We start from the raw sequence: 56831 nt of genomic DNA, 5'->3' as shown, positions 1-56831 counted from the left end.
GGGCATGGAGCTGTTCTTCGGCGAGCGGGCGGAGTGCTACCACTGCCACAGCGGCCGGCACCTCTCGAACTCGTTCCGCGCCAAGGACACCAAGCCCCAGGTGGCGCAGTTCTTCAACACGGGCCTGTACGACTTGGACGGCAAGGGCGCGTACCCGCCCGACAACCCGGGCCTGTTCGAGTTCACCCACGACGCGCTGGACCACGGCCGCTTCCGCGTGCCGCAGCTGCGCAACGTGGAGCTGACGGCGCCGTACATGCACGACGGCAGCATCCCCACGCTGGAGGCCGTCATCGAGCACTACACGTCCGGTGGCCGCAACGTGACGGAGGGGCCGCTGGCGGGTGACGGGCGCAACAACCCGAACAAGGACCCGCTGGTGCGGCCCTTCGAGCTGACCGACGAGGAGAAGCAGGACCTCATCGCCTTCCTGAAGAGCCTCACGGACACCGACTTCACCACCGACCCGCGCTTCTCCAATCCGTGGAAGTAGGGGCCATGTTCAGCGTGGCTCCGGAGGCAGGCCCCACAGGCCCACGGTGCCGTCGTCCTCGCCCCACGCGATGACGGTGCCGTCCGGGCTGAAGGCCGCGTTGGCGGCGTAGAAGTCGTTGTCCACCTCGTGGCGGAACACGCGCGTGCTCGTCCGCGCGTCGAGCACGCTGAAGCCGTACCGGGTGACGGTGAGCAGTCCGCCGTCGGGGCTGAAGGTCGCCTGGCTCGAGCCCGCCACCGGGCCCCGGAGCGTCCCGGCGAGGCCCCCGTCGCTCAGGCGGAAGCGCTGGATGCGCGGGCCGGTCGTCGTGGCGACCAGCTCCGTGCCCGCGGGGTGGAAGGCGACCGAGACGAACTGCTCGTCGGCCTCCACGTGCACGAGGATGGGATTGCCGCTCGCCACGTCCCAGACGACGACGTGGCCGCGCAGGCAGGCGGCGGCCAGCAGCTTCCCGTCCGGCGAGAACGCGAGCCTGGCGACCTCCTGCTGGGGCCCCTGGAGCTGACCGAGCGACGTCCAGGTCCGCGTGTCCCACAACAGCACGCTGCCGGTGAGGTCGTGCATCGCGAGCCGGGTGCCGTCGGGGCTCACCTCCAGCCCGCGCACCTCGTAGTCCGGTACGCGGCTCAGCCGCAGCGGCCGGCCGTCCTCCAGCGAGTACAGCCCGACCTGGAAGCGCGCGTCCGTCACCGCGAGGCCGCCGAGCGAGGGCAGCGCCTGCACCGCCACGCCTTGCGAGACGGTGACCTCACCCAGCTGCCGCTCCTCCCGCCAGCGCCACCAGCGCAGCCGCTCGCCGCCCTTCTGCTCCAGCGCCACCAGCAGCTCTCCGTCGGAGGAGAAGGCGACCTGCTGGAACTCGACGGGGCCGGGCGCGGGCGTGCCCAGCCGGGAGCGCTGAATCCAGCGCGGGCCATTGTCGGAACGGAGGACCTGCGTCATTCGGCGGACTCCCGATACAAGAGACACGAAGGCCCCGGGCCACCCGTGGTGTGTCACGGATGGCCCGGGGATTCATCATCGCACTACGGCAGCAGGTCGAAGTGCGTCTGCTTCATCCAGACCTTCTCCAGCTCGTTGATGGCGTCGGGGTACTTGCTCAGCACCTCGTCGGGGCGCACGTTCATCGTCGCGGCGAACCAGTTGCGGACCTGGAGCATGGCGCCCGCCGAGTCCGTCCACTCGGGCGGACTGAAGACGTCCTCGTCGATGGGATACCCGTCGTCGTCGAACTTCTTGGCGCCCGTCACCTTGGCCACGATGGCATCCCGGTTGATGTTGCCCGCGGGGTCGGCGATCTCCCGTCGGAAATAGGCGGGCCGGGAGGGGGTGGCCGCTTGGATGCGGACGACGGAGCCATCCACGTGGACCCAGTTGCCGGACCCCGCCGGAGCCAGCTCCGTGAAGTTCAATTGCTGCAGCCGCGTCTTGAGCTCCGCCACCGTCTTGCCGGGCATGGTGCCCAGCGCCTTGACCGCCTGGCCATGCGTCAGGGCGTACTGGCGCTTGAGCGCGGGGAGGCTGAGCATGCTCATCTCCTCCAGCTCCCGCAGGCCCTTCTTCTTGAGGAGCTGGGCGAGCTTGCTGACGTGCTCCTCGCCCACGTTGACCATGATGCGTTTGACTTCCTTGCCGGTCAGCCCGCCCACGTGGGGGATGGCCTGGGGCCCCAGCGCCTGCACCATGTGCATGCGGGTGAAGTTGTCGGGGAGGTCGTTCCAGGCCCGGATGAGCGTCTCGCACTCGTTGGCGATGGCCTTGCCCAGGGGCGCCACGGCGTCGGCCACGCCGCGCCAGAACTTGCCGCTGCCGACGATGAGGCCCAGGCCGGAGAACATGCGCTCCCCCACCTCGAGCCGCCTGCCGCCGGGGATGCAGTGCTCCCAGCCGGTGACCACCTCGCACAGGTCGATGAAGTCGCCGACCGGCGTCAGCGCCAGGCCGAAGAACGCCACCTCCTTGATGATGACCTGGGCCTCCTCGCCGATGCCGAACAGCCGCGTGATGATGTTCGGGTCCTCGGCCATCGCGCCGTTCTCCACCGCCTGCCAGCCGCCGCGCAGACCGTCGAGCGTCTCCAGGATGGCGTCCTGCTGCGCGGTGGGCGAAGCGCCCTGCCAGAGGTTGAGGTTGGCCTGCAGCCCGTCCGCCTGGTTGCGGGTGTCCGCGCGTCCGCGCAGGTACTCGATGAGCGCCTTCGTGGACGGGCGCACCGGCGTGTCGAGGAACCAGCCCTCCTCGTCCATGTGCTGCCGCACCGTGTTCAGCACCAGGGTGCGGGCGTTGATGAACGCGCCCACCTCCTCCTGGGACACCGCCGAGCCGCGGCCCTGGATGGCCTTCTCGAAGATGTCCTGGTTCTGGCGCCAGGAGCGGGTGATGCTCATGAAGCCCGAGCGGTTGACCACCGCGCCGTTCTGCCGCGTCGTCTCCAGCTGCTGGAGCACCTGCTGCGCGTAGGCGAGGTACGGGTCGTTGTCCGGGTCGAAGTCGTCGGGCACGTTGAGGTCCGGCAGCTCCACGTCCGGGATGTCCTCGGCGTCCTTGCCCGGCTGGTAGGTGCCGGAGTCGCCCAGGTCCGGGCCGCTCGGCGGCGGCGTGCCCGCGAGCCAGTCATCCAGCCCGCCCAGCTGCCCGCGGAACTCGTCCATGATGCGCGTCAGCTCCGTGCGCAGCGCCTCCAGGTCCTTCTTCAAGTCCCGGAGCAGCTGCTGGAGCGCGCCGCGCACGCGCGGGTCGATGTCGCCGTAGCGCGAGAGGATGTCGTTGAGGTCCGCCTCGGTGATGGAGTCGAGCGGGCGCTTGGACAGCTCGTCGATCTCCGCCTTCAGCTCGGCGAGCCGGTCCAGCTCCGCCTGCGCGGCGGCGAGGTCGCCGCCGAGGCTGAGCAGCTGCGCCTTGCGGTCGTGCAGCGTCTGCTCCAGCCGCTCCAGGTTCGCCGACAGCCCGGGGTTGATCTCCTTCAGGTCGAGCATCACCGAGGACTCGCCCTCGAAGTGGGTGCCCCGGCGCTTGACCATGAAGAGGGGGCGGGCCGACAGGCCGCCCGTCTCCAGCGTGACGAAGTCATCCGCGATGACACACGTCTGCGTGGAGCCGGTGACGGCGGCGCCGAAGTAGAAGTGGTTCGCGCCCCAGCGCAGCAGCGTGGCGTTGAAGCCCGCCGTGAAGATGTTGGAGTCGTCGCCGTTGCCGTAGAGCACGTAGCGGTTCGGCGCGGTGTACGTGGGCAGGGGGACGGCGTTGACGGAGAAGTTCGCCTGGCCCTCCTGCGCCAGCCCGGTCGTGACCTGGCAGCTCCCCTGGCTGCGGAAGGACGTGGACTTCCAGGCGATGGCGTAGTTGCGGTAGGTGGCGTCCGCGTCGTCGGGCGCCAGGGCCGTGCCCGCGAGCAGCAGGGCCAGGGCCCGTGACAGGAATGGTCTCATGGGTGGGGTCCTCACAGGTCCGAGGCGCGCAGCGCGACGTCGTGCGAGAGCACGGCCTGGCGCAGGTTGCCGTTGTTGAGGTGGGTCTCCACGTCCACCAGGAGCGCCTCGGTGACACCGGCGCGGCGCATCTGGGTGACGTTGAGCCGCACCATGTTGGGCAGCGTCGTGTTGAGGTAGTTGCGCGCGCTGGTGAACTGGCGCCGGAGCGCGATGCAGCCCGACTCCATCCAGCCCGTGGCGTTGGGGCCCACGTGCAGGCACAGGGGCTCCAGCTGGAGGATGCTCTCGAAGTCCACGTGCTTGGTGGCGAGGAAGAACAGGTTGAGCGTCTGGCTGCGGGGCGGCAGCTGCCACAGCGCGGTGGTGCGCGCGTTGGCGCTGGCGAGGAACTCCTGGGACGCCTTCAGCGTGGCCGCGTTGGCCATCGTCTGGCGCGTGGCCAGGTCCGCCTGGGCCGCCACGAGCGCCGTCTGACGCGCCGTCAGGCCCTGCAAGAGCTTCTTCACCACCTCCGCGACGCGGGCGTAGCGCGCGTCCGAGTAGCCGGCGATGTTGTTGAGGATGACGCCGGAGCGCTCCGTGAGGTTCACCTGGGGGATGGCGTGCCGGGTGATGAAGTCCGCGTAGTGCGCGAGCCTCGCCTGGTGCAGCGTCTGGAGCTGCGACAGCGCGTTGCCCAGCCGGCGCGACTCCATCCAGAGCTCCTGGGGCCGCTGGCTCTCGGTGCGGGCGAGCGTCACCAGCTCCAACTGCAGGGGGCCCATCTGGGCGATGGTCGAGGTGGAGGCGCGCTGGGCGATGTCCTCGAGCTGCGCGAAGACGGCGGCCTCCGTGCCGCGGTAGGTGACGAAGTCCTCGTAGACGTCGGTGATGGCGGGCGCCAGGGCCTGCACGGCGGAGTGATAGGCGTTGAAGGTGGCCTCGTAGGCGGAGAGCAGCTCGCGCTGCTCGGCCAGGTCCGCCTTGGCGGTGCCCTGCTCGGCGGCCGCGCGCGCCTTGAGCTTCTCACCCAGCTGTCCCCGGCGCTCGGTGATGCGCGTGCGCCGCCGCTTGAGCTCCTCCTCGGACGGGCCGGTCATCTCCGAGGCGAGGTCCGCCATCTTCGACAGGCTCTCCTCGTAGATGGTCATGGAGGCGCCCATCGACAGCCGGAAGTAGGACTGCACGCTCTCCACGTCGGCAATCCACTGGAGCGGCGCGGCGGGGTTGCCCTTCGGGACGAAGACGTAGGGCGATTTGCCGAGGCACTGCTGCCGCAGCTCGGCGTTCTGCTCCTGGTTGCACATGGCCTCCTGCAGGGGGCGGAAGTCGGAGAGGAGGGTGTCGATGCTGGTGCCCAGGGGCTTGCACAGCTTGCGGTCCCTGCCCCAGAAGAACATCTGGACGCAGACGTCGCTGGTCGACAGGGATTGCTCGGTGGGAGCGGCGGGTGTCTGGGGCTCGACGGCGGGCGGCGTGCTCGCGTCGGTGCCGCAGCCGGCGGCCCCCAGGCAAAGCAGCAGCGAACCGAGGACGCGGGTCCTCGCGGGTCTTCTCGACATGGTGTGACTCCGAGGTTCGGAAAATGGGGAGACGGACTAGAGGCAGGCGCCGCCGTTGGCGAAGTCCGGGTAGCACTGGGCGCCGAACATGCGGACCTTCCACAGCAGGTAGCGCATCTCGTGGTCCGCGCGGGCCTTGCCGCTCACCACGAAGCGCACCTCCTGGTTCGGGTACACGACGGCCTGGAGCTCATGCATCTGGCGCAGGTTGGTGATGGCGATGTGGCTGGTCGCCTTGTTCACCCAGACGCCGTTCTCCTGGACCTGGAGGGCGAGCGTGATCTCGCTGGTGGCGGCACCGGGCAGCGGCCACTGGTTGGGGACGAGCAGCTCCACCGAGCCTCGCACCAGGCCCGGGAGGTCCTGCGGGTGGCTGTAGTAGCCCATCGTCTGCGCCATGGGCACGAAGCCGTCCGTGGCGGGCAGCTGCGTCATCAGCCGGCTGTAATAGAAGACCTCCTCCTGGTACCAGCTGTCCCGGCTCGCGTGGAACACGCTGTTGCCGCCGAGCCAGTCCATGGTGGCCTTGCCCGCGCCGTTGCACGGCCAGATGTGTCCACCTCCCTCGACGTAGACGTAGCACCAGCCCGCGGGCAGCATCGACGGCCTGAACAGCGGCAGGTCGATTTCATAGCCATGCACGATGATGGGCGGGGGCGGGTCCTCCTCGCCGCCGCCTCCGCCGCCGCCCGGACACGTCTCGCAGCGCGCCTGCTGCTCGGTGGTGTCGAGCGACGCGCCCGTGTCGTCGGAGACGTCGGTGGGGGAGGGGACGCCGCACGCGGTGGCGCCGAGGAACAGCAGGGTGCACAGGCTCTGGATGAAGGTCTTCATGAGGGTGTTGTCCTGGGAAAAGAGGGGTCAGGGGTTGAGCCAGGGGGCCAGCTGCGCGGTGGCCAGGTCGACCTGGGCCTGGGCGGCGGCGGCCTCCTGTGCGGCGACCAGGTACTGCGCCTGGTACTGCTCCTTGGCGCCGGCCGCGGAGAGCTGGGAGAGCTTCTGGATGACGGGCAGCGCCGCGGGGCCGATGAGCTCCTCGAGCGTCTTGGGCGAGCCGTCCGGGTGGTGGTACTTCGTGGGGTCGCCCAGCGAGCCGAGCACGAAGTAGAAGTTGGTGAGGGTGATGCTCTCCTCGGGGGTGAGCACGCCGCCGCAGCCCATGGCCGCCTGGAAGATGACGGGGCCGGCCTCCAGCGCCTGGACGTGCAGCGCGTGCGCCGTCTCGTTGTTGAGGTCCACGAGGAAGCTGTTGGACAGCGTCTTCATGTAGTCGAAGGCGGCGCTGTACTCGACCAGGCTGGCCAGGTGCTCGCGCTGCGCCACCTTGGTGGCGAGCGTGCTTTGCAGGCCCTGGAGGATGGACTGCGCCTGGGCGGCGGAGTCCACGTCCACCTCGTTCCAGGTGATGTTGAGCGACACGCGGCACGTCTCGTTGAACGCGGCCGCGTTCGTCCACGGCGAGGAGTCCTTCAGCTCCAGCGAGGCGATGAGCTCGCGGTCCAGGTCCCTCAGGACGAGCTCCGGGGTGCCCAGGAAGGTGTAGCGGGTGCCGGCGTTGCCCGGCGGCGTGAGCGTCACCTCCAGCGGGTACTGGGTGGAGCAGTTGCCGGTGAGCACGCGCCGCACGGTGGTGCGCAGCGGCACGGCGCTGGTGAACGGCGTGGCGTTCAGCGTCTGCGTGGGAATGGCGCAGCGGGTGAGCCGGCCGCCGCTGAGCGTGCAGCGCGACGGTGAGATGAGGTCCACGACGGACGTCTCCGCGAGCGCGGGCGCGCTCCAGACGAACGTGGACAGGACTCCAACGGAGAGTGCGGTGGTGAGTTTCATGGCTGTCTTTGCGCGCGCTCCCGCTGACCGGGCGGGTCAGGGAAAAGCCGCGTGGAATGGCCCCCGCCGCTATACGCGCCGATGCGCCCGGGTTGGTCGTGGAGGGGGTCACCGGGAAAGTTCCGGGCGGTGGACAGTCGGGGTGGTGGGTGGCGCACACCGGGCCGTGTCCGCGGGGTGGTGTGAGCGTCCGTCAGCGTCGCTTGGGCGTGGGGCCGGATGGGCTTGCCGGGGCGGGCTTCCTATCTGGGGGAGCAACGCGAAGTCGGGAGTGGTGGCCATGCGCAGAAGTCTGTTGGCGGCGGTGATGGTGCTTCTCTCCGCGCTCGCCCTCACGTCGACCTTCGATGTGTCGGCGGGGAGCGGGGAGGAGGAGCGGGGGGCGTCCCGGGAACAGGTGGCCGCCGCCGTCGCCGAGCCGAGCGCGAAGAGCGAACTGGGGAGCGTGGTCGTCACGTGCCCGGTGGGGGTGAGCCAGGCGTCGTACCTGCCGGGGCTGTCGGAGGGGGCGAAGGACGTGACGGTGGCGGGGGCCACCACGTTGAGCAACTGCGTGACGATTCCGGCGTCCGGGGTGAAGTCCGCGAGCCTGCCGCTCGAGTCGAGCCTGCTGGCGGGCTACTCGTGCGCGGACCTGCTGACGCCCCGGACGGTGCGGCAGGTGGTGCGGTGGAACACGGGGGAGACGTCCACGTTGGTGTTCAGCCAATCGCGGGAGCTGGCGCAGGGGCCGCTGACGGTCTTCACGCTGACGGGCACGGTGGAGTCGGGGGCCTTCCTGGAGTCGATGGCCATCCTGACGGTGACGTACCTGAACGCGGACATCGAGAAGGGCTGTGACTCACCGGGCGGGCTCATCTGGTTGAGCGGACCGGCGACGCTCGAGCTCATCCGCACCGTGACTTGAATCAGGGGGGATGCACATGCGTGGGACGTCGGCGTGCGCGGTGTTGCTGCTCGGGGTGCTGGCCTGTGGAGGGGAGGGGCGTCAGGCGGCGGGGCCGCTGATGGAGGGCACCGGAGGGAGCGGGATGACGCTCGAGCGTCCGTTGGAGAAGGTGCTCATCACCTGTCCGCTCGGGCTGGGCGAGGCGAAGTACGGCACGGGGCTCAAGGGGGAGCCGGGGGACAGCGAGGTGTCGTTCCTGGCGAGCGTGAGCGGGTGCGTGACGGTGCTGGGCTCGGCGGTGACGTCGGCGACGCTGGGCTCGGAGACGCCCAGCCTGGTGCGAGGGCTGTCGTGCGCGGACCTGTCGCGCGCGGGGGCGGGCCGGCAGGTGGTGACGTGGAACACGGCGGAGACGTCCACGGTGTTGATGGGGCAGTCCCACGTGTCCGTGCAGGAGGCGACGACGCTGGTGACGCAGACGGGGAAGGTGCTGTCGGGCAAGTTCCAGGGCGCCACCGCGGTGCGGACCACCACGTACCTGACGGCCGACGTGGAGAAGGGGTGCCGCTCCTCCGAGGGCTTGAAGTACCTGAAGGGGCCGGTGACGTTCAGCGTGACGTATCCGTGAGCGCGGGCTGATGCGCTCCTGGCCACGTCGGGCTTGAGCTGCGCCTTCCTGGCGCGCGGCCAGGGACCGGGCCCGCGTCGCGTGTGAGGCGCGTCAGCGTGCGGGCGGGTACTTCTGCGGCTTGTGCTGGAGGGCCGAGCTCGCGTCGCGTGTGAGGCGCGTCAGCGTGCGGGCGGGTACTTCTGGAGCTTGCGCTGGAGCGAGCGGCGGTGGATGCCGAGCTTGCGCGAGGCCTCGGAGATGTTGCCCGCGCAGTCCGCGAGCACGCGGTGGATGTGCTCCCACTCCGCTCGCGCGAGTGACGGTGCCTCGAAGGTTTCGGGCGCGGCGAGCGAGGGCTCACCGCTCGCGCGTGCGAAGGCGGCGAGGATGTCGTCCACGTCCGCGGGCTTGGGCAGGTAGTTCACCGCGCCCAGGCGGATGGCGTCCACCGTGGTGGCGATGCTCCCGTAGCCCGTGAGCACGATGGCCTTCGTGGACGCGTCCACGGCGAGCAGGTCCTTCACCACCTCCAGCCCGCTGCGTCCCGGCATGCGCAGGTCCACGACCGCGTATTCGGGGGACTCGCGCTTCGCCGCGGCCAGCGCCTCGTCGTAGTCGCCCGCCGTCGTCACCTCCCAGCCGCGCTCACGAAACGCCCGCGCGAGCCGCTCGCGCAGCGTCGCGTCGTCGTCCACGAGCAGGAGGCTCGGGTGGTGGCCATCACCCACCGTGGTGCTCATGACGCCGCCTCCGTGACGACGGGCGCACCGAGCGGAAGCGCCAGGCTCGCCACCGTGCCTTGCCCCGGCGTGGAGCGCAGCTCCAGCGAACCTCCGAGCTGCTCCGCCAGCGTGCGCGCCAGGAACAACCCCAGGCCCATGCCCTCGCCCGGCGCCTTCGTGGTGAAGAACGGCTCCCCCGCGCGCGCCAACACATCCGCGGGCATCCCCGCGCCACCGTCGCGCACCTCCAGCCTCGCGCCGCCCTGGCCCTCCACCACCCGCAGCTCCACCGCCTTCGTCGGAGGCGACGCCTGGAGCGCGTTCTTCACCAACCCGCGCACCACCCGCGCCAGCGCGCGCGGCGGCCCCTGCACCCACCGCCCGCTCAGCTCCGTCGGCAGCTCCACCTTCACCCGCTCCACGCCCGACAGCTCCGCCAGCGAGTCCTCCACCAGCCTGCCCAGCGCCATCGAATGGAAGGCCTCGCCCGTCGTCTGTCCCGCGTCCGCGGACATCTGCACCAGCACGTCGCGGCAGCGGTCCACCTGCTGCCGGATGAGCCTCAGGTCCTCGCGCACCGCCTCGGATGTCCCCGCCGACGCCAGCGCCCGCTCCACTTCCTTCGACACCACCGCGATGGTCGACAACGGCGTCGACAGCTCGTGCGCCGCGCCCGCCGCCAGCGTCGCCAGCGAGGCCACCTTCTCCCGCCGCGCATGCTGCACGCGCGCCTGCGCCAGCTCCTCCTCGCGCTCCTCCAGCGCCCGCGTCACCCGCTGCACGAAGTACACGATGAAGCCCGCCGCCACCGCGAACGCCACCCACATGCCGCTCAGGTGCAGCCGCATCAGCGCCGCGTGGTCCGGACGCGACAGCCCCGGCACCAGCTCCACGTCCTGCAACACGAACAGCGAGCCGAACGCCGTCAACGTGAAGCCCAACAACCCCCACATCCACCGCGCCGGCAGCAGCACCGTGCCCAGCGCCACGTTCACCAGGTACAGCGTCGTGAAGGGGTTGTGCGTCCCACCACTGAGCGCCAGCAGGCCCGTGAGCACCAGCGTGTCCCACAGCATCAGCTTGCCGATGGTGGCCTCGCTCACCCGGGCCCGGCCGAGCCACGCGCGCACCGCCACGTTCGTCGCGGCCTCCAACCCCAACAGCCCCGCGAGCACCGGCACCGGCAGCGCCAGCTCCAGCCCGTACGCCGCCAGCGCGATGACCAGCGCCTGCCCGAGCAGCAGGCCCCAGCGCAGCCGCAAGAGCCACTCCAGGTTGATGCGGGCGCGAGAGGCGGGCTCGTTGGCGACAGGAGGCGTCATGGCACGACAGGAGGTTGCAGCGAGGCGGACCGGGCCACGTTGCCCAGCATGTCCACGTTGCGCGGCGACTCGCCGGGGCCCACGCCATCCAGCCACGAATCCCACGCCAGTGTGAAGACCCGCTCCGCCCTCGGCGAGGCCTCCGACAGCTCCACCCCATCCAACACCACGTCCACCGACGAGCGCCCGCGCGTCTCGAACTCGAAGTCGCGCGCCTCACCGTCCTCGAGCGTCCCGCGGACATGCAGGCTCAACCCCAGCATGTCCACCGGCCGCGCGCCCTGGAGCGCCGCGCCCAGGCCCTCCGCGTCCGAGTCCGCCGGCTCGAAGGTCAGCCGCGCCCGGCAGTAGCGCCCCGGCGGAGGATGCAGCACCCCGAGCGCCACCACCGCGCCGTCCGACTCACCCAGGGACACCACGTGCGGCGTGCCCAGCCGCAGCGCGTTCGTCGTCGAGTGCGCCCACGCCGTGCCCACCGGCGACAGCGCCCGCAGCCATTGACGCAGGCCCGTCTCCTCGCACCTGAACAGCTCCACGCTGCCCAGCGTGACGAGTGCCCTGGCGAGTGTGGCGCGAGCTCCCTCGTCCGTGACGAGCGTGCGAGCCCCCGCCGCCTCCGGGACGCTCCGCGCGCGGCCCGTGGTGAGCCCCAGGCTCAACTGCATCCCCTCGATGCGCTCCCCGCCACCACAGCCGGTGAGACACACGAGCAGCACGAACGGCTTCACGACAGAGGCCATGGCGTCAGAGGTCGTACGCGACGGACAGCATCGCGATGGGAGTGGGCGCCACGCGACCGCGGAGCCGGTTGAAGAAGGGGACCCGCACACCCGCGGCCACCACCAGGTCCATCCGAGGACTGAAGAGGATGTCGGGAGACGCATAACCGATGACGCCCCCGCCGTTCTCCTCCTTCTCTCCATCGATGTCCGCCGCCGCCTCGATGCGCCCGTCGAGCCCCAGCCGCAGGGCCCACCGCTCCGCCGGCTGGTACTGCGCCGCCATCGTCGTGCGCACCGACGCGCCCGCCCGGTAGCCCAGGATGCCGCGCGTGGGGAGGAAGCCCGTGGCGCTCACCAGGAACGACCAGCTCCCCCGGAAGTGCTGGTACGCGAGCCCCGCCAGCGGGTCCACCGAGCCGCTGCCCAGCTGTGTGTCCAGGTCCATCAGCGTCCCGTCCTCCAGCCGCAGCTTCGGCGCGGTGGGCAGCTTCACGCCGACGAGCACGCTGAAGAGGTGGTCCGCCGAGAACGCGCGGTCCTGGTACAGGAACGCCTTCGCCGTCAGCTCCACGTCGCCCACGCCCCAGCCCCGCTCGCGCGCCAGGCTCACCGAGCGCACCTCGCGCGCCTGCAGGGGCAGCGTCGCCGACAGGAACAGCCACGGCAGGGGGGCGTACGCCACCGCCACGTCCATGCGCGCCTCGCGCAGCCGCAGCGCGTCCACGTTGTCCTGTCCCACCGTGTGCCCCCAGCCCCGCAGGGTGGAGGAGAAGCGCAGCCGGCCCGAGAACGGCTGCTCGGTGCCCATGGACATGAGCGTGGGGTCGCCACACGCACAGGTGGCACACGCCCAGGCGGACGACACGGGCGCGAGGGCCAGCACCGCGCCCAGCAGGGAGGACAGGAGGGAGAGTGGGGCTTTCACGACGAGGAGCACCCTACGCCCCCGGCCCGCCCCCCGCGTGTGGCGTGTTGTCGCAGCTGTCCGGGACACAAGGCGGCGGCCCCCAGGGCCCGAAGGAGGGCAGGCAGGAGGCCGGGCGCCGGCTGCCCCGCGGGAAGTCATGGGCAGGTTGAGAATGACTTCCACGCCCCGGCGTTGGTGGGACACAGGAGGCCATCCATGGGAGTGCTCGTGCCGCTTGCTCGATTGCTGTTCTCAGCCATCTTCATCACCAGCGGCTTGAACCACTTCATCCAGCTCGACGCGCTGACGACCGTGGCCCAGAACGCGGGCGTGCCCGAGCCCCGCTGGGCGGTGCTGGTGTCCGGCGCGGCGCTGGTGCTCGGGGGGCTGTCGGTGCTGCTCGGTGTGCTCGCGCGCCTGGGGGCCGCGGCCATCGCCATCTTCCTGGTGACGGCCGCCTTCATGGTCCACCGCTTCTGGCTCGTCGCGGACCCGGTGCAGGCGCAGGATCAGCTCATCCACTTCATGAAGAACCTCTCCATGGCGGGAGGCGCGCTCTTCATCGTCTACTTCGGCTCGGGCCCCTTCAGCCTCCGGCGCGGAGGACGACAGGAGAGCGGCCTGGGCGGTGGACGGCTGGGCTCCCCGTTGAGGCACTGAGCGCGCGAAGGCTCTCGGGCCCGCGCGCGCTCAAGAGACCCGCTCAGCTGGCCACGGCCACGTGCGCCTGGGCGCGCAGGGTGAAGAACGCGACCTCCGGCTCGCTGCCCCGGCGCAGGTACGGCCCGCCGAAGCCGAAGCCCAGGCCCCGGTTCACGTACAGCTGGTTGCCATTCACGTGGTAGTGGCCGCGGATGTAGGGCTGCCCCGCGCGGCGGAAGATGGCCTCCGTCAGCCCCTGCACGATGAACTGGCCGCCGTGCGTGTGCCCGGAGAACTGCACCAGGCCCGCGTGCGCCGGCAGCTTGTCCACCGTGGGCGGCGTGTGGGCCAGCACCAGCCGCGTGCCGGACTCCGGCGCGCCCCGGAACGTGGCCTCCACGTCGTCGCGGCCCGTGCGCCCGTCGTCCACGCCCAGCACCGTCACCGGGGCGCCCTTCACGTGCACCACGCGGTGCTCGTTCTGCAGGACGGTGTAGCCCAGCCGCTCGAAGCTCTCGCGCAGGTAGGGCGCGTTCACCTGGTGGTCATGGTTGCCCAGCACCACGAAGACCTGGCCCTTGAGGCCGCTGAGCACGTCGCGCACGCGGGGCAGGGGCTTGGGGCTGTGGGTGACGTAGTCGCCGGTGAGGAAGACCAGGTCCGGGGCCTCCGCGTTGACGGCCTCCACCGCGCGGCGGATGCGCACGTCGCTGGTGGCCTGACCCACGTGCACGTCGGACAGCTGCGCCACGCGCAGGCCGTCATGGTGGCCCGTCAGGTGCGGCAGGTGGAGCAGGTTCTCCGTGAGGGAGAAGTGGTCCCTCCAGCGCAGGCGTCGCTCGGGACGCAGTGGGTCCGCGCCGCTCCAGGCCACCACCTCGTTGCGTCCTCCGGCGACGGGCTCCAGGGGGGACTCACTGGACGGGGAGGCGGGGCGACGGCGGGCCAGACGTCTCAAGCGCATGCGGTGCGGTTCCTTTCCGGGCCGGGGAGGGACGGCGATTCTACGAAGCCAGGGGAGGTGGGTTGAAGCAGGTGTCCCGCGCACGCCTGCCCTCCTGTCGGCCGGCTCACGGGGTGAGGGAAAAACCCCAAGGATTCGAGGAAGATTCCGGACGAGCGTGGGAGCTTTCTTCCACCATTGGACACACGGCCAGGGGGCGAGCGGTGACGGCGTCCAGCGACGTTGGTACACAGCCGAGGACGATGAGCCCCCGGCTTGGAGTGGCCCCTGATCTCGGCCCGGATGTGACGATGCCAGCCGGTGAGAGACCGCGGAATGCATCGCTCGGTCCGGGCGCCGTCTGCCTCGCGGACCTGATGTCCACCATGCCCGTGGGCATGGCGGTGGTGGACCGGGAGCTGCGCTTCGTGGAGGTCAGCGAGACGCTCGCGGCCCTCAACGGCCGGCCGCGCGAGGCCCACCTCGGGCGCCACATGGACGAGGTGATGAACCCCCACTCCTCGCTCGGCGACACCTCGCGCCGCGTGCGCGGCGTGCTGGAGACGGGCGAGCCGCTGGACGGCGTCGAAATCATCCACCGCGAGCCGGGCGGCGGCGTGGAGCGCACGCGCGTCTTCCGCGCCAGCTACCACCCGGTGCGCCGCGACGGCGTGGTCATCGCCGCGTGCCTCTACGTGGAGGACCTCACCGAGCGCCGCCGCGTGGAGGCCCAGCGTGACGCGGGCGCGGCCCGGGAGCGCGCCGTGCGCGAGCAGGCCCTGCGCGAGACGCAGGAGGCGGTGCGCGCCCGCGACGAGTTCCTCAGCGTGGCCGCCCACGAGCTCAGGACGCCCCTGACCAGCATGCGGTTGCACCTGCAGCTCCTGCTGCGTCAGGTGGCGGGCGCGCAGCCCGCGCTGGGCCAGGAGCTGGCGCCCCGGGGCCAGGTGCTGGAGCGGCAGCTGTCGCGGCTGGGCAGCCTGGTGAACACGCTGCTGGACGTGTCGCGCGTGGCGGCGGGCAAGCTGAGCCTGGAGCCGCGCGAGCTGGACCTGGTGCAGGTGGTGCGGCAGATGGTGGACGCCTTCTCGGAGGAGTTCGCCCGCGCCGGCTGCGAATTGTCCGTGCACGTCTCCGGCACGCTGCCCGGGCAGTGGGATCCGCTGCGCGTGGAGCAGGTGCTGGTGAACCTGCTCTCCAACGCGGCCAAGTACGGCGCGGGCCGCCCGGTGGAGGTGTCGCTGGTGGGCGAGGGCACGATGGCGGTGCTGGCCGTGAAGGACCACGGCATCGGCATCTCCGAGGACGGCATGGCGCGGCTGTTCGGCAAGTTCGAGCGCGCCGTCTCCGAGCGCCACTACGGCGGCCTGGGCCTGGGGCTCTACATCACCCGCCAAATCGTGGAGGCCATGGGCGGCAGCATCACCGTGCGCTCCGCGCAGGGTCAGGGCTCCACCTTCATCCTGCGGCTGCCCACCCAGCCCCGCGCGGCCACCGCGCAGGGCGCCTCGGCGAGCCGGGCCCGCTGACTTGCGCGAAAGCGCCAGCGGGCGCCCCCGGAGTGTCCGGAAGGCGCCCGCCGTCACGGCCTCACGCTCCAGCGCGTCTTCAGTGCCCGCGCAGCACGTACACCTTGCCGTCGACCAGGACGTACAGCGCGCTGGGCGTCACGCGCGGGTCGTAGACCAGCTGCTGCACCTTGGAGCCGCCCACGCCCGGGACCTTCTCCAGCTGCTTCTGCGGCGTCAGGCGCCACAGGCCGCGTCCCTCGGTGCCCACGAAGAGCGAGCCGTCGTCGGTGGCCGCCAGCGCGGTGTAGCGGTCCGTGCCCGCGCCGTCGATGCGGACGTAGTCGGTGTCCGCGCTCTTGGTCGGGTCGTGCCGCGTGGGCTCGGCCTTGAACTGCCACAGGCCGCTGCCGAGCCCGGCCACGTAGTACAGGCCGTCCGTCGTCTGCTGGAAGCCGCGCCAGCGGTTCTGCGGGGCGACCTCCCAGCGCCTGTCCTCGGGGCCCGGGTTGACGGGGTCCACGAAGGTGTTGAGCCGGTAGATGGACAGCTCCGTGCCCTCGGGGATGCCCGCCTCGTGCTTCTCCCGGTCCCACCACTTGAGCTCCTTGTTGGGCGGGAGGATTCCAATCTTCCAGTCGTTGGCGATGAGCAGCTCGCCGGCCTGCGAGTAGCCCAGGCCGTAGGTGAAGCCCGCGCGCTGCGACTCCTTGACGACCTCCTGGTTCGGGTCCGTCGGGTGCGGCGTCCGGGTGAGCAGCCACCAGGCCGGGTGGCGGTGGCTGCTGTACTCGAGGTCGCGGATGCGCGTCACGCCGTGGTTGGTGCCGATATAGACCTCACCCTCGTACGGGCCCTTCATGACCCGCATGCAGGACAGGACGGAGCGGTCCTCGTCGTAGTGGAAGTCGTTGCTGTTGCGGATGCCGATGGCCTCGTTGCGGCTGGGACGGCTGGTGCCCACCGAGCGGTACAGGTGCTCGCGCAGCACGATGTCCGTGCCGTCGCCGTTGAGCTGCACCAGGTCCATGTCGCCCTTCTGGAACTCGAAGTAGCGCGCCTCGTCGAAGTCGGCCTCGCCCCGGCCGGCGATGCGCTGGCCTCCCGGCACGTTGTCGTACGTGAGGTAGCCCACGTACGCCTCGCCCGCCTTGCCGCCGCAGATGACGGTGGAGCCGGTGGCCAGCTGGTGCGGCTCCGAGCCGAAGCCCAGGCTGGCCTGGCCGACGGGCTGGCTCGTCCACACGAGCTTCTGCGTGTCCGCGCGCAGCACGCCGATGCGGTCCCCATCCAGCACCCAGATGTTGTGCGCGCCGTCCACGCCCACCGAGGCGACCTTGGGGATGCCGTACTTCGACGAGTAGTCCGTCAGCGCGTCCGTGGGCCACGGGCCCTCGGGCGTGGTGGGCACGCCGCCGTCCGGCACGGGGTCCGTGCCGCCATCGCCGCTGCCCGCGTCGGGCACCGGGTCCGTGCCGCCATCGCCGCTGCCCGCGTCGGGCACCGGGTCCGTGCCTCCATCCCCCGCGTCCGGAGTGCCCGCGTCATCCGGAGGAGCCTGGACGTCGCCATCCGTCGGCCCCTTGCCGGTGCCGTCCGAGCTGTCGCAGGCCACCGCCGTCATCATCACCGCCACACCGACACACGCGCCCAACAGTCGTCGAATCACCGCTTCCTCCCGTCCCCGGTGTGGAGCAAGCGGCGTACCGGCCCTTGCGCACATGCACCGTCATGGAAAGAGGGAAGCGGGCTTCCCACCGTGGGCACCCGGGCGGCGTGACGTGGCACTGGAAATGACCAGGCCCGCCCCCGGAAGGGAGCGGGCCCGTGAGACTGTCATTCGGGCGACGGCGCCCGGACTCAGTGCACGGCGTCGTCGACGTCCTGCTTCACGTCCTCGCCGGCCTCCTCCACCTTGTCGCCGGCCTTCTTGGCGTCCTTCTTCATGGTGTCCACGGCGCCGGAGCCGCCCGTGCCCTTGGGGCTGGTGGCGCGCAGCTCCACGGCGACGGCGTTGTCACCGTCCAGCTGGAAGCGCGCGCGCACCTCGGAGCCCTCCGGAATCTGGTCGGCCCGCACCTTCTTGCCGTCCAGCATCACCACCGTCTGGGCCTTCACGTCCAACTCGGCGTCGGGCAAATCCTTGCGCGTCAGGTTCACGCTGTCGTCGTCGGCCTTCTTCAAGGTGCCCTTGAGGCTCAGCGAGTGCTCCTTCTTGAAGAGGTTGTCCTGTGCTTGCGCGTTGGAGGCCTCGCGGGTGGCGCCGCTGATGCCGCGGCCCACGTCGGTGGCGTTCACGCCCGTGTCCACGCGCGTGCTCGGGCCGGGAATCTGCGTCTGCGACGGCGCCGGTGCGCTCTGCGCGAAGGCGGCGGTTCCCAGACACACGGCGAACGTGGCGATGAGCTTCTTCATATGAGCGTCCCTCTCCCTTGGGTCCGTTGGATGACTTCTGGGAGCAAGGGTGGGGAGGCTGCCTCCCTCCGCCAACCCGCCCTGCACGGCCCCAGGGGCGGCCCGTCCGCAGGGCAGCCGGGCGAAGCAGGGGCGACTTCAGTCGCCCTGGCTCAGCCGCTTCACCGTGGACAACAGCTCGTGCAGGTCCAGGGGCTTGCGCAGACAGCCGGCCACGTCCAGCTCGCGGGCGGCGGACTCCAAATGCAGGTCCGCGCTGGCCACGACGACGGGGATGTCCGCCAGCGCCGTGTCATGGCGCAAGGCCTCGCGGAAGGCGAAGCCGTCCATGCGCGGCATCATCAGGTCCAGCAGGATGAGGTGCGGCGGCGTGTCCTGCTGGCGCAGCTGCGCGAGCGCCTCCAGCCCGTCCGCGGCCAGCAGCACCGCGTAGCCCTCCAGCTCGAAGGCGTCCTGCAGCGCGTCCCGGATGTCCAGGTCGTCGTCCACGACGAGCAGTGTCTGAAGCGCTTGCACCGGTCTCCCCACCCTGGTCGGGGCCGACTCGCTCCCACACCACCTCAACCATGGGGCCGCGGGTGTCAGGACGGAAGCTTCCGGCGGCCGGGCGGGGTGAATCACGGTTCACCAGCCGACGCCTGCCCCCCCCACCGCCCGCCCGGAGTGCGGGATTTGCAATGGAGTTGCTTTAATCGAGATACACGGAAGCAGTTTTTATATCGGTTTGCTCGTATTCCTGGATGCCGTGAAGATGGCGGCGGCGGCCCGCCTCCCAGGCGGGCGCTCATTTCCAGGGAGCAGTCCTCATGCGAACCATGTCTCGAGTTGCGGGCAGGAAGCTGTTGGGAACGATGCTGTGCGCGCTGACGATTTCGGCCTGCGGTCCGGCGCCGGAGCAGCAGGGCGAGCCGCAGCCGGAGCAGCCGCAGACGGACACCACGCAGCAGCCGGTGGTGTACGGCACCGACGACCGCCAGGACGTGTACGCGCACCCGGACGCGACGCTGCGCCAGCGCGCCGAGCAGTCCACCGTGGCGCTGATGACGACGTCCGACTACACGGTGGGGAGCAACGGCAACGTGACGTTCAACGCGTCCACGCTGCAGTCGGCGTACAACCTGTGCTCCAACCAGCGCTTCCTCACCGACCTGACGCCGGCGTTCTGCTCCGGCACGCTCATCGATGACGACCTGGTGCTGACGGCCGGACACTGCATCACCAGCGCCTCGGCCTGCACCAGCACGCGCGTGGTGTTCAACTTCTACAAGACGGCGGCGACCACGCTCAAGCAGGTGACGAGCGCGGACATCTTCTCCTGCCAGTCCATCGTGGTGCGCCAGCAGACCAGCGGCACGCCCAACCTGGACTACGCCATCATCAAGCTGGACCGCGCCGCCACGCCGCGCTTCGTGCCCGCGCCCATCCGCGCCGGCAACGCCGCGCTGCCGGTGGGCACGGGCGTGACGGTCATCGGCTCGGGCAGCGGCATCCCGTTCAAGATTGATTCGGGCGGCAAGGTGCGCGACGCGCGCGCGGGCTCGCTGGACTACTTCATCGCGACCACGGACACCTTCGGTGGCAACTCCGGCTCGGGTGTGTACGAGAACACCGGCTACACGGTGGCGGGCATCCTGGTGCGCGGCGAGACGGACTACGTGTCGAGCGGCAGCTGCCGCATCGTCAACACGTGCACGGAGACGGGCTGCAGCGGCGAGGACATCACCTACGTGCGTCCCGCGGTGAACGCGTACTGCGCGGTGGCCGGCAGCCTGCGGCTGTGCGGCACCACCCAGCCCCCGCCGTCCACCACCTTCACCTTCACCGCGTCCAACACCAACAACGCGCAGCAGAACACCACCAACCGCGCGGTGACGCTGGCGGCGGGCCAGACGATTCGCGTGGGCACCTGCTCGGTGAGCGGCGCCTCCGGCACGGGTGACACCTACCTGCGGCTGAGCAACGCGGCGGGCACGTCGGTGGCGAGCAACGACGACTCCTGCGGCACGCTGTCGTTCTTCTCGTACACGGCCACCACGGCGGGCACGTACACCATCCGCGCGGGCTGCTACTCCAGCAACAGCTGCAGCGGCACGGTGGCGTACACCATCCAGTAGTCCGCCGTCTCAGGGGCACGGGGCCAGCAAGCGCCCGTGCCGCGTGTCACACGCTCGGGCCGTCCCTCTTGCAGGAGTCGGGAGGGCCCGGGCGTTCGTGTTTCATCCCGGCCAGCGCGCGTGGCGGCGCGGGGGACGTCCTTCAGGCGCAGCGGTCGCAGAGGCCGCGCAGCTGCACGTCCACGCTCTTCTGGGCCACCGCGCGCGGCACGCCCTTGGAGGACGCGATGCGGATGGACTCCTCCGGCAGACACGCGACGGTGCCGCAGTCGGTGCAGGTGAAGTGCGGGTGGTTGCCGCTGTGCTCGTCGCCCGAGCGTCGCAGCTCGAAGCGCCACACGTGGTCTCCCAGGTCCGCGCGCACCACCAGCCCGGCCTCCGTGAGGTCCGTGAGGTTGCGGTAGATGGTCACCCGGTCATAGCCCTCGTCACCCAGTGCATCCACCAGGTCGGCGTGGCTCATTGGCGCGGTGGCCGACTCCAGCTCCCGGAGCACCGCCACGCGGGGCGCGGTGCTGCGCAGACCCGACGCGCGGATCCTCTCCTGGAAATCAGCGAGCTTCGGCTGCACGGCGATTCGTTTTGCTCCCATGATGTCTTTTCGCATAACCCATCTGCGGGACACTTTCACCTCGCCCGGAGTACGACGTCCGGCCTCGAGGACTGGAGTGGCTTGCCCGCCGGGTCCCCCCAGACTCCTGGATACGAGAGTGAGCACCAGGAGTCCAGGATACTGGTGCAATCCTTGTGCGTAATGATTCACCGCGCTTCCCGACTTCCGGTCAGTCACGCCTGGACGTCGGTGGACCCCGGATGCGGTGGAGTGGCCACGCCAGCGTCGCGAACCGGCGCGGGGGTGTCCGGCGCACGACAGTTTCCGCCAGGTGTCCCAGGGCCTCCCCGCGCGCGGCGAGGTGTCCGGGAGTCCAGTGATTCCAGGGTGCAGTTGCAACTCATGAGTCACCGGTGACGCGGTGCCCCGAGCACGGCGACCGGGTGGGTGCGGCCGGGCCCGGGCTCGTCGCGATGGCCCCGGCTGAGCGGAGCGGGGGGCCGGGGGGCGGGCGGTGGCGCGGGGGCGGGGTGGCGGGCGGGGCTTCATCTCGTATCTAAGTTGTAAAAGCATCCTAGGTGTTCTTGTCGCAGGCGTCCGCTGGGAAGAGGAGGGGAGGGCCCCCTGGGGTCGCCTGGAGGGCGACGGCGGGTGTTGGACCGGCGAACAGTCCATCCCGCGCTCCTTGACTGGGAGCGATGAGTGCCCACACTTGCGCCTTTGTCGTTCCGTCGGGGCCTCGACAGGCCCTGTTGCTCGTGTCTCCGGGTCCCCCTCGCCGTGACGAAGCCCAGTCTCCTGCTCATCGAAGAAGCCAGTGTGGCCCGGGAGCTCCAGGTGCTCGCGCTGGAGAGCCAGGGATGGCAGGTCGTGGCCCTGGCGGACGTGGCGGCGGCCGCCTCGCTGATGCAGACGCAGCCGGTGTTGCTCGTGGTGGCGGCGGCGGGCGTGCTGGCGGCGGGCAGGGAGGCGCTGGAGGCGTTCCGCGGCGCGCTGGAGGCGGCGTCGGTGGGGCTGTACGTGCGCGCCTTCCCCGCCGAGGAGGAGGTGGTGCGCAGGCTGGCGCTGCCGCTCACCGGCTTCTTCTGGCGGCCCCTGTCCCTGGGCGGGCTGGTGGAGAAGGTCCGACGCGTGGTGCCGGAGGAGGGCCCCCCGGAGGCGCGGCCGCTGGTGCTGGTGGCGGACGACGACCCGGTGTCGCGCAAGCTGTTGCAGTTGATGATGGTGCCCTTCCGCTTCCGGGTGGTGTCCGCGGACGACGGGATGCAGGCGCTGGAGGTCGCGAGGAGGCGGCGGCCCGACGTGGTGCTGGCGGACGCGCTGATGCCGCGCATGGACGGCTACAAGCTGTGCATGGCGCTCAGGCAGGAGTCGCGCTTCGCGCGCGTGCCGCTCATCCTCACGCACGCGCTGACGCCGGACGAGCTGGATTTGCGCATGGCCCACAACGTGGGCGCCAACGGCTTCGTGCGCCGCGCGCAGGACGGGGACGAGCTGGTGGGCGTGCTGCTGCGCGCGCTGAAGGCCGGGCCGCCCACGCCGCTGGGGCCCGCGCCGCCGGTGGGGCCCGCGCTGGAGCTGAACACCGAGGACCACCTGTACCGGATGGTGCGCCAGCTGGAGCGGCGCGTGGGGCTGCTCGAGCAGGCGGAGCGCGGCACGCGCGAGAGCGAGGAGCGCTTCCGCCTGGTGGTGGAGGGCTCCTACGACGGCATCTGGGACTGGGACTTGCGGCGGGGCACGCTGTACTGGAGCCCGCGCCTCCTGGAGATGCTGGGGCTGACGCCCGGGACGTTCGCCGGCACGCACGAGGCCTTCGTGGAGCTGCTCCACCCGGAGGACCGCGCCGGCGTGCTCGCGGCCATGACGGAGCACCTGGAGCGCGGGGCGCCGTACGACGTGGCCTTCCGGCTCCGGCACGCCACGGGCGGCTATCGCTCGTGCGTGGGACGGGGGCGCGCGCTGCGCGACGAGCAGGGCCGGCCGGTGCGCATGGCGGGCATCATCGGCGACGTGACGGAGCAGCTGCGGCTCTACCGCGAGGCGAACGAGGCGGTGCGCGTGCGCGACGACTTCCTCAGCGTGGCGGCGCACGAGCTGAGAACGCCCCTGGCCGCGCTGCGCTTGCGGGTGCAGGGCGCGCAAGGGGCGCTGCGCATGCTGGGCGCGGCCCAGGCGGCGCCGCGGCTGGAGCGCGCGCTGGAGGCCGCGGACCGTCAGGTGCAGCGGATGTCGGACCTGGTGGAGTCGCTCCTGGACGTGTCCCAGGCGCAGGGCGGACCGCCCAGGCTGCAGCTGGAGGTGGTGGACCTGTCCAACGTCGTGCGCGACGCGGTGACGCGCTCGGAGCCGGCCGCGGCGAGAGCGGGGTGTGAGCTGGTGCTCGGGCCCATGCCGCCCACGCCGGGCCGGTGGGACGGCGCCCGGCTGGGGCAGGTGGTGCGCCACCTGTTGTCCAACGCGATGAAGTTCGGCCCGGGCCGCCCCGTGGAGGTGGCGCTGGAGCAGCAGGACGCCACGGCCACGTTGGTGGTGAAGGACCACGGCATCGGCATCTCCCCGGAGCGGGTGGACGGGCTGTTCCGCCGCTTCGAGCGCGCGGTGCCGGTGCGGCACTACGGCGGCCTGGGGCTGGGCCTGTACCGCCTGCGCCGCATCGTCGAGGCGCACGGCGGTCAGGTGTCCGTGGACAGCACGCCCGGCGAGGGCTCCACGTTCCGCGTGCGCCTGCCCCTGGGCGGCCCCCCCGTCGCCCGCGCCTGACTCAGAGCGAGTCGAGGAAGGCCACCAGCGCCTCGCGCTCCTGGCGCGACAGCGCCTTCACCTGCTCGCGCGAGGACTCGGCCTCGCCCCCGTGCCACAGCACGGCCTCCAGCGGCGTGCGCGCCCGTCCGTCATGCAGCAGGCGCGAGTGTCCGCTCACCGTCCGCGTCAGGCCCAGGCCCCACAAGGGCGGAGTGCGCCACTCGCGGCCGCTGGCGAGGAAGTCCGGACGTCCGTCCGCGAGCCCCTCTCCCAGGTCATGCAGCAACAGGTCCGAGTACGGCCAGATGAGCTGCCCGGACAGCTCCGGGTAGCCCTCCAGCGTGCCGGTGGTGACCGACGGCTTGTGGCACCTGGCGCAGCCCACGCGGTGGAACACGGCCTTGCCCTGGAGCACCCGGGCGTCGTCGACGCCCGCGCGCGTGGGGAGCGCCACCGTGTGCGAGTAGAAGTCGAGCGCCGTCAGCTGCCGGTCCGTCACCTCGGGTTCACCGCCGTGGGGCGCCGCGAGGCACACGGCCTGCGCCTGGGTGCACGTGTCCTTTGGAAACAGCGTGGTGGTGAGGCCCAGGTCGCCCAGCAGCGCGGACGCGTTCTGGTGCTCGATGTCCGGCTGGTTCGCCTTCCACCCGAAGCGGCCCAGCGCCACGCGGTTCGTGCGCCCGTTCCACACGCGGTTGACCCGGCCGGACACGCCGTCGCCGTCCGCGTCGTCCGGGTCCGCCCACGCCAGCAGCGTCTCGTTGGGGATGGCCGCCAGCAGGCCCAGGCCCACCATGTTCTGGGCCACGCGCGCGGACATCATCGTGTCCGCCGACAGGGGCCCGTAGGCCAGGTCCGTCAGCACCAGCGTGGGGGACTGGAGCGTGTAGGGCTCGCCGTCCGCGAAGGTGCCAGAGACTTCGGTCCACTCCACCCGTGCCTGTCCCTCCGCGGGCACGCCGGGGATGCCCCGGGGCTGGAGCTGGTCTCCATAGGTGGGCTCGGGCACGGGCTCGCCGTGGGGGCCGGTGCCCGGGATGGACAGGCGCACGAGCAGCGTGTCCGCCACCTCGTCGCCCTCGGGCGGACGGCCGCGGCCGTTGCCCAGGTGGCAGGCGAGACACGAGACGGAGTGGAACAGCGGGCCCAGGCCGTCCCGGTCCTGCTGCGAGGTGCTGGGCGCGCGCACCCAGTCCGCCTCGAAGACGGACTCGCCCACGAAGAACTCGGCGCGCCGGGCCAGGCCGAGGTTGGCCGCCGGCTGGGTGAAGGCGCCCGCGCCCGTCACCGTCACGCTGGTGGCTCCGCCGGGGTGGTCCTCGCCCGCTTCCACCACGTCGAAGCGGGGCGGAGGGGGCGGCTCGGGAGGAGGCGGCTCTAGGGGCGGCTCACCCGGAGGCGTGATGGAGGGCGGGGCCCCGGAGTCACCGCACGCGGCGGCGGCCCCGAGGAGCGCCAACAACAGACCCAGACCGACGGCGTGCTTCACGGCAGGGGGACCGGGATGGGGTCGGTGTAGGACCAGCGGTCGATGACGCCGTCCGGGCCGAGCGAGCCGTTGAGGTTCCAGCCCCAGGCGAACACCGAGCCGTCCTCGCGCACGGCGATGACGTGGGTGGCGCCCATGCCCATGGCCGTCAGCGGCGTCAGCGTCCCGGAGGAGGCGCGCGCCTCCAGCTCGTTCGTCTCCTTGATGCCGATGCCCAGCTGGCCGTTGAAGTTCGAGCCCCAGCCCAACAGCGAGCCGTCCTCGCGGCGCGCGAAGCTGTAGTTGCCGTTGGCGAACACGGCCGTCGCGTCGGTGACGCCCTTCACCTTCACCGGGGTGGCGCTCTCGCCGCCCGCGCTGAGCGCGCCCGTGCCCAGCTGGCCGGTGGCGTCCAGGCCCCACGCGGACACGGTGCCGTCCTTGTGCACCGCGAGGATGTGGTCGCGGCCGTTGGCGATGTCCACCACGTCGGTGATTCCCGGGACCTGGCCAGGCAGCGGGTGGCTGTCACCGTCCACCACGCCCGTGCCCAGGTTGCCGTAGTCGTTGCGGCCCCACACCCAGACGGTGCCGTCGGCCTTGAGCGCCACCGAGTGCATGGAGCCGCCCAGCACCTTCACCACGTTCGTCAGGCCCTGCACCGGCATCGGGTAGCCGCGCGCCACGGTGGTGCCGTCGCCCAGCTGGCCGTTGGCGTTGTTGCCGAAGCTCTGCACCGTGCCGTCCTCCATCAGGATGAGCGCGTGGCGGAAGCCGTTCGCCACCGACACCGCGCCCGTCAGGTTGGGAATCCTCGTCGCCACGTAGCGCGGGGTGACGTCGGGGGTGCCCGGCGTCTCGCCCGAGGGCGGGGTGGACAGGCCCAGCTGGCTGTCGTTGTTCTCGCCCCAGGACCACACGCTGCCGTCGGCCGTCAGCGCCATGGCGAAGTTCTGGTTGAAGGCGATGGCCGTCGCGTTCTCCAGGCCCGGCACCGGCTGGGGTTGGGTCTGGTCCGTGCGCACGTCGTCCCCCAGGCCCAGCTGGCCCCGGTTGTTGCGGCCCCACGTGTACACGCGGCCGTTCTTGAGCGTGCCGCTGTGCAGGCCACCGGCCGAGGCAAGCTGGCCGAAGTGGAACGACACCGCCTGCTCGGCCTCATTGCCCGCCGCGTCCCGGGCGTGCAGCACCACGGTGTTGCGGCCGGCGCGCGGCGTCACCTCGAAGGACACCGGCTCGCCCGCGGTGGCCGGCAGCGTGAGCGCCTGCTCGGTGCCGTCGTTGAGCGTGTACGCAAGCTGGGTCACCGCCACGTTGTCCGTGGCCGTGAACTCCACGTGCATCCGCCGCACCGTGGTGGCCACGCCCTCGCGGGGCGAGCGGACCTGGACCACCGGCGCCTCGTCGAAGCGCAGCGCCAGCGTGCGCTCCGTGCGCGCGCCCGTCTGGTCCACCGCCGCCAGGGTGATGTCGTTGTCGCCCTCCTCCAGGGTCAGCTCCAGCGTGAAGCTCGCGCTCGTGGGCGTGCTCGTCTGGAACTCCACCGCGCGCGGCTCGCCGCCGTTGAGCCGCGCGGTGAGCTCCGCGAGCCTTCCCGGCGCGCTCACCGAGCCTTGCAGCTTCACCTGCGCGCTCTCGGCGCTGGCGCCGGAGACGTGCGAGTGCAGCTGGACGTACGGCGCCACGGGGATGCCGGGCGTGGTCTCCACATCCGACCCACACGCCGCCAGCCACACGGCCGCCAGCGCGAGGACACAGGCTCGGGACTTCATCAGGACTCCTGGTTTGTTGGGTTTTATTGAGATTGATTTGCAGAGTCAGAAAGTGCCCGGGCTCATACCCCTCGCACCTCGGGGCACGCAAGCGGCCGGCGGCTCAATTTGGCGTTTGCTCCCGGGGATTTCCCGAGGGAGAAGCACCTGCCGGAAAGCCGGTGAAGTGCTTCAGCTTCCACGGAGTGGGGCTGAAGTCGGGGTACGCGGAGCTTTGGGGGCAGGGTGCCCATCCACTCGGGAAGCGTGGGGGCGTCCGAGGGCTCGCACTGCGGGTGCCTGTCCCAACGTACGATTGTCGACCACTGGAAGGTGGCGGACGGGGGGCCCCGCCGTTCTCTTTCCCGCCCGGGAAATCGCTCTAGGGTCGCGGCTCGTCTTCAGGGGAATCCATGGCAGAGGTGCTCGTCGTCGATGACAGCAAGGTGATGCGGGACATGGTGGTGGCCTGTCTGAGGCCCTACCCGGGGCTGAACTTCACCCATGCCTCGAGCGGGCTGGAGGCCATCGAGCGGTTGTCGCTGAGCCCGTACGATTTGCTGGTGCTGGACCTGAACATGCCGGACATCGGAGGCATCGAGGTGGTGGAGTTCGTGCGGGGGCAGGACAAGCTGCGCACGCTGCCCATCATCATCGTGACCACGCGGGGGGACGAGGCGTCGCGCGCGCGGGCGCTGGAGGCGGGCGCCAACCGCTTCATGACCAAACCCTTCACCCCCGACGCCATCCTCGCGGAGGCGCGGGGGCTGCTGGAAGAGACGCGGGCTTGACCGCTTCCGTGGACCTCGCGGACTTCCTCCCCGCCTATCTGGCGGAGGTGGAGGAGCTGCTCGACTCGGCGCACCGCCACCTGCTCGCGGTGGAGGCCAGCGCGCGTCGGGGCGCGGCCCACCCCAAGGCCGTGCGGGAGCTGTTCCGGGCGCTGCACACCATCAAGGGCCTGTCCGCCATGGTGGACGTGGAGCCCATCGTCTCCATCTCTCACTGGATGGAGACGTCCCTGCGTCAGGCGGACCAGGCCGGCGGCCGGCTCCCGGAGTCCAGCGTGGAGCCGCTGATGGAGGGCCTGCGCGCGGTGGAGCAGCGCATGCGCCAGCTCGCCTCCGGCAAGCCCGCGGCCCCGGTGCCCTCGGGGCTCCTGGAGCGGCTGGAGGCGCTGGAGGCCTCCGAGACGGCGCCGGCGGCCTCGCGGCCCGTCGCGGTGGTGCTCGACGAGACGCTGGCGCTCGGCGCCAAGCTGACGCCCACCGAGCGCGAGCAGCTCACCGCCACCGCGGGCGGCCGCCGCCCCGTGCGGGTGGACTTCATCCCCGGCGCCGAGCGCGCCGCCAAGGGCGTCACCATCAACAGCGTGCGCGAGCGGCTGGCGGCGCTGGGCGAGCTGGTGAAGGTCGTCCCGCTGTCGGGGCCCGTGCCCGGGGGCGGCTCGCTCACCTTCGTGCTGCTGCTCAGCACCGAGGCCGCGGACGGCGTGTTGATGGACGCCGCCGGGGGCGAGCCCGCCCTGGTGCGCCCGCTGGCCGTCGAGCAGGCCCTGTCGCCCGTGCCCGTGGTGAGCCCGCCCGCGCGGCTGGACGGGGAGCTGGACGAGGAGCCGGAGGAGCTGCGGCGCGGGGGCGGCACCCTGCGGGTGGAGGTGTCCCGGCTGGACGAGGCGCTGGAGCGGCTGGCGGCGCTCGTCGTCAACCGCTCGCGGCTGCAGCGCGCGGTGGCGGACCTGACGGCGGCGGGCGCGCCCACGCGGGAGCTGCGCGCCATCCTCCAGGAGAACTCGCGCCAGCTGCGCGACATGCGCGCGGCGATTCTCCGGCTGCGCATGGTGCGCGTGGGGGACGTGCTGGAGCGGCTGCCCCTCCTGGTGCGCGGGCTGCGCCGGGCCACGGGCAAGGCGGTGCGGCTGGAGCTGGACGTGGGCGACGCGGAGCTGGACAAGGCGGTGGCGGACCGGCTGATGCCCGCGCTGGTGCACCTGGTGCGCAACGCGGTGGACCACGCCCTGGAGTCGCCCGAGGAGCGCCGCATGCTGGGCAAGGCCCCGGAGGGGCTGGTGCGCCTGGCATGTCACGCCCAGGCCAACGGCTTCGTGGAGTTGCTCGTGCGCGACGACGGGCGCGGCGTGGACGGGGCGGCGGTGGCGAAGCGCGCGGGCGCGCCGGCCCCGCGCACGGACGATGATGTGCTGGAGCTCTTGTGCCGGCCGGGCTTCTCCACGCGGGAGTCGGTCACCTCCACCAGCGGGCGCGGGATGGGCATGGACATCGTCCGGCGCATCGTCGTGGACCAGCTGGGCGGGGAGCTGCGCATGGAGACGCGGCCCGGCGTGGGCACCACGTTCCGGCTGCGCGTGCCGCTGACGATTACCCTGCTGGACGCCATCGTCTTCGAGTGCGCCGGCGCGCGCTACGCGGTGGCGGTGTCGTGCGTGGAGGAGCTCTTCGATGTGGACGCCTCCCGCGTGGTGCGTCCCCCGGGGGGCCGGGGCGTGGCCCTGGTGGAGCGGCGGGGACAGGCGGTGCCGCTCGTGTGGCTCGAGCGCCTGCTGGGGCAGGGGACGGCCAGCGCGGCCGACACCGTGCCCGCGCGGGCGCTGCTGGTGCGCCAGCGCGGGGAGCTGGTGGCCTTCGGCGTGGGGCGGCTGCTCGGGCAGCAGGAGATCGTCCTGCGCCCGCTGGAGGACCCGTTGGTGAAGGTGCCTGGCGTGGCGGGCGCCACGGACCTGGGCGATGGACAGCCCACGCTGGTGCTGGACCTGCCCACGCTGGGCGCGTCGCGCCGGCAGGGGGGCGGGGGACGAGAGGAGCGCGCGACATGAGCGTGCTGCATGTGGTGTTCAAGGTGGATGGCGCCGAGTACGTGCTGCCGGCGTCGAACGTCCTCCAGATGGAGTCCTTCAACGGCGCCACGCCCGTGCCGGGCGCGCCCGCGCACGTGGCGGGGCTGGTGCAGGTGCGCGGCCGGGTCATCCCGGTGGTGGACGCGCGGCGCCGCTTCGGCCTGCCGGCGGTGGAGCGCACGCTCGACTCGCGGGTGGTGGTGGGGCAGCTGGGCGCGCGCGTGGTGGGGCTGCTCGTCGACAGCGCGCGCGAGGTGCTGAAGCTGGACCCGGGCCAGTTCAAGCCGCCGCCGCCGCTGGTCACCGAGGGCGCGCAGGGTTTCGTGAAGGCCGTGGCGCAGGTGGGTCCGCGGCTGGTGATGCTCATCGATTTCCCCCGAGTCATCGGGGAGGAGACGCCGGATGGCGACGCAGGACACTGACGCCCCCAAGGGGCAGGACGACGCGCGCGGGCTGGCCGAGCGCCTGACCCGGAGCCTCCGTGAGAGCACCACGCTGCTCCAGGAGCTGGAGGCCATGGCCACGCGCGTGGCCGGCAGCGGCAACGAGCAGGCCGCCGGCACCGAGCAGGTGCGCGCCGCCATCGAATCGGTGGCGACGCACGTGGAGCAGACGGGGCTGGCGGTGCAGTCGCTGGTGCGCACGCAGCGCACGGTGAGCGACTCCTCGCGCCAGCTGCAGCAGGAGTCGGAGGCGACGGCGGGCTCGGTGGAGGAGGTGAGCGCGTCGGTGTCCAACGTGCGCAAGGACGCCGCCCACCTGGCGGCGGAGGCGGACACCACCGCGGCCACGCTGGAGGAGGTGTCCCGCTCGGTGAAGGGCGTCAGCTCCAACGCGGAGGACCTGGCCGCCTCCAGCGAGGAACTGCTCGCGTCCATGACGGAGATGAACGCCACCGTCGCGGACCTGGTGACGCGCAACCAGTCCGGCGCGGCCTCCGCGGAGCAGGTGGGCGCCACCATCGAGGAGATGGCCAAGGGCATCGCCCGGCTGGCCTCGGACGCGCAGGGCGTGGGTGAACGCGCCACGCAGGTCGCCCACGCGGTGGGCCTCTTGGGCCGCTCGCTGGGGGACGTGGCGCGCGACTCCACCTCCATGGCCTCCAGCGTGGAGGAGGTGGCCGCCACCGCGGAGGAGCTGGCGCGCAGCGTGCGCGGCGTGGCGGAGAGCGCGCGCGTGCTGGAGACGCACGCGGCCTCCAACGCCTCCGCCATGGAGGAGGTGGCCGCGAGCGTGGAGGAGGTCGCCGCCACCGCGGAGAAGAACGCCGCCGTGGTGGACGCCAACGCCTCCACCATTGAACAGCTCGCGCGCTCGGCGCAGGCGGTGGCCAAGGCCGCTGAGTCCATCAACGGCCAGGCCGCCTCCGGCGCCTCGGCCTCCACTCAGCTGGAGACCTCCACGCGCCGCGTGGCGCAGATGACGGAGGAGGCCCGCGCCACCGCGGACCGGGTGGGCACCATCGCCCGCGAGGGCGGCGCCACGGTGGGGCGCTCCATGGCGGGCTTCGGCCGCATCCGTCAGTCCATCGTCGAGTCGTCGGGCGTGATGAAGGAGATGGCCAAGCGCGCCGAGGAGATTGGCGACATCGTCCAGACCATCAACCTCATCGCCGACCGCACCAACCTCCTGTCCCTCAATGCGAGCATCGAGGCGGCGCGCGCCGGGGAGCACGGCCGGGGCTTCGCGGTGGTGGCGGAGGAGATTCGCGCGCTGGCGGACCGGGCGGCGGCGGCCAGCTCGGACGTGGCGAAAATCGTGCGCGGGCTCCAGACGACGGCGCGCGAGGCGGCGGCCGCCACGGGCGAGGGCATGCGCGCCGCGGACGAGGGCTCGGCGCTGGCCTCCGAGGCGGAGAAGGCGCTGACCACCATCCTCAAGGGCGTGGATGACCTGGGGCAGAACGTACGCGAGGTGAGCCGCGCCACCGGGGAGCAGGTGCAGGCGGCGCAGGCGCTGGCGCAGGGCAACGTGCGGATGAGCGAGCAGGGCCGCGTCATCGCCGCGTCCGCCGCGGAGCAGGCCCAGGCGGCGCAGTCCCTGTCGCAGGGCGGCTCGGAGATGCGGCGCATGGCCCGGCAGACGATGCAGGCCTCCGGGGAGCAGGCGCGCGCGCTGCGCGACGTGGTGCGCGCCAACGGGCAGCTCGCGGAGGTGTCCCAGAAGGTGGCGCGCGCGGTGCAGGAGCAGGCCGCGGCGTCGACGGACCTGTCCAAGGCCGCGGCGCAGATGCGCCAGCTGGTGCAGACCGTCAGCAACGTGGTGGGCACGCAGAGCAAGGAGGTCACGGGCGTGAGCGCGCTGGCGCAGGACATGGCCAGCACCACGCAGCGCACGCTGGCGGGCCTGGCCGAGCAGGCCAAGGCGGCGGCGGAGGTGACGCGGGCCATGGACGCCACGCGCAAGGAGGTGGCCCAGTCCGCGCGCGGCATGGCGGAGCAGGCGCGCGCGCTCAAGCAGGGCGAGGCGGCCAGCCGCCAGGTGGCGCAGCTGGCGGGCGCGGTGACGCGGGCCACCGACGAGCAGGCCCAGGCGCTCGTCGCGCTGGTGAAGGGCGCGGACGAGGTGCGCCGGGTGGCCAAGAGCACGGCGCGCGCGCTGGACGAGCAGTCGGAGGTGCTCGGTTCGCTGGCGGTGTCCGCGCAGCGGCAGGCCACCGGCATCGCCTCCGTGGCGCGCGCCAGCGCGGAGGCCACCCAGGTGACGGAGGGGCTGGCCCGGGGCGTGGAGGAGATGCGCACGCGGGCGCGGGAAATCACCGTCACCACCGCGCAGCAGGTCCGCGCCGTGGCGGGCAACGCGGCCGAGGTGCGCGAGGTGTCCAACCGCCTGGGGCAGCTGTCGCGACTGCAGGCGGAGCAATGGGAGAGCCTGTCCCGGATGGGGGGCGTGAAGCCCTCCGAACCGGCGGGCGTCGAGTCGACGAGGGAGCGGCAGGCATGACGGCGACGATGTCTTCGGCGGTGGGCGCCTCGCCCCTGTTCCTCTCCGCGGAGGACCGGGCGCAGGTGGACGCGGTGGAGCAGCTGGCGCGCGGCGGCGCGGACAACCTGGCGCGGCTGGTGGCCGGGCTGGACACGCCGAGTTGGGCGGTGCGCCGCGCCGTCGTCGCGGCCCTGGCCCGGCTGGGCACCCAGGCGGTGCCGCCCCTGTGCGAGGTGCTCAGGAGCCGCCGCGACAGCGAGGCGCGGCTGGCCGCGGCGGTGGAGGCGCTGGTGGCCTCCACGGGCGCGGTGGAGGAGTCGCTCGAGGTGCTGGCGGACAGCCCCGTCGCCGCCATCGTCTGTGACGCGGCCCAGGTGCTGGGCCGCAGGCGCAGCCGGCGCTCGGTGCCGCTGCTCGCCCGGCTCACGGTGCATCCGGACGACAACGTCGCGGTGGCGGCGATTGAAGCGCTGGGCCGCATCGGCGGCGGCGCGGCGGTGGACGCGTTGCTGGCGGCCCTGGGCAGCGGCAACTTCTTCCGCATCTTCCCCGCCATCGACGTGCTGGGCCGCTGCGGCGACCCGACGGTGGTGCCCGCGCTGCTGGGCCTGCTCGCGGACCCCTTCTATTCGCTGGAGGCCGCCAGGGCGCTGGGCCGCACGGGCCAGGACGCGGCGGTGCCCGCGCTGGTGGGGCTCTTGCGCCGGGGCAACGACAGCCTGGTGCGCGTGGTGGCGGTGGCGCTGGTGGACATCCACGAGGCGCAGGTGCAGCGCTTCGGCGGCGCGCGCGCGGTGCAGGCGGCGCTGCGCTCCGGCGGGGACCTGTCCGTGCTGGGCCGCAAGCTGGCGCAGGCCATCAGCACCGCGGACTCCGCGGAGCGCGCCGCGCTGGCGCGGCTGCTCGGCTGGATTGGGGGCCAGGACGCGGCGGCGGGGCTCTTGCGCCTGCTCGACGCGCCGGACCCGACGGTGGCGCGCGCGGCGGCGGCGGCCCTGGCGGAGCTGGGCTCGGACGCGGACGAGCAGATCCTGCAGGCGCTGCGCGACGGGGACAGCGCCCGGCGCCGGGTGCTCCTGCCGCTGGTGGGGCGCCGCGTGGCGTCCGTGCCGGAGGTGCTGGTGTGCCTGGAGGACCGGGACGCGTCGGTGCGCGCCATGGCGGCGGACACGCTGTCGCGCATCGGCGACGCGTCCGCGGTGGGCGCGCTCTTCGAGCGCCTGGTGGACGACGACCCGCGCGTGGTGCAGGCCGCCACGGGCGCCATCCAGTCGCTGGGCAGCGACGACACGGAGGCGCTGGCGCTCCAGGCGGCGCGCTCTCCGGACGCGCGGCTGCGCCGGGCGGCGCTGCGCATCATCTCCTACTTCGGCTATCCGCGCGGGCTGGAGGTGCTGTTGTCGGCCATGCGCGACTCGGACGAGCGGCTGCGCGACGCGGCCATCTACGGCCTGCCCTTCATCGAGGACCCGCGCGCGGTGGACGCGCTGCTCACGGCGGCCACGCACGAGTCGGAGCGCACGCGCGCGGCGGCCATGCGCGCCCTGGGACAGACGCAGAAGGAGGCCCGCATCACCAGCATGCTGCTGGGAGGCCTCAATGATCGCGACCCGTGGGTGCGCTACTACGCGTGCCAGTCGCTGGGGAAGCTCAACGAGGAGGCCGCCGCGGACGCCATCGTCGCGCTGGCGGACGACGACGCGGGCCAGGTGCGCGTGGCCGTGGTGGACGCGCTGGCCCACATGCACACGGAGAGCGCCATGACGGCGCTGCGGCGCGCGGCGGCCAGCGCGGACGCGGACGTGCGGCGCGCGGCGCTCCTGGGCCTGGGCGTGGCGCGCCGGCAGGACGCGCTGCCGGTGCTCCTGGAGGCCGCCTCGTCCGAGGACGCGGCCACGCGCCTGGTCGCCCTGTCCGCGGTGGCCGAGTACGAGGCCCCGGAGACCCTGCCCGCGCTCCTGCGCGCCGCCAGCGACCGGGACGACAGCGTGCGCAGCGCGGCGGTGGGCTTCCTGGCCACGCGGCCGGGCATCCCCTCCACCCAGGCGCTGGTGTCGCTGCTGGGAGATTTGACGGTGCGCGAGCGGGTGGTGAGCGCGCTGGCCCTGCCCATGGAGGGACGGCTGCCGGGGCTGCTCGCCGCGCTGGACGCCGCGGACGAGGTGACGGCGCCGCTGCTGGTGGCGGCGCTGGCGCGCATGCGCCGGGCGGACGCGCGCGCGGGCCTGCTCCAGGCGCTGGAGACGGCCAGCCCCTCGGGGCGCCGCGCGGCGGTGCCCGCGGTGGGGGCGCTGGGCACGGTGGAGGCGCGCGACGCGCTGGAGCGCGCCTCGCTCCGGGACGAGGACGAGGAAGTGCGCCGCGCCTGTCTCGTGGCGCTGGGGCGGTGACAAGGACGCCATGCCTTCGTTGCCGATGTCTCCCCAGGTGTTCGCCATCCTCGCGGCGCTCATCGAGCAGCGCGCCGGGCTGCACTACTCGCCCGAGGACCGGGAGTTGATGGCGGACAAGGTGTCGGACCGCGCGCTGGAGGCGGGGTTCGACTCGTTGCTCGACTACTACTACTTCCTTCGCTACGACCCGGCGGGCGCCGAGGCGCTGGACGCGCTGGTGGACTCGCTGCTGGTCCACGAGACGTACTTCTTCCGCGAGGCCCAGCCCCTGCAGGTGCTGGTGGAGGACGTGCTGGTGCCCCTGGCGAAGCAGGGGCGCAAGCCGCGCGTCTGGTGCGCGGCGTGCTCCACCGGCGAGGAGCCCCTGACGCTGGCCATGATGCTGGCGGACCGCGGCGCGCTGGCCGGCGTGGAAATCGTCGCCAGCGACTTGAGCTCCCGGGTCCTGGAGCGCGCGCGCGCGGGGGACCACAACCTGCGCTCGCTGCGCGCCCTGCCTCCGGGCGTGGAGGGGCGCTGGCTGGAGCGCGGCGTGGAGGGGCGCGTGCGGGTGAAGCCGGAGCTGGTGGACAGGGTGCAGTGGATGCGCGTCAACCTGGTGGACGAGGCCGCGGTGGCGCGGCTGGGCGCCTTCGACGCCATCCTCTGCCGCAACGTGCTCATCTACTTCCAGGACGCCACGGCGCGCCGGGTGGTGGAGTCGCTGGCGAGCGCGCTCAAGCCCCACGGCCAGCTGCTGGTGGGCACCTCCGAGTCGCTCATGCGCTTCGGCACCGCGCTCTGCTGCGAGGAGCGCCGGGGCGTCTTCTTCTACAACAAGGCGGACACATGATGACCCCGGCCCCCATCCGCGTGCTGGTGGTCGACGACTCGGCCTTCGCGCGCAAGGTGCTCAAGCAGGTGCTGTCCAACGCGCCGGACATCCAGGTGGTGGACACCGCCCGGGACGGCCTGGACGCACTGGAGAAGGTGGCGGAGCTGTCGCCGGACGTGCTCACGCTGGACCTGGTGATGCCCAACCTGGACGGGCTGGGCGTGCTGCGCGCCCTGTCCTCCATGGAGCTCGCGCCGCGCGTCGTCGTGGTCAGCAGCGCGGGCGAGGAGAGCGAGCTGGCGGTGGCGGCCCTCCAGAACGGCGCGGTGGAGCTGGTGCACAAGCCCACCGCGCTGGCCACGGACCGGCTCTACGAGCTGGGCGCGGAGCTGGTGGAGAAGGTGCGCATCGCGGCCCGCGCCGCCCGGCGCCCCGTGGCCTCGCCCGTGGCCCCCTCGTCCTTCGCGTCCCCGGACGCGCTCCCGCCCGCCCGGCAGCTGGTGGTGGTGGGGACCTCCACGGGCGGCCCGCAGGCCCTGACGAAGCTGCTGTCGGAGCTGCCCGCGGACTTCCCCGCGCCCATGGCGCTCGCGCTGCACATCCCCCCCGGCTACACGGAGGCGGTGGCGCGGCGGCTGGACGCGCTGTGTCCGCTGGAGGTGCGCGAGGCGGAGGACGGCATGGAGCTGTTCCCCGGGCGCGTCGTGCTCGCCCGCGCCGGCCAGCACCTCAAGGTGGAGCGTCACGGCGCGCTCAGCCTGGTGCGCCTGGACCGTCACCCCCTGCGCATGCCCCACCACCCCTCCGTGGACGTGCTCTTCCAGAGCGCCGCCCGCGTCTGGGGCAAGGACACGGTGGGCGTGGTGCTCACCGGAATGGGAGACGACGGCCGCGACGGCGCGCGCGCCATCCGCGAGGCGGGCGGCGTGGTGCTCACCGAGTCGGAGAGCTCCTGCGTCGTCTACGGCATGCCCCGCGCCGTCGACGATGCGGGCCTGGCCACCGCGAGCGCGCCCCTGGGCGGCATGGTGGAGCTCCTGCGCTCGCACCTGCGCTGAAATCCCTGGAAGCGCGGGTGGGGAGAGCGTCGCCCGCTCTCCTACACGGCGAGGGGGAGAGGGAGGCCCCGCTGGAGGGCGAGCGATAGATTTGGGCCTTCACTGTGGCGTAAGGCACACTGCGCGCCATGCTCCGTTACAGCGCCGACATCCGCACCCTCCTCTGGTGCCTGGCGATGCCCGTGGTGGCCCTCACGATGTTCTGGGACCCCGGGCTCATCCCCTACCTGTGCCCGCTGGCGTGCTACCTGGCGCTGTCGGCGGGTGTCATCGCCCACAACCACAATCACTGCCCCACCTTCCGCAACCGGAAGATGAACGAGGCGATGGGCATGTGGCTGTCGCTGTTCTACGGCTACCCGACCTTCGTGTGGATTCCGACGCACAACCTGAACCACCACAAGTTCGTGAACAAGGCGGGCGACGCCACCATCACCTGGCGCTACTCGAAGAAGCACAACTTCCTCGTCGCCTTCTTCTTCCCCTTCGTCTCCACCTACTGGCAGCAGGAGCCCACCAAGGCCTTCATCGACAAGGCCCGCGCGCGCAACCCCGCCCTGTTCCGCCAGATTGTCCTCCAGTACGTCGTCTGGGGCGGCACCCACGCGGCGCTCGTCGCGCTGGCCATCTACCTGCACGGCATCGGTGGTGGCCTGCGCGTCTGGGCCTTCGCGTTCCTGATTCCGGCGTTCTTCTCGCTGTGGACCATCATGTTCTTCAACTACATCCAGCACGTCCACGCGGACCCCTGGAGCGAGCACGACCACAGCCGCAGCTTCACCGGCCGCCTCATCAACTTCTTCCTCTTCAACAACGGGCTGCACGCGGTGCACCACGAGACGCCGGGGCTGCACTGGAGCCTGTTGCCCCAGGCGCACGCGAAGATTGCCGCCTCCATCGACCCCCGGCTCAAGCCGGTGAGCTTCTTCGGCTGGTGCTTCCGCTCCTACGTGCTGGCGCCGCTGTTCCCCCGCTTCGGCACCACCCAGGTCGGCCGCGCGCCCTATGACCCGCCCCAGGGCGGCGCCGTGGACGTGTCCTTCGGCGACGAGCTGCAGGCGGTGGACTCGGGCGTGAACGTCGCCCGCGTCTGACGTCGCCCGCACCGAAAGGTCGGGCTGATTCTCTCTGTCCTGTATTCCTCACCTCTCCCTGGAATCCGACCAGGGGGAGTATTCACCGTGTGGCTGTTTCCCATATCTCGCCAACAACGCGAGTGGCGGGGCCGGGGGGAACCAGACACGGAGAATCCGCATGAGGATGGCCTCAGGCCCGGTCCGGCCCGTCATTGGCGAGACGCCCGGGGCGCCTCGTGTGCTGTGGGTGGGCGTGGTGGGCGAGGCGTGGCTGTGTCTGTCGCGCGCCGCCCGGGCGCTGGGGTGTGAGCCGGTGCAGGCGGCCGTCGCGGGTGGAGTGGCGGGTGAGCCCTCCTCGCGAGCCCGGCCCCGGCTGGTGCTGGTCCACTGGCGGCACGTGCGTGAGCGTGGCCCTGGAGGGCTGGGGGGGCTGAAGGCGCGCGTGGGCGCGTCCGGCGCGCCGCTGGTGCTGGTGGCCGAGCCGGAGACGCCCGCGGAGGTGCTGGAGGCGGCGGACGCCGAGGGCATCGAGGACTGCCTGGTGACGCCGGTGAGCGAGGCGGCCGTGCGCGCCCGGCTGTCCGCGCTGCTGGGCAAGAGCCCCGCAGCCCCCGCGAGCGAGCGCTACAGCCCGCGCGTGGTGCTGCTCGCGGGCGCGGGCGGCGCGCGCACGTGGACGGGGCTGGGCTCGCTGCTGGAGGCCTGTGGCCATCACCTGCTGTACAGCGCCACCGTGGAGGGCGCCGCCTCGCGCGTGGAGGAGCACGGCGCCCGGCCCCACCTGCTCGTCGTCGCGGGTGACGGCGCCTGGGGTGGGGTGTGGGCCCGCGCGAGCGCCACGGCGCGCGCGCTCCTGGACGGAGTGCCGACCTTGTCGGTGACGCCCGCGGAGTGCGCGCGGGCGGGGGCGCTCCTGCCGCGCGTGCACACGCTCCTGGGCCGCGACGGCGCCTCGCTCCGGGTGGAGGAGCGGGTGCCCTTCTGCTGTCCGGTGGAGTTCGCGGAGGGCGAGAGCAAGGCCGCCCCCTGGACGTCGGGCGTGTCCTTCGCGATGAGCCCCGCGGGCCTCTTCGTGCGCACGCTGGTGCCGGCGCGCCCCGGCGCGGCGGTGACGCTGCGGCTGCACCTGCCCACCACGGGTGAGCGGCTGGAGTCCCACGGCGTGGTGGCGTGGGCCAACCCCTGCGCGCAGCGCGAGAGCCTGTGCGCGCCCCACGGCATGGGGGTGCGCTTCCTGGGCATGGGCCCTCCGCGCCTGATGCACCTTCGTCAGCTCTGCCAGGCCACGTCCCCCGCGTGAGCCCTGGTCCCATCGAGGAGACGTCATGCGGCGCAAGAAGGTCCTGCTCGTCGACGACTCGCACACGGTGTTGATGCTCCACCAGATGATGATGGTGGAGCGCGGCTACGAGACGCTCATCGCCCGCGACGGGCTGGAGGCGCTGGCGCGCGTGGAGGTGGAGGCGCCGGACTTGGTCGTGCTGGACATCCACATGCCGCACCTGGATGGCCTGCAGACCTGCCGCGCGCTGCGCGAGCGCGAGCCCACGCGCCACACGCCCATCATCCTGTGCAGCACGCGCATGGAGCCCGCGAGCGTGCAGGCGGGCTTCGACAGCGGCTGCACCGACTACCTCACCAAGCCCTTCGCGGGCTCGGAGCTGGCGGCGCTGCTCAACCGCTACCTGGGCTCGGAGCGCGGCACCCGCGGCGACTGAGCCTGGGGCCGGGCGGGCAGCGAGCGGCGCGGCAGCGTCACCGTGAAGGACGTGCCGTCCTCCTCGGTGGAGCTGACCTCGATGCCCCCGCCGTGCGCCTGGACGATCTCCCGCACGATGTAGAGCCCCAGCCCGTAGCTCATCTTCAGCGTGCGCGTCGTCTGCGGGCCGCTGCGGAAGGGCTCGAACAGGTGCGGCAGCAGGTGCGCGGGGATGGGCCGCCCGCCGTTGTGCACCTCCAGCACCACCTTGTTGCCGCGCGTGGCCCGGACCTCCAGCCGCACCGGCGTGTCCGAGGGGCCGAACTTCAGCGCGTTCTCCAGCAGGTTGCTGGCCACCTGCCCCAGCCGGTCCGGGTCCCACATGCCCTGCGTGTTGCCCTTGTGCTCCACCTCGATGACGCGCTCGGGGTAGGCCACGCGGAACTCGTGCGCCACGCGCAGCGCCAGGTCCTTCAAGTCCATGGGCCTGGGCTCGATGGCCACGCCGCCCATCAGCCGGGTGCGAGTGAAGTCGAGCAGCAGGCGCGTGAGCCGCTCGATGCGCACCGCCGCGGTGGCGATGCGCTGGCTGGTGCGCCGCGCGTCCTCGGCGGTGCCGGACTCGGCCATGACGCGCGACCAGTTCATGATGGCGCCCAGGGGGCTCCTGATGTCGTGGCTGACGATGCCCATCAGCTGCTCCTGGAACTCGGAGTGGCGGCGCGCCTCCTCCTCGGCCCACTTGCGCTGGGTGATGTCGCGGCTGATGCCGAACAGCCCCACCACCTTGCCGTCACCGTCGCGCAGCACGCCCTTGGTGCTCAGCCACACGCGCGGGCCCTCCACGCCAGGCTGCGCGTCCTCGTACGTGACGGTGCGGCCGAAGGCGAGCACCTCCCGGTCGTTGGCGGCGTTGACGCGGGCGACCTCGGGCGCGAACAGCTCGTGGTCCGTGCGGCCCACCATCTGCTCCACCTCGTAGCCCACCGCGCGCGCGCCCGAGGCGTTGATGAGCTGGTAGCGGCCCTCCAAATCCTTCGTGTAGACGGAGTCCGTCGTCCCCTCGTGGATGGCGCGGAACACCTCGCTGGCGCGGCGCAGCTCCTCCTTCGCGCGCTTCTCCCCGCTGATGTCCCGGCAGTGGACCAACAGCCCCCCGGGCACCACGCGCGCGCGCACGTCGAACGTCGAGTCCCGCTCCGGCCAGCCGTGCTCGAAGCGCGTGGCGGGCTGCTGGGTGGCGGGCTGCTCGAAGCGCAGGTGGCGGCGCAAATCCAGCAGCTGGGGGCACGCGCGGCGCACGTCGTCGCCGACCGTGGCGGAGCCCTCCAGCAGCTCCGCCATGCGCGGGCTCAGGTAGGTGAAGCGCCAGCCGGCGTCGAGCGTGAAGAACGCATCCGGCAGTCCCTCCAGGAGCGCATGCAGCGGTACGCCGGCCGACGCCTCGGAGGGGAGGGCCGGGGCCGGGGATCGCGGGCGCTTCTTGGCGGGGGTGGAGGGCATGCGTCGTGGGTTTTCGCGGGAGGAGCTGGAGGTCGAGGAGAGGAGGCGGGGCCGTGTCAGGAGGGAGGACAGGCTGCCTCGGGATTCTCCGGGCTCCTCGTCGAGAAGGTGCTCCGCGCAAAGGGGCGGCATGGCGCGGCGGCCGTCCCCCGCGCACGGGGTGACGTCGTCAGCGCGTGGCATCCCCGCGCTTCCGCGTGGGCCGAGGCACGGAAGGGGGTGGGCTTGAGTGCTGCGGTGAGGCCGAAACGCATCCGGGCAGAACCATACTCCGCTCCGTGTCTGGCGCGAGCGGCCCCCGCTGCTCCTTCCTCGCTCGGTGCGCTCCAGGTCCCTGCCTGCCGTTCCGAACGGCCGGTTCTTGCAGCGTGACTGCAATTCGGCCGGCCGGATGCGCCCGGGGTGAATGCGGGTTCAGATAACCCGGGAAACGGGGTGGGTCTGGGATGTGGCGTTTTCGTCTGGAGTCCGGAATCCCAGGGAGGTGGGTCAGTCCAGGTCGGACGTGATGAGGGGCGCTGTCCGGGAGCACCCGGCTCGCGAGGGTGGGGCGGCTCAGGCGGACTTCTTCTGCTCGGCGTCGTCCTCTTCGAAGAGGCGCTCCAGCTCCTTGCGGGCGCGGGCGGCGGCCTCCACCAGCCTGGCCTCGTCGCGGTGGAAGCGGGCCGTCTCGCGCAGGAGCTTCTCGTCGTGCTCTCGCAGGCGCTCCATGACGCGGTGGCTCTCGGAGAAGGTGAGCCCCATCGTCTGGAGGATGTCGCCGCCCAGCTCCATGCTGCCGGCGAACGTCTCCCGCATGACGTGCTCGATGCCCAGGTCCAGCAGCTGGTAGGCGTGCACGCGGTTGCGGGCGCGCGCGAAGATGACCAGGTGGGGGAAGTGCTCCTTCACCGTCTTCGCGGTGCGCAGGGACGCCTCCATGTCGTCGATGGCGAGCACGAAGACGCGGGCCTTGTCGGCGCGGGCGGCGCGCAGCAGGTCCAGCCGGGACGCGTCGCCGTAGAACACCTGGCTGCCGAAGCGCTTCATGAAGTCGATGTGCTCGGGGCTCGCGTCGATGGCGGTGAACCCGATGCGCTTGGCGCGCAGCAGTCGGCCCACCACCTGACCCACGCGGCCGAAGCCGGCGATGATGACGGGGTGGTCCTCCTGGGGCGCCACGTCGAACTCGCGCGTCTGGGCCTTCTTCTGGAAGCGGGGGCGGACGTGGCGCTCGTAGGCCGCGTAGAGCATGGGGGTGGTGGCCATGGACAGGCCCACGACGACGACGAGCAGGTCCGCCTCGTGCGCGCTCATGACGTGGAAGGAGACGGCGAGCGCGAAGAGGACGAAGGCGAACTCGCCGCCCTGGGAGATGACCACGCCCAGGCTGAGCGAGGGCTCGTTCTCCTTGAGGCTCAAGCGGCCCAGGCCGTAGAGCACGGCGCCCTTGAGGGCCACCAGCCCCAGGACGAGGGCGGTGACGAGCACGGGCTGCTCGACGATGAGGCGCAGGTTGACGCTCATGCCCACGGCGATGAAGAACAGGCCGAGCAGCAGGCCCTTGAAGGGCTCGATGTCGGCCTCCAGCTCGTGGCGGTACTCGGACTCGGACAGGAGCACGCCGGCGAGGAACGCGCCGAGCGCCATGGACAGGCCCACGGCATGGAGCAGGGCGGCGGTGCCCACGACGACGAGCAGCGCGGTGGCGGTGAACAGCTCCTGGCTGTGGAACGAGGCCACGGCGCGGAAGAGGGGGCGCAAGAGGAAGCGGCCCGCGAGCACCACGCCCGTGAGCACGGCCACGACCTTGAGGCCGGTGAGCCAGCCGGGCTCGGGTGACGCGGTGCTCGCGTGGCCCAGCAGGGGCAGCAGCGCGAGCAGCGGGATGACGGCCAGGTCCTGGAACAGGAGGATGCCGAAGGCGAGGCGTCCGTAGCCGGTGGTGAGCTGGTTGCGCTCGGCGAGCAGCTGGAGGGCGAAGGCGGTGGAGGAGAGCGACAGGCCGAAGCCCGCGATGATGGACGCCCCGGGGGACAGGCCGAACAGCCAGCTGACGCTCGCGAGCAGGGCGCCGGTGACGACGACCTGGGCGCCGCCGATGCCGAAGACGGAGTGGCGCAGGCTCCAGAGGCGCGAGGGTTGCAGCTCCAGGCCGATGACGAACAGCAGCAGCACCACGCCCAGCTCGGAGAAGTGGAGCACGTTCTGCACGTCGCCGATGAGCTTCGCGCCCGAGGGGCCGATGACGGCGCCCGCGACGAGGTAGCCCAGCACCGAGCCCAGGCCGAGCCGCTTGAACAGCGGGACGGACACCACCGCGGCCGCCAGGAACACCAGCGCCTGATGCAGGAAGGACATGAACCCGCTTCCTGTCACGGACGCCTGGGACGAGCAATCACAGCCACGGCGGCACGCCGATGATTCGACGGCAAAGCATCGGCGCTCCGGCCGGGCCCAGCGCACGCGCGCCTACTCGTCCTCCTGCTGCCCGAAGAGCAGGCGCAACAGCGGCAGGTCCTCCGCGTGGCCGAAGACATACACGTGGTCACCGGGCTGGAACACGGTGTCGCCCTTGGGCGCGAGCAGCTCCTGCCCACGCACCAGCAGCATCGCCGCCGAGCCCGGCGGGAAGGGCAGGTCCGCCAGCCGCTCGCCCGCCACCGCCGACGCCTTGTCGATGTAGAACGAGCTCAGCTCCCCCTTGAGCAGCTGCGTGGACGCAATCTCCAGCACCGCCTGGGGCGGCTCGGGCACGTTGGCCGCCAGGCCCAGCTTCTTCGTCACCCACGGCACCGTCGCCCCGGGGATGAGCCCGTTCACCACCACGATGAAGAACACGATGTTGAAGATGTCCCGCGAGCCCGGCGCGTTCGCCAGCACCGGGAACGTCGCCAGGATGATGGGCACCGCGCCCCTCAACCCCACCCAGCCCGTGTAGACCATCTCCCCGAAGGGGAAGCGGAACGGCAGCAGGCACAGGAACACCGCCAGCGGCCGCGCCAGGAACGCGAGCACCAGGCCCAACCCCAGCCCCTCCCACGCCACCTCCACCAGGTTGCGCGGATACACCAGCAACCCGAGCACCAGGAACATCAACACCTGCGACAGCCACGCCAGCGCGTCGTGCACGCGCAGCAGGCCCGTGCGGTAGCGGATGCTCTCGTTGCCCAGCGCGATGCCCACCACGTACACCGCCAGAAAGCCGCTGCCGTGCAGCAGCGTGGGCAGGCCGAAGGACAGCAGCGCCAGCGCCAGCGTCATCACCGGGTACAGCCCCGCCACGCGCAGCCGCAGGCGCTTGAGCAGGAGCCTCGCGCCCATGCCCATCGCGAGCCCCAGCCCCGCGCCCACCACCATCTGCACCACCGCCTCCACCGCCAGGTCCCACCCCGGCGGCTTGCCGCTCGCCAGCGTGTGCGTCAGGCCCGTGGTGAGGATGACGGCCATCGGGTCGTTCAACCCCGACTCCAATTCCAGCGTCGTGCCCACCCGCCGCTTCAGGTGCAGCCCGCTGCCGCGCAGCACGGAGAACACCGCCGCCGCGTCCGTGGACGACACGATGGCGCCGAGCAGCAGGGACTGCGTCCACCCGAAGCCGAAGATGAAGTGCGCCGCCGCGCCCATCAGCGCCGCGGTCGCCACCACGCCCACCGTCGCCAGCACCGCCGCCGGCTTCAGCGCGGAGTGGATGGCGGCCAGGGGCGTGTTGAGCCCGCCGTCGAACAGGATGAGCACCAGCGCCACCGTGCCCAGCCGGAACGCGAAGCCGTAGTTGTCGAAGGCGATGCCGCCCGGGCCGTCCGAGCCCGCCGCCATGCCCACGCCCAGGAACAAGAGCGCCACGGGGATGCCGAAGCGGCCGGATGCCCGGCTGAACAACACGCTGAGCGCCAGCAGCGCGCCGCAGACGGCGAGCAGGAACGCGGTGGGGAGCGGCTCCGTGGTGATGGGCATGACCGGGCGAGGACTCTAGCCGTCCTCGCCCCGTCTCAGGCGTCCAGTCGCGCGCGGGACGCGCTGGAGTGCGGCGCGGTGGACACGCCCGTCAGCGGCAGCGTGAAGGAGAAGGTGCTGCCCTCGCCCTTCGTGCTGCGCGCGTGGATGTGGCCGCCGTGCGCCTCCACCAGCCCCTTGGCGATGGCCAGCCCCAGCCCCGTGCCCCGGCTGGCCGCGTCGCGCGCCTGCCAGTACCGGTCGAAGATGTGCGGCAGCGCCTCCGGGTCGATGCCCGAGCCCGTGTCGCGCACGTGGATGCACACCTCGCCGTTGCGCACGGACACCCCCGCCTCCAGGTCTCCCCCCGGCGGGGTGAACTTCACCGCGTTGCCCAGCAGGTTGCCCAGCACCTGGAGCACCCGCGTGCGGTCGCACTTCGCGCGCACGTCGTCCTCGGTGGAGCGCGTGTGCAGGTGCAGCCCCTTGGCCTCGGCCAGCGGCCGGATGGCGTCCATCGCCTCCGTCACGAGCGCCGTCATGGAATGCTCGCCCAGCTCCAGCGGCAGCCCCCCCGCCTCCAGCCGTCCCCAGTCCAGCAGGTCCGAGATGAGCCGCGACATCCGGTCCGTCGCGTCCTGGATGCGCGTGGCCTGCTTGGCCACCATCTCCCCGCCCGGCCGCGCGCCCGGCCCGCGCAAGAGCAGCGCCGAGCCCAGCTGCACCACGCCCAGCGGGTTCTTCAGGTCGTGCGACACCACCGCGAGCAGGTCCTCACGCGCCCGGGCCGCGCGGCGCGACTCGCCCACCAGCCGCGCGTTGTCGATGGCCAGGCTCGCGCGAAGGCACAGGTCCTCCGCCAGCGCCAGGTCATCCGGCCCGTACCGCCGGCCCGAGCCCGAGGCCACGAACGTCACCGCGCCCAGCGTGTTCCCGCGCGCGCGCAGCGGGATGATCATGTACGAGCGCGCCTGCAGCGTGCGCAGGAGCGCCGGGTGCGCGGGCTCGGCCGCCGCCGCGCGCAGCAGCGAGTCCGTCACCGCCGGCACCAGCTCCGGCTCCCCGGTGCGCAAGACGCGCAAGAGCCCCACGGGCGCGTCGTCGCGCCGCTCCATGCGCTGGGGCAGCGCCGCCGCGCGCTCCTGCTGCGTCGGGTCCAGGCACGCCACCGCGACCCGCGACACCCAGTTGCCCTGCTCCAGCGCGTCCACCAGACACCAGTCCGCCAGGTCCGGCACCGCCAGGTGCGCCAGCAGCGTGTACATGCCGTGCGGGTCGGGCGGATGGGTGAACAGCGTCGTCATCGCCTGGTAGAGGAACGAGCGTCGACGCTCGGCCTGCTCCACCTCCGCGCGCGCCAGCTGCTCCAGCTCCAGCGCGCGCGAGTACACCGCCTCCGCCTCCGTCAGCGGCCGCGCCGTCACCAGCACCAGGCCCTGCTCGCTGTCGGACGCGGGCAGCGGGGTGAGCACCAGCGCGTGCCGCCGCAGGCCCGAGTCCATGGGCCAGGGCAGCTCCACCGTGACGCTGTCCCCCAGCGACGAGGCCCGCGCTCGCGCGGACTCCAGCCTCGCGGCGTCCTCGACCGGCAGGCCCAGCTCACTCCAGCTCCGGCCCACCAGCCCCTCGGGCCCCTGTCCGAAGGCCCGTGCGCCCGAGGCGCTCGTCGCCATGAGTCGCCCCACCGCGTCCAGGACGTAGGCGGGGTCGGGGAGCGCCATGAAGGCGGACAGCAAGGAAGGCAGGGATGTGCTCATTGGAACGGGGGGATGGGCCTGATGGGATATTGACACCCCTCGACACGAAGACCATTCCTCCGTGTCCAGTCAGGCTCCAAGATTTAACAAGCGGATATTATGGCTCACCCCGACTGTGCGCCTGCCCGGACGGCGAGCGTCAGTCGGGCGGGCAGCGAGGCCAGGGAGACGACCTCGTCCGCCAGCCCCGCCCCCACCACCACGCCCGGCATGCCGAAGACGACGGAGGACTCCTCGTCCTGCGCCAGCACCCGGCCCCCCGCCTCGCGCAGCTCGCGAATCCCCTCCAGCCCGTCCTGGCCCATGCCCGTCAGCACCACCGCGAGCGACTCCGCCCCATGCGCCCTGGCCACCGAGCGGAACAGCCACGTCGCCGAGGGGCGGAAGCCGTTGACGGGCGCCGCCTTGGACACCTGCGCGCGGCCGTCCTGGATGCCGAGGTGTCGGTCGTCCGGCGCCAGGTAGACGTGGCCGGGCAAGAGCAGCTCTCCCTCCTCCGCCACTCGCACGGGCAGGGGCCCCGCCGTGGCCAGCCAGGACGCCAGGCCCTGACCGAAGCCGAGCGCGATGTGCTGCACCACCAGCACGGGCGAGGGGAAGTCCGAGGGCAGCTCCGACAGCAGCCGGAACAGCGCGGCCGGTCCTCCCGTCGACGCCGCCAGCGCCACCACCGCCGTGCGCGGCGGCGACTTGCGGGGCGCGGGCGTGGCGGGAGGAGGCGGCACGGGCGCGGTGCCCCGGTCCGGCCAGCGGCGCACCACCTTCACCTCCGCCATGGCCTTCAGGGTGTCGCGCAGTCGACGGCTCTCCGCGTCGAAGTCCGGGGACTCGGGGCCCAGGGGCTTCTGGAGCACGGCGAGCGCGCCGGCGCGCAGCGCGGCCATGGACGTCTGGATGTCGCGCTCCACCAGCGTGGACACCACGACGACGGGGGTGGGCACCTCCGTCATGATCCGGCGCGTGGCCTCCAGGCCGTCCATGCGCGGCATCTGGATGTCCATCGTCACCAGGTGGGGCCGCAGCCGCTGGGCCAGCTCCACCGCCTCCACGCCGTCCTTCGCCTCGCCCACCACGCTCAGCGCGGGGTCGGCGCGCAGGATTTCCACCAGCAGCCGGCGGGCGGTGGGCGAGTCCTCGGCCACCACGATGCGCAACGGTTCAGTCCTCATAGCAGTCGTCTCAGGGTCTCCAGCAGGCTCGTCGGGTCGAACGCGCTTTTCACAAGATAGGCACTGGCCCCCGCTTGCAGCCCGCGCGCCTTGTCCTCGGGCTTGCCCCGGGCGGTGACCAGCACCACCGGCAGCCGCGAGAAGCGGGGGGAGGCACGCACGGCCTCGGTGAGCGCGATGCCGTCCATGCGCGGCATCTCCACGTCGAGCACGAGCGCCTCGGCGCCGACGGTCTGCAGCCGCTCCCAGGCCTCGGCCCCGTCCGCGCACGCCACCACGTCGTAGCCGGCGCCCTCCAGGATGCTCTGCTCGAGCGCGCGCGTGGTGGGCGAGTCGTCCGCCAGGAGGATGCGCCGCCGCGCCGCCCGGGCCGCCGGGGTGGGGAACAGCGCCGTGGAGGGTCGTCCCCCCGCGGCCCGCACCAGCGAGGCGGGGTTGAGCAGCAGGGACAGCCGTCCGTCCGGCAGCACCGCCGCCGCCGACACGTGACGCGCGCGGCGCACCCGGGGGCCCAGCGCGCGGACGAGGGCCTCCTGCTCGGCCAGCACCTCGTCCACCACCAGCGCGGCGCGCGCGGTGCCGGCCGCCAGCACCACCGCTCCCCGGCGCTGACGCGGAGGCCCCGCGGGCAGGCCCAGCACGTCCGACAGCGAGGCCAGGGGCACCAGCGCGTCCTCGGCCACCCAGGTGGGGCGGCCCTCCACGTCGCGCACCTCCTCGGGCGCCAGCCGCACCAGCCGGGCCACGCCCTCGCTGGCCAGGGCCAGCGTCTGTCCTCCGGTGGACACCAGCAGCACCCGCAGGGTGCTCAGCGTGAGGGGCACGTCGAGCGTGAAGCGCGCGCCCTTGCCGGGCTGGGTGGCCACCTCCACCGTGCCGCGCATCGCCTCCACCTGGGTGCGCACCACGTCCAGGCCCACGCCGCGTCCGGCGACCTCCGTCACCCGCGACGTGGTGGACAGGCCCGCGTGGAAGGCCAGCCGCGCCGCGTCCGCGTCGTCCTCGGGGACCTCGATGCCCCGCTCGAGGGCGCGCGCGCGCAGCGCCTGGAGGTCCAGGCCGCGCCCGTCGTCCTCCACGGTGACCTCCACGCGGCTGCCGCGCAGGCGCGCCGACAGCGTGACGAGCCCCTCCTCGGGCTTGCCCGCGCGCTCGCGCTCCTCGGGGGACTCCAGGCCGTGCGCCACGGCGTTGCGGACCAGGTGCAGCATCGGCTCGCGCAGGGACTGGAGCAGGGAGCGGTCCAGCTCCAGCGTGCCGCCCTGGATCTCCAGGCGGACCTTCTTGCCCTCGGAGCGGGCCACGTCGCGCGCGGCGCGCTCCAGCCCGCTGCAGCCTTCGACGAAGGGAAGGGTGCGCGCGCGGCGGACCTCGTCATCCATGCCGGTGGCCACACCGCCGAGGGCCCGCTGGTCCGCGGCCAGCTCGCGCGCCACCCGCGCCAGCTCCGTCTCCGCGCGGCGCAGCGCGGCCTCGCCGTCGGTGCCGCGCACGGCGTCGCGCACGCGGGCGAGCTCCTCGCGCACCGTCTCCAGCGTCTCGGCGCGGCCCTCCAGTCGCAGCGCGGCGACCCGCAGCTCCCCGCTGCGCGACAAGAGCGCGTCCAGCTTCTGCGCGGACACGCGCACCGGCAGCGTCGTCTCCAGGCCGGCGCCACCGGACGAGGACTCCAACGGCTCCGCGCCCGGAGCGCGAGAGGACCCCGCGTCACGAGAGGCGTCCGCACCGCCGGCGCCCGGAGCGCGTGAACCTCCAGCGTCGCGAGAGGACTCCGCACCGCCGGCACCCGGAGCGCGTGAACCTCCAGCGTCGCGAGAGGACTCCGCACTGCCGGCACCCGGAGCGCGTGAACCTCCACCGTCGCGAGAGGACTCCGCACCGCCGGCACCCGGAGCGCGTGAACCTCCACCGTCGCGAGAGGACTCCGCACCGCCGGCGCCCGGAGCGCGTGAACCTCCACCGTCGCGAGAGGACTCCGCACCGCCGGCGCCCGGCGGGCGTGAAGCGCCCGCGTCACGCGTGGAGGAGGGCCCGCTGGCGCCCGGCGCGCGCGAGGCGCCCCCGTCCCGGGTGGCATCCGCACCGCCGGTTCCCGGAGCCCCCGTGTTGCCCACGCTCCCGCTCGTGCGCGAGCCCTCCGACACCGAGGGACGTGCCGGCGCCGCCGCGTCCTGGGCCGCGCGCTCCAGGTCCGGCAGCAGCAACTCCAGCGGCGAGCCCGTCAGCTCCTGCCGCGAAGCCAGTCGCCGCCCCGCGTCGTCCAGCGCGTCCACGGCGGCGAAGCACAGCTCATACAGCTCCGGAGGCGCGGTGCGCCGGTCGCGCAAGGGCTCGAGCACCTCCTCCAGCCGGTGACAGGCCGTCTCCACCAGCAGGGCGCTGGCCGCGCGCGCGGCGCCCTTCACGCTGTGCAGCGTGCGCAGGAGCGCCGACACCCGCTCGGTGGCGGGCGGTGTCCCCTGCTCCCGCTCCAGCGCGAGCAGGTCGCGGTTGAGCGACGTCACATGTCCCTCGAGCTCCTCGAGGAACGTGGCGAGCAACGCCTGTGCGAGCCTGTCGCGGTCCATCAGCGGCCGTACTCTTCGAGCAGACCCTTGAGCTTCTGCCCCATGCCGTTGATGTCCTGCATGGCCCGCTCCGTCTGGCGCGACGACAACAGGCCCTGCTGCGTGGCCTGGTTGACGTCATGCATGGCCTGGCGGATCTGCGCGATGCCCGTGGCCTGCTGGTTGGCGGAGGCGGCGATCTGCGCGGCGGTGAGCGACGCCTGCGCGAGCAGGTCCGACAGCGTCTGGATGGTGGCGCCCGCCTCGGACACCACGCGGGTGGCGGTGGCCACGCTCTTGGTGCCCTCCTCGGTGGTCATCACCGCGCCGTGCGTGGCCTTCTGAATCTGTCCGAGAATCTGCCGCACCTGGCTGGTGGCCTTCTTGGACTGGTCCGCCAGCGCCTTCACCTCGGCGGCGACGACGGCGAAGCCCCGGCCGTTCTCCCCCGCGCGGCTGGCCTCGATGGAGGCGTTGAGCGCGAGCATGTGCGTCTGCTCGGAGATGTCGTTGACGGTGGTGATGATGTCGCCGATGGCCTGCGCCTGCTCGGCGAGCGCGAGGATGCGCTGGGCGATGGACTCCACCTGCTCGCGCACGGTGCCCATGGAGGACACGGCCTCCTCCACGGAGCGACGGCCGGAGCGGCCCACCTCCTCGGCGTGGCGCGCGGAGTCGCTGACGTTGCGCGCGCGGCCGGCGGCCTCCTCGGACGTCTTGGTGATCTCCTCGATGGTGCTCACCGTCTCCGTCACCGCGCTGCCCTGCTCCTGGGCGCCAGCCACCTGCTCGGTGGTGCTGGCGAGAATCTGCGAGCTGGCGCCCGCGAGCTGATTGACGAACTCCGCCACGGTGCGCAGCGTGTGCTCGCGCTGCTCGGACTGCCGGGCGATCTGCGCCTCGGATTGCTGACGGCGCTCGGCCATGTCGTTGAAGGCGCGCGCCAGCTCCGCCGTCTCGTCGCGGCCCTTGATGTCGATGCGGTGGGCCAGCTTCCCCGAGCCCAGCTGCTCCACGCCCAGCATCAGCCGGCGCAGCGGCACGGTGATGCTGCGGGTGATGACGTAGCTGCCCACGGAGACGATGAGCAGACCCATCACGGCGCAGATGGCGAGCACCCACATGATCTGCCGCGCGGCGGCCTGGGCGGCGTCGGCGTGCTCCTTCCAGCGCTCCTGCTCCTCGGCGAGCATCTCGTTGATGACGCCGCGAATCTGGTCCATCAGCTCCTTGCCCCGGTGCCCCCGGACGATGGGCAGCGCGTTCTCCAGGCCCTTGTCGCGGCGCTGGCGGATGCCCTCCTCGAGCAGGGCCAGCCGCCCCGTGATGAGCGGCTCCAGGCGCACCATGCGGTCGCGCTGCTGGCGGAAGGGCGCCATCGCGTCGCGCAGCAGGTTGATGTCCTGCTGGAGCGTGGCGACCGCCTGCTGATAGGGCTCCAGGTAGGAGTCCTCGCCGGTGAGCAGGAAGCCGCGCTGTCCCGTCTCCGCGTCGACGATGAGCGCGCGCACCTCGCGCACCAGCTTGTAGTTCTCGTGGGCCTTGAGCAGGCCTTCGGTGGTCTCGTTGAGCTGGCGGGCTCCCTGGAACGCGACGACGGCCAGGATGAGCAGCACAATCAATGAGAGTCCGAAGCCGACCGCGATGCGGTTCCCGATGTTCATACGACTCCTTCGTCGGACAAATCGAACACGAGGCGACTGTCACTCAGCAACGCGTCGCCCTCCAGCAAGAGAGTTCCATCCCTGTCGGCCGCGAACACCAGACCGCCGGCGGTATCCACGAGGGCCTCGGGGGTGGGCAGCAGGTCCAGGCTGGACACCTGGGTGACCTCCTGGACTTCCTCGGTGCGCACGCCCAGCTCGGCCCGGTGCGTGCCCACGACGAGCAGGGGGCCGGTGGCGCTCGACGGCGCGCGGCCGAAGAGCGGGGCCAGCTCGACGACGGGGAGCACCTCCCCGTGCAGCAGCGTGAGGCCGCGCAGGGCGGCGGGGGCGCCGGGCAGGGGGATGACCTCCGCGGAGCGGACGACCTCGAGCACGAACCGGGACTCCAGGGCGTAGGTCTGGCCGGAGGCGCCAAAGCGCACCACCTCGCGCAGGGTGTCCGGGGCGAGGTCGGGCGTGAGGGGGCGGCCGAGGGCGCGGGCGCGCTCGTCGAGCAGCGCGGCCTCCTCCTCGGGGGTGAGGTCGCCCTGGGCCTCGCGAGAGGACTCCAGCTCGGCGAGCCGGGCCCGGACGGCGGTCCAGTCGATGTTCTTGGAGTGCGGCATCAGGAGCCTTCCATGCGGACGCGCTCGTCGCGGGCGGCGCGTGCCAGCTCACGTGCGCGCTCGCCCTCCGCGAGTGGCACGGCGGTGTCGGGGGGCAGGGCCTCGCAGAGCGTCTCGGCCTCGCGCAGGGCCTTCCGGGCGCCGGGGAGGTCGCCGAGCCGGCGCAGCACGCGTCCGAGGACGAGCCAGGCGACGGCGAGGGTGGGCTCCAGGTAGAGGGCCTGACGGACGGCGCGCTCGGCGTCGGGGAGGCGGCCCTGGCCGAGGAGGAGGAGGGCTTCGAGGTAGCGCAGGCCGGGCACGAGCGGATGGCGGGTGGCGGCCTCGGCGCTGACGTAGAGGGCGGCCTGGGCATCCAGGTTGGCGATGGCGCGCACGGCGGTGGTGGCGATGTCCGGGTCGGGGTCCAGCGCGCCCAACCGTGTCGCGGCCTCGCGCCAGTCGCCGCGCTCCAGTGCGCGACGGGCGGTGGACAGCTCCGCGGGATTGAGGACCCGGGGGTGGGGGCCACGAGGCGCGGAGCCCTGCGTGTTCGCACCGGAAACCGTGGCCGCGGACGAGGCGCCCGGTCCGCGGTTGACTGCGCCCGCCTGACCTGGCAACGCGCCCGCGGAGCCGGCATCCTGCGCGGAGCCTGGCCCGCGCTGGAACGCACCGGCATCGCCTGTCGCGGCGCCGGCATCGCGCGCAGAGCCCTGCTCGCGCTGAAACGCGCCCGCATCGTACGGAGCGCCCGGCCCGCGCGGAAACGCGCCACCCTGTCCCGCGCCACCCGCCTCGGGATGAGCGCCCGAGCCCTGCGCCCAGGCGCCGCCCACGGGCTGCGACGGCCACGTTTCATGCGGTGCCCGAGCCCCATGACCCTCATGTGCCGCACCCGCCGGGTGCGCGCCGAACGGCGCCCCATCGGGAACGGCCACGGTGGTGCCGGGAGGAAGCCGCCGATAGAACACGCCCCACTCGGTGAGGATGGGCTCCAGCGGAGCGAGCCCTCCGAGCGGCGGGTCCGAGGGACCGGTGAACAGACACCCTCCCTCCGCCAGCGACGCATGGAGGCGGCGGGCCACGGCCTCGATGGTGGCGTCGTTGAAGTAGATGAGGACGTTGCGACAGAACACGACATCCAGCCGCCAGATGCCGGAGTCGGGCGAGGGCCACGTGTCGAGCGCGAGGTTCAGGTAGCTGAAGCGCACGTGCTGTTTCACATCCGGCGCCAGGATGTACTGGCGGCCCTCGGGGCGCAGGTGCGCGCGCATCCGCTCGGCCCAGGGGCCCCGAAGGGACCACTCGCCGTAGTGCGCGCGCCGTGCGCGAGCGAGCGCCGTGCGCGACACGTCCGTGGCGAGCACCGTCATGTGCTGGCCCCAGCCCTCGTTCATCATCAGGGCCGCCAGCGAGTACGGCTCCTCGCCGGACGAGCACGCCGCGCTCCACAGGCGCGCGCTGTAGTCCTGTCCATGGCGCTCGCGCAGACCGGGGAGCACGACGCGGCGCAGGTGCTCGAAGTGCTCGGGGGTGCGGAAGAAGTACGTCTCACCGATGGTGAGCTCGGTGAGCAGGTCGTCCATCGCGGCCGCGTCATCGCTGATGCGCAGGCGATAGGTCTCGAAGTCCCGGACGCCGGCGCGAGCCATGGCGCGGCTGATGCCCTCCTCGGCGGAGGCGGGGCAGGAGGGTGGAGCGAGCCCCGCGCGCTCCTCGACGAGCGCGAGCACGGCGGGAAAGCCCGGATGGCTCCACGGCCCTTGCCTCACGCACGCTCCGTCGAGGACGCGAGCGCCGCGTCCAGGGCCAGGGACTCGGCCTCGGAGAGGAACCCGCGCAGGTCGTGGACCAGGACCAGGCCGTCCTCCAGCTTGGCGGCGCCGGTGACGTAGCCGACGCCGGGCAGCTCGCGGGGCGTCTCGTCCCACTCCTCGGGTGCGACCACCCGCAGGCCCTCGGCGCGGTCCACGCGCAGGGCGACCTGTCGGGGGCCGGCCTGGGCGATGATGAGGTGGTCGAAGGAGGACAGGGGCCGGGCGGGGTGCCGGAAGCGCCGGCGCAGGTCGAGCACGGGGAGCAGCTGGCCGTGCAGGTTGAGCAGTCCCTCGACGACATCCGGTGCTTGGGGCAGGGGTGTCAGGCGCACGGCGCGCACCAGCTCACGCACGTCCTCGGTGGGGAGGCCGTAGCGTTGACCTGCCAGGGTGAACAGCAGCACCTCTCGCGGAGCGGACACCATGCAAGGGAGGACATAGACGCTGGTTTGCGGGCTGTCGAACCCGGCGTGGACCCCGCACGTCCTCTGTCCACCAGTGCCCAATGGCGCAAGCCCCGTGTCTCACCGCCCGTGTCCCCCTGTCTCCCGGAGGAGTGGGCCGGCGAGCCCGCCCCCAGGGGAAGGGGCCCCCGGAGCGCTGGACCTGTGAGAGCCTCCTTCGCGCATCCCCGTGAGCGAGCCACCCCTGTCCCCGCGCCTCTTCGATTCCCCGCCCCTGCCCGGAGAGGTGCCCCCGCGTCTGCCCAGCCCCTTCGCGCCCGGGGCGCCCGGGCCGCTCGCCCGGAGGGCCGCCGAGATGCTCCGTCAGCGCCTCGAGTTCGAGGCCCCTCGCTGGGAGTCCCTGTGGCGTCCGGGTGGAGGAAAGATGTTCGGCGTCCTGGTCGTCTCCACGCCGGAAGGGCCACCAGGCTTCCTGAGCGCCTTCTCAGGGATGCTCGGAGGCCGCTGGGAGGTGGACGGCTTCGCGCCCCCACTCTTCGACTTGAGCGCGCGAAAGACCTTCCTGCCCCGGGGCGAAGTGGAGCTGGCCGAGCTGGGCCACCGTCTGCGCGAGCTCTCCAGGGACCATGAGCGCGCCGTCCTGGACTCGGGGCCCTCCAGCGCCCAGGCACGAGCGCTCAGCGAACGTCGAGACGCCCTGTCCCATGAACGCGCGGAGCGCTCACGGGCCCTGTGGCACCGGCTCACCTGGGACTATGACATCCCCAACGCGCGAGGAGGCCGGGTCCCCCTGGCGAGCCTGTTCGACCCGCGTCCCGTCCCCGGAGGCGCGGGGGAGTGCGCGGCGCCCAAGCTGCTGGCGCAGGCCTACCGTCATGGCCTGAAGCCCCTCGCGCTCGCGGAGTTCTGGTGGGGCGCACAGCCCGAGGGCGGCGGCCGGGTCTCCGGGGCGTACTACCCGGCGTGTGACAGCAAGTGCCGCGTGGTCCTCGGCTTCATGCTGGAGGGGCTCGACGTGGACCCCGCTCCGCCGCTCCCCACCGGAGGCGCGGTGAGGGTGGTGCACGAGGACGCGGCATTGCTCGTGGTGGACAAGGACGCGGGGCTCGCCTCGGTGCCGGGGCGTCATGCCCCGGGCCGGGACTCCGTGCTCGTCCGCCTCCAGTCGCGCTACCCCGAGCTGACCTCCGCGCATTTCCTCCACGCGCTGGACGCGGAGGTCTCCGGCCTCCAGGTGCTCGCGCGGGACGTCGAGACGCGGGCCGCGCTCCAGCGCCAGCTCTCGCGGGGGGAAGCGGAGCATCGCCATGTCGCCTGGGTCGAAGGGGGACTCCCGGGCACGGAGGGCCGAATCGACCTGCCGCTGCGAGGCACCACCTCCGGCGCGCTCGAGTCCCTGGCGGGGCGCGCCCACGGCAAGCACGCGGTGACGGACTGGCGTGTCGTGGAGTCACACGCGGGCCGCACGCGCGTATGGCTCTGGCCGAGGACGCGCCACGCCTGGCAGCTGCGCATCCACACCGCGCATCCCGAGGGGCTCGGTGCCCCCATCGTCGGAGACACCCGCTTCGGGAGCGAAGCCGGGCCCTGGCGATTGCACGCCGAGGGACTCGTCTTCACGCATCCGCGCACGCAGGCCCGCCAGGACTTCTCCATCCCCGCCCCCTTCTGACGGAGGAACCCTCACGTCGAGGCCGGGCGACGCGCCCAGCCGCCCATCCTCCAAGGACAGTGTTCACGGGGCCGGCACATGGCTCACCCCGGGGGCTCGTTTCATGAACGCGCCACGCGGGACCTGTCTTTCAGCGCTCGGAAGGGTTGGACGAGGGGCCAGGTTCGGCGCGGGGAACAGGGGGACCGGTGCGGCGCTGTCTGCCATTGCGAGCCCCTTCGTGAAACGAAAACGGGCCCGGTGGAACACACCGGGCCCGTCCTGATGTCTCACGCGGCGAAGCGACTTCAGCCGCCGAGCGCCACGTTCTCCAGCACGCCCAGCGCGTCGGGGACGAGCACGGCGGCGGAGTAGTAGGTGCTCACCAGG

The 56831-nt window shown here is 72.4% G+C and carries 45 protein-coding genes (1 of these 45 running past the window's edge); 18 read left to right on the top strand and 27 right to left on the bottom strand.

All coding sequences use genetic code 11. The annotated features are described in order from the left end of the window. Positions 1-493: the final stretch of a methanobactin export MATE transporter MbnM gene (locus K8640_RS40300; RefSeq protein WP_223751928.1), read on the top strand. Its footprint begins 653 nt before the window's first position; only the last 493 of its 1146 coding nucleotides appear in the window; the start codon falls outside the window, past its left edge; its stop codon occupies positions 491-493. 9 nt (positions 494-502) lie between these two features. Here the strand turns inward: K8640_RS40300 and K8640_RS40295 are convergent, their stop codons facing one another. The 5 genes from K8640_RS40295 to K8640_RS40275 form a co-directional block, all read right to left on the bottom strand. Next, positions 503-1438: a WD40 repeat domain-containing protein gene (locus tag K8640_RS40295; RefSeq protein WP_223751927.1), complete on the bottom strand. Its 936-nt coding sequence runs from the start codon at positions 1436-1438 to the stop codon at positions 503-505. 83 nt (positions 1439-1521) lie between these two features. Then, on the bottom strand, positions 1522-3924 hold the full coding sequence (locus K8640_RS40290; RefSeq protein ID WP_223751926.1) for a hypothetical protein: 2403 nt from the start codon (positions 3922-3924) through the stop codon (positions 1522-1524). An 11-nt stretch (positions 3925-3935) separates the two neighbouring features. Further along, a complete protein-coding gene (locus tag K8640_RS40285) occupies positions 3936-5468 on the bottom strand; it encodes a hypothetical protein (protein WP_223751925.1) in 1533 nt (510 codons plus the stop codon). A gap of 36 nt (positions 5469-5504) precedes the next feature. Then, on the bottom strand, positions 5505-6302 hold the full coding sequence (locus K8640_RS40280) for a hypothetical protein (protein WP_223751924.1): 798 nt from the start codon (positions 6300-6302) through the stop codon (positions 5505-5507). 27 nt (positions 6303-6329) lie between these two features. Further along, positions 6330-7295 (bottom strand): hypothetical protein, encoded by a 966-nt coding sequence (locus tag K8640_RS40275; protein WP_223751923.1) that lies wholly within the window; start codon positions 7293-7295, stop codon positions 6330-6332. 280 nt (positions 7296-7575) lie between these two features. Between K8640_RS40275 and K8640_RS40270 the strand changes: the two genes are divergently transcribed. Together K8640_RS40270 and K8640_RS40265 are read left to right on the top strand one after the other, a co-directional pair. Beyond that, positions 7576-8202 (top strand): hypothetical protein, encoded by a 627-nt coding sequence (locus K8640_RS40270; RefSeq protein ID WP_223751922.1) that lies wholly within the window; start codon positions 7576-7578, stop codon positions 8200-8202. Between the two features lie 16 nt (positions 8203-8218). Continuing rightward, positions 8219-8812, top strand: a complete 594-nt coding sequence (locus K8640_RS40265; protein ID WP_223751921.1) for a hypothetical protein — start codon at positions 8219-8221, stop codon at positions 8810-8812. 161 nt (positions 8813-8973) lie between these two features. On the opposite strand, the gene K8640_RS40260 is transcribed toward K8640_RS40265, so the two are convergent. The 4 genes from K8640_RS40260 to K8640_RS40245 are packed head-to-tail and all read right to left on the bottom strand — an operon-like array spanning position 8974 to position 12485. After that, positions 8974-9534, bottom strand: coding sequence for a response regulator transcription factor (locus tag K8640_RS40260; RefSeq protein WP_223751920.1), 561 nt, complete (start codon positions 9532-9534; stop codon positions 8974-8976). After that, positions 9531-10838, bottom strand: coding sequence for an ATP-binding protein (locus K8640_RS40255; protein WP_223751919.1), 1308 nt, complete (start codon positions 10836-10838; stop codon positions 9531-9533). The genes K8640_RS40260 and K8640_RS40255 overlap by 4 nt, the downstream gene beginning before the upstream one ends. Then, a complete protein-coding gene (locus tag K8640_RS40250) occupies positions 10835-11578 on the bottom strand; it encodes a hypothetical protein (RefSeq protein WP_223751918.1) in 744 nt (247 codons plus the stop codon). The genes K8640_RS40255 and K8640_RS40250 overlap by 4 nt, the downstream gene beginning before the upstream one ends. Before the next feature lie 4 nt (positions 11579-11582). Next, positions 11583-12485, bottom strand: coding sequence for a transporter (locus K8640_RS40245; protein WP_223751917.1), 903 nt, complete (start codon positions 12483-12485; stop codon positions 11583-11585). 198 nt (positions 12486-12683) lie between these two features. On the opposite strand from K8640_RS40245, the gene K8640_RS40240 reads away from it, so the two are divergent. Continuing rightward, positions 12684-13127: a DoxX family protein gene (locus K8640_RS40240; protein ID WP_046716769.1), complete on the top strand. Its 444-nt coding sequence runs from the start codon at positions 12684-12686 to the stop codon at positions 13125-13127. Between the two features lie 43 nt (positions 13128-13170). Here K8640_RS40240 and K8640_RS40235 read toward each other — a convergent pair whose 3' ends face one another. Continuing rightward, the gene (locus tag K8640_RS40235; protein WP_223751916.1) at positions 13171-14073 is read right to left on the bottom strand and encodes a metallophosphoesterase; all 903 of its coding nucleotides are present in this window, start codon (positions 14071-14073) and stop codon (positions 13171-13173) included. A gap of 356 nt (positions 14074-14429) precedes the next feature. Here K8640_RS40235 and K8640_RS40230 point away from each other — a divergent pair, with 356 nt between their 5' ends. Beyond that, positions 14430-15581 carry a PAS domain-containing sensor histidine kinase gene (locus K8640_RS40230; RefSeq protein ID WP_255653859.1) on the top strand — a complete coding sequence of 384 codons (1152 nt, stop codon included), beginning with the start codon at positions 14430-14432 and terminating at the stop codon, positions 15579-15581. A 79-nt stretch (positions 15582-15660) separates the two neighbouring features. On the opposite strand, the gene K8640_RS40225 is transcribed toward K8640_RS40230, so the two are convergent. From K8640_RS40225 to K8640_RS40215, 3 genes are all read right to left on the bottom strand, one after another. Next, positions 15661-17229, bottom strand: a complete 1569-nt coding sequence (locus K8640_RS40225) for a hypothetical protein (RefSeq protein WP_223751914.1) — start codon at positions 17227-17229, stop codon at positions 15661-15663. Between the two features lie 191 nt (positions 17230-17420). After that, a complete protein-coding gene (locus K8640_RS40220) occupies positions 17421-17975 on the bottom strand; it encodes a hypothetical protein (RefSeq protein ID WP_223751913.1) in 555 nt (184 codons plus the stop codon). Between the two features lie 138 nt (positions 17976-18113). Beyond that, positions 18114-18491: a response regulator gene (locus tag K8640_RS40215; protein WP_046716766.1), complete on the bottom strand. Its 378-nt coding sequence runs from the start codon at positions 18489-18491 to the stop codon at positions 18114-18116. 290 nt (positions 18492-18781) lie between these two features. Between K8640_RS40215 and K8640_RS40210 the strand changes: the two genes are divergently transcribed. Further along, positions 18782-20089: a serine protease gene (locus K8640_RS40210; protein ID WP_223751912.1), complete on the top strand. Its 1308-nt coding sequence runs from the start codon at positions 18782-18784 to the stop codon at positions 20087-20089. A gap of 142 nt (positions 20090-20231) precedes the next feature. Here the strand turns inward: K8640_RS40210 and K8640_RS40205 are convergent, their stop codons facing one another. Next, positions 20232-20681 carry a Fur family transcriptional regulator gene (locus K8640_RS40205; protein ID WP_141332778.1) on the bottom strand — a complete coding sequence of 150 codons (450 nt, stop codon included), beginning with the start codon at positions 20679-20681 and terminating at the stop codon, positions 20232-20234. 741 nt (positions 20682-21422) lie between these two features. Here K8640_RS40205 and K8640_RS40200 point away from each other — a divergent pair. Continuing rightward, complete coding sequence (locus K8640_RS40200; RefSeq protein ID WP_223751911.1) at positions 21423-23405, top strand: ATP-binding protein; 1983 nt, start codon at positions 21423-21425, stop codon at positions 23403-23405. 1 nt (position 23406) lies between these two features. Here the strand turns inward: K8640_RS40200 and K8640_RS40195 are convergent, their stop codons facing one another. Both K8640_RS40195 and K8640_RS40190 read right to left on the bottom strand, forming a co-directional pair. Then, positions 23407-24876 carry a di-heme oxidoredictase family protein gene (locus K8640_RS40195; RefSeq protein WP_223751910.1) on the bottom strand — a complete coding sequence of 490 codons (1470 nt, stop codon included), beginning with the start codon at positions 24874-24876 and terminating at the stop codon, positions 23407-23409. Then, positions 24873-26627, bottom strand: a complete 1755-nt coding sequence (locus tag K8640_RS40190; protein WP_223751909.1) for a chromosome condensation regulator RCC1 — start codon at positions 26625-26627, stop codon at positions 24873-24875. The genes K8640_RS40195 and K8640_RS40190 overlap by 4 nt, the downstream gene beginning before the upstream one ends. A gap of 392 nt (positions 26628-27019) precedes the next feature. Between K8640_RS40190 and K8640_RS40185 the strand changes: the two genes are divergently transcribed. The 10 genes from K8640_RS40185 (at position 27020) to K8640_RS40140 (ending at position 39444) form a co-directional block, all read left to right on the top strand. Next, positions 27020-27397, top strand: a complete 378-nt coding sequence (locus tag K8640_RS40185) for a response regulator (protein WP_141330663.1) — start codon at positions 27020-27022, stop codon at positions 27395-27397. After that, positions 27394-29439, top strand: a complete 2046-nt coding sequence (locus tag K8640_RS40180) for a chemotaxis protein CheA (protein ID WP_223751908.1) — start codon at positions 27394-27396, stop codon at positions 29437-29439. Before K8640_RS40185 ends, K8640_RS40180 begins: the two co-directional genes overlap by 4 nt. Continuing rightward, a complete protein-coding gene (locus tag K8640_RS40175) occupies positions 29436-29882 on the top strand; it encodes a chemotaxis protein CheW (RefSeq protein WP_141330659.1) in 447 nt (148 codons plus the stop codon). Before K8640_RS40180 ends, K8640_RS40175 begins: the two co-directional genes overlap by 4 nt. Beyond that, positions 29863-32403 (top strand): methyl-accepting chemotaxis protein, encoded by a 2541-nt coding sequence (locus K8640_RS40170; RefSeq protein ID WP_223751907.1) that lies wholly within the window; start codon positions 29863-29865, stop codon positions 32401-32403. Before K8640_RS40175 ends, K8640_RS40170 begins: the two co-directional genes overlap by 20 nt. Further along, complete coding sequence (locus K8640_RS40165; RefSeq protein ID WP_223751906.1) at positions 32400-34775, top strand: HEAT repeat domain-containing protein; 2376 nt, start codon at positions 32400-32402, stop codon at positions 34773-34775. Before K8640_RS40170 ends, K8640_RS40165 begins: the two co-directional genes overlap by 4 nt. Before the next feature lie 10 nt (positions 34776-34785). Continuing rightward, positions 34786-35610, top strand: a complete 825-nt coding sequence (locus tag K8640_RS40160; protein ID WP_223751905.1) for a protein-glutamate O-methyltransferase CheR — start codon at positions 34786-34788, stop codon at positions 35608-35610. After that, on the top strand, positions 35607-36650 hold the full coding sequence (gene cheB / locus K8640_RS40155) for a chemotaxis-specific protein-glutamate methyltransferase CheB (protein WP_223751904.1): 1044 nt from the start codon (positions 35607-35609) through the stop codon (positions 36648-36650). The genes K8640_RS40160 and cheB (K8640_RS40155) overlap by 4 nt, the downstream gene beginning before the upstream one ends. Before the next feature lie 128 nt (positions 36651-36778). Next, positions 36779-37744 carry a fatty acid desaturase gene (locus tag K8640_RS40150; RefSeq protein WP_223751903.1) on the top strand — a complete coding sequence of 322 codons (966 nt, stop codon included), beginning with the start codon at positions 36779-36781 and terminating at the stop codon, positions 37742-37744. Between the two features lie 160 nt (positions 37745-37904). Continuing rightward, the gene (locus K8640_RS40145; RefSeq protein ID WP_223751902.1) at positions 37905-39026 is read left to right on the top strand and encodes a PilZ domain-containing protein; all 1122 of its coding nucleotides are present in this window, start codon (positions 37905-37907) and stop codon (positions 39024-39026) included. A 25-nt stretch (positions 39027-39051) separates the two neighbouring features. Then, positions 39052-39444, top strand: coding sequence for a response regulator (locus K8640_RS40140; protein WP_141330647.1), 393 nt, complete (start codon positions 39052-39054; stop codon positions 39442-39444). Here the strand turns inward: K8640_RS40140 and K8640_RS40135 are convergent. The 10 genes from K8640_RS40135 to K8640_RS40090 all read right to left on the bottom strand — a co-directional run bounded on the left by K8640_RS40135 (position 39408) and on the right by K8640_RS40090 (position 54811). Beyond that, a complete protein-coding gene (locus K8640_RS40135; RefSeq protein WP_223751901.1) occupies positions 39408-40928 on the bottom strand; it encodes an ATP-binding protein in 1521 nt (506 codons plus the stop codon). The two genes, K8640_RS40140 and K8640_RS40135, sit on opposite strands and share 37 nt — an antisense overlap. A gap of 555 nt (positions 40929-41483) precedes the next feature. After that, positions 41484-43268: a monovalent cation:proton antiporter-2 (CPA2) family protein gene (locus K8640_RS40130; protein WP_223751900.1), complete on the bottom strand. Its 1785-nt coding sequence runs from the start codon at positions 43266-43268 to the stop codon at positions 41484-41486. 111 nt (positions 43269-43379) lie between these two features. Beyond that, positions 43380-44864, bottom strand: coding sequence for a potassium/proton antiporter (locus tag K8640_RS40125; RefSeq protein WP_223751899.1), 1485 nt, complete (start codon positions 44862-44864; stop codon positions 43380-43382). 35 nt (positions 44865-44899) lie between these two features. After that, complete coding sequence (locus K8640_RS40120; protein ID WP_223751898.1) at positions 44900-46564, bottom strand: ATP-binding protein; 1665 nt, start codon at positions 46562-46564, stop codon at positions 44900-44902. A gap of 140 nt (positions 46565-46704) precedes the next feature. Then, positions 46705-47769, bottom strand: a complete 1065-nt coding sequence (gene cheB / locus K8640_RS40115; protein WP_223751897.1) for a chemotaxis-specific protein-glutamate methyltransferase CheB — start codon at positions 47767-47769, stop codon at positions 46705-46707. After that, positions 47766-50336, bottom strand: coding sequence for a hybrid sensor histidine kinase/response regulator (locus K8640_RS40110; RefSeq protein ID WP_223751896.1), 2571 nt, complete (start codon positions 50334-50336; stop codon positions 47766-47768). The genes cheB (K8640_RS40115) and K8640_RS40110 overlap by 4 nt, the downstream gene beginning before the upstream one ends. Next, the gene (locus K8640_RS40105; protein WP_223751895.1) at positions 50336-51979 is read right to left on the bottom strand and encodes a methyl-accepting chemotaxis protein; all 1644 of its coding nucleotides are present in this window, start codon (positions 51977-51979) and stop codon (positions 50336-50338) included. Before K8640_RS40105 ends, K8640_RS40110 begins: the two co-directional genes overlap by 1 nt. Next, positions 51976-52587: a chemotaxis protein CheW gene (locus K8640_RS40100; RefSeq protein ID WP_223751894.1), complete on the bottom strand. Its 612-nt coding sequence runs from the start codon at positions 52585-52587 to the stop codon at positions 51976-51978. Before K8640_RS40100 ends, K8640_RS40105 begins: the two co-directional genes overlap by 4 nt. After that, positions 52587-54341, bottom strand: coding sequence for a CheR family methyltransferase (locus K8640_RS40095; protein WP_223751893.1), 1755 nt, complete (start codon positions 54339-54341; stop codon positions 52587-52589). The genes K8640_RS40100 and K8640_RS40095 overlap by 1 nt, the downstream gene beginning before the upstream one ends. Next, positions 54338-54811 (bottom strand): chemotaxis protein CheW, encoded by a 474-nt coding sequence (locus tag K8640_RS40090; RefSeq protein ID WP_141332646.1) that lies wholly within the window; start codon positions 54809-54811, stop codon positions 54338-54340. Before K8640_RS40090 ends, K8640_RS40095 begins: the two co-directional genes overlap by 4 nt. Before the next feature lie 334 nt (positions 54812-55145). Here K8640_RS40090 and K8640_RS40085 point away from each other — a divergent pair, with 334 nt between their 5' ends. Further along, the gene (locus tag K8640_RS40085) at positions 55146-56462 is read left to right on the top strand and encodes an RluA family pseudouridine synthase (RefSeq protein WP_223751892.1); all 1317 of its coding nucleotides are present in this window, start codon (positions 55146-55148) and stop codon (positions 56460-56462) included. A gap of 287 nt (positions 56463-56749) precedes the next feature. On the opposite strand, the gene K8640_RS40080 is transcribed toward K8640_RS40085, so the two are convergent. Continuing rightward, on the bottom strand, positions 56750-56831 hold an 82-nt coding region (locus K8640_RS40080), incomplete at its 5' end, for a hypothetical protein (RefSeq protein ID WP_223751941.1).

The organism is Myxococcus sp. XM-1-1-1, assembly GCF_020037095.1.
In the GTDB taxonomy this organism is placed as follows: domain Bacteria; phylum Myxococcota; class Myxococcia; order Myxococcales; family Myxococcaceae; genus Myxococcus; species Myxococcus fulvus.
The sequence above is the reverse complement of the archived record's forward strand: the minus strand, read 5'-3'. Positions and strand labels throughout refer to the sequence as shown.

What these genes read in the sequence shown, in the direction of transcription:
- K8640_RS40295 (WP_223751927.1), bottom strand. Translation starts at nt 1,438, where the DNA reads ATGACGCAGGTCCTCCGTTCCGACAATGGCCCGCGCTGGATTCAGCGC.
- K8640_RS40290 (WP_223751926.1), bottom strand. Translation starts at nt 3,924, where the DNA reads ATGAGACCATTCCTGTCACGGGCCCTGGCCCTGCTGCTCGCGGGCACG.
- K8640_RS40285 (WP_223751925.1), bottom strand. Translation starts at nt 5,468, where the DNA reads ATGTCGAGAAGACCCGCGAGGACCCGCGTCCTCGGTTCGCTGCTGCTT.
- K8640_RS40280 (WP_223751924.1), bottom strand. Translation starts at nt 6,302, where the DNA reads ATGAAGACCTTCATCCAGAGCCTGTGCACCCTGCTGTTCCTCGGCGCC.
- K8640_RS40275 (WP_223751923.1), bottom strand. Translation starts at nt 7,295, where the DNA reads ATGAAACTCACCACCGCACTCTCCGTTGGAGTCCTGTCCACGTTCGTC.
- K8640_RS40270 (WP_223751922.1), top strand. Translation starts at nt 7,576, where the DNA reads ATGCGCAGAAGTCTGTTGGCGGCGGTGATGGTGCTTCTCTCCGCGCTC.
- K8640_RS40265 (WP_223751921.1), top strand. Translation starts at nt 8,219, where the DNA reads ATGCGTGGGACGTCGGCGTGCGCGGTGTTGCTGCTCGGGGTGCTGGCC.
- K8640_RS40260 (WP_223751920.1), bottom strand. Translation starts at nt 9,534, where the DNA reads ATGAGCACCACGGTGGGTGATGGCCACCACCCGAGCCTCCTGCTCGTG.
- K8640_RS40255 (WP_223751919.1), bottom strand. Translation starts at nt 10,838, where the DNA reads ATGACGCCTCCTGTCGCCAACGAGCCCGCCTCTCGCGCCCGCATCAAC.
- K8640_RS40250 (WP_223751918.1), bottom strand. Translation starts at nt 11,578, where the DNA reads ATGGCCTCTGTCGTGAAGCCGTTCGTGCTGCTCGTGTGTCTCACCGGC.
- K8640_RS40240 (WP_046716769.1), top strand. Translation starts at nt 12,684, where the DNA reads ATGGGAGTGCTCGTGCCGCTTGCTCGATTGCTGTTCTCAGCCATCTTC.
- K8640_RS40235 (WP_223751916.1), bottom strand. Translation starts at nt 14,073, where the DNA reads ATGCGCTTGAGACGTCTGGCCCGCCGTCGCCCCGCCTCCCCGTCCAGT.
- K8640_RS40230 (WP_255653859.1), top strand. Translation starts at nt 14,430, where the DNA reads ATGTCCACCATGCCCGTGGGCATGGCGGTGGTGGACCGGGAGCTGCGC.
- K8640_RS40220 (WP_223751913.1), bottom strand. Translation starts at nt 17,975, where the DNA reads ATGAAGAAGCTCATCGCCACGTTCGCCGTGTGTCTGGGAACCGCCGCC.
- K8640_RS40210 (WP_223751912.1), top strand. Translation starts at nt 18,782, where the DNA reads ATGCGAACCATGTCTCGAGTTGCGGGCAGGAAGCTGTTGGGAACGATG.
- K8640_RS40205 (WP_141332778.1), bottom strand. Translation starts at nt 20,681, where the DNA reads ATGGGAGCAAAACGAATCGCCGTGCAGCCGAAGCTCGCTGATTTCCAG.
- K8640_RS40190 (WP_223751909.1), bottom strand. Translation starts at nt 26,627, where the DNA reads ATGAAGTCCCGAGCCTGTGTCCTCGCGCTGGCGGCCGTGTGGCTGGCG.
- K8640_RS40185 (WP_141330663.1), top strand. Translation starts at nt 27,020, where the DNA reads ATGGCAGAGGTGCTCGTCGTCGATGACAGCAAGGTGATGCGGGACATG.
- K8640_RS40175 (WP_141330659.1), top strand. Translation starts at nt 29,436, where the DNA reads ATGAGCGTGCTGCATGTGGTGTTCAAGGTGGATGGCGCCGAGTACGTG.
- K8640_RS40170 (WP_223751907.1), top strand. Translation starts at nt 29,863, where the DNA reads ATGGCGACGCAGGACACTGACGCCCCCAAGGGGCAGGACGACGCGCGC.
- K8640_RS40165 (WP_223751906.1), top strand. Translation starts at nt 32,400, where the DNA reads ATGACGGCGACGATGTCTTCGGCGGTGGGCGCCTCGCCCCTGTTCCTC.
- K8640_RS40160 (WP_223751905.1), top strand. Translation starts at nt 34,786, where the DNA reads ATGCCTTCGTTGCCGATGTCTCCCCAGGTGTTCGCCATCCTCGCGGCG.
- cheB (WP_223751904.1), top strand. Translation starts at nt 35,607, where the DNA reads ATGATGACCCCGGCCCCCATCCGCGTGCTGGTGGTCGACGACTCGGCC.
- K8640_RS40150 (WP_223751903.1), top strand. Translation starts at nt 36,779, where the DNA reads ATGCTCCGTTACAGCGCCGACATCCGCACCCTCCTCTGGTGCCTGGCG.
- K8640_RS40145 (WP_223751902.1), top strand. Translation starts at nt 37,905, where the DNA reads ATGAGGATGGCCTCAGGCCCGGTCCGGCCCGTCATTGGCGAGACGCCC.
- K8640_RS40140 (WP_141330647.1), top strand. Translation starts at nt 39,052, where the DNA reads ATGCGGCGCAAGAAGGTCCTGCTCGTCGACGACTCGCACACGGTGTTG.
- K8640_RS40135 (WP_223751901.1), bottom strand. Translation starts at nt 40,928, where the DNA reads ATGCCCTCCACCCCCGCCAAGAAGCGCCCGCGATCCCCGGCCCCGGCC.
- K8640_RS40130 (WP_223751900.1), bottom strand. Translation starts at nt 43,268, where the DNA reads ATGTCCTTCCTGCATCAGGCGCTGGTGTTCCTGGCGGCCGCGGTGGTG.
- K8640_RS40125 (WP_223751899.1), bottom strand. Translation starts at nt 44,864, where the DNA reads ATGCCCATCACCACGGAGCCGCTCCCCACCGCGTTCCTGCTCGCCGTC.
- K8640_RS40120 (WP_223751898.1), bottom strand. Translation starts at nt 46,564, where the DNA reads ATGGCGCTCCCCGACCCCGCCTACGTCCTGGACGCGGTGGGGCGACTC.
- cheB (WP_223751897.1), bottom strand. Translation starts at nt 47,769, where the DNA reads ATGAGGACTGAACCGTTGCGCATCGTGGTGGCCGAGGACTCGCCCACC.
- K8640_RS40110 (WP_223751896.1), bottom strand. Translation starts at nt 50,336, where the DNA reads ATGGACCGCGACAGGCTCGCACAGGCGTTGCTCGCCACGTTCCTCGAG.
- K8640_RS40105 (WP_223751895.1), bottom strand. Translation starts at nt 51,979, where the DNA reads ATGAACATCGGGAACCGCATCGCGGTCGGCTTCGGACTCTCATTGATT.
- K8640_RS40100 (WP_223751894.1), bottom strand. Translation starts at nt 52,587, where the DNA reads ATGCCGCACTCCAAGAACATCGACTGGACCGCCGTCCGGGCCCGGCTC.
- K8640_RS40090 (WP_141332646.1), bottom strand. Translation starts at nt 54,811, where the DNA reads ATGGTGTCCGCTCCGCGAGAGGTGCTGCTGTTCACCCTGGCAGGTCAA.
- K8640_RS40085 (WP_223751892.1), top strand. Translation starts at nt 55,146, where the DNA reads ATGCTCCGTCAGCGCCTCGAGTTCGAGGCCCCTCGCTGGGAGTCCCTG.